Raw genomic sequence first — 55,065 nt, 5'->3', positions numbered from 1 at the left:
TCGGCTTCACGGCCTCGGTGGGCTCCGCGGGCGTCGGGGCGTCCGGCTCCTGGGTGGAAGGGGATTCGGGGGCGGCCGTCGACAGGTTGGCCGGGTCGGGAGTGTCGGCGAGGTCGGACGGCGTCTCAACTGCCAGAGTGTCTACGGTCATCGTTGCGGCGATCTCCTTCGGGACTGACGCGGGACGACCATTAGAACACATGTTCGATTGATACGCCAACCAGCTTGCGCAGAAATCGATCGACCTGCTCCTCCAGGGGCGGTAGATCGGCCTCCGGCTCGTTGATGCGGATCGAGACCGCGCCGTGCACCGCCGAGCGCAGGTCGAGCGCCACGGCCGCCGCGTCGTCCGTCGGCGCGAGCCCCGCGTCCATGCAGGCCTGAACGGCGGCGATCGCGCGGACCGACAGCTCCTCCTTGAAGACCAGATGCATCCGCCGGTTCAGAGTGCTCTCGTGCAGCACCTTGTACAGACCGGCGTACTCGCGTGTCCAGCTGCCGAGGAACAGGAGTCGCGCGCGTAGCCGGCGTACCGGATCGTCGCCGCCGCTCGCTTCGGCCTGCTCGAGGTCGCGCAGCAGGTCGGCGGTGGACTGCTCGAGCGCCGCGAAGACGAGTTCATCCCGATCGGTGAAGTGGATGTACACCGAGGTCGCTGCGATCCCCACCTCGCGCGCGACCGCGCGCAAGGAGAGTGCCTCGTCGTCGCCGAGCTCGTTCAGCATCCGCAGTGCGGCGTCGATGATCTCGCGCCGCAGGAGCTCGCCCTGCCCGCGCCGGTTCCGGCTCCGCGTCGTCCCAGCATCCATGAACCCGATTGTATTGCAACGGACGTTGCCTTACAGTCGTAGCACTACAGCTGTTCACCTAAGGATGACCATGAGCGAACTCGATACACGAACCGCACCCCCGTCGGCCGTGACGCGGCGGTGGTGGGCGCTTGGCGCGGTGGCGACGGCGCAGTTGATGGTGGGGATCGATCTGACGATCGTGAACATCGCGCTGCCGTCGATGCAGCAGGACCTGGGGCTGTCGGACCCGTCACGGCAGTGGGTGATCACCCTCTTCGCGCTCGGGTACGGCGGGCTCCTGCTGCTCGGCGGCCGGATGAGCGACCTGATCGGGCGTCGGCGAGCGCTCCTGATCGGGCTGACCGGATTCGCCCTGGCCTCCGCGCTCGGTGGGGCAGCGACCGGTGGGGCGATGTTGCTTACCGGACGTGCACTGCAGGGCGTCTTCGGCGCGTTGCTGACTCCAGCCGTGCTGGCAACGCTCGCGGCCTCGTTCCCGGCACCGGCGGAGCGTGGAAAGGCGTTCGGGATCTACGGCGCCGTCATGGGCAGCGCGTCCGGACTGGGCATCCTGGCCGGCGGCGTGCTGACGCAGTACTTGGACTGGCGCTGGTCCATGTTCGTCAACCTTCCCATTGCCGCACTGGCCGCGGCAGGGGTCCTGTACGCCGTACCTCCGGTGCAACGCGCTGCAGGCGTGCGAGTCGACGTACTGGGTGCGCTGCTGGCCACCACGGGGCTGATGGCAGTGGTGTTCGGATTCGGCCGAGCGGAGTCGGATGGCTGGAGCGCGCCCGCGACGTACGCGTCCTTGGCCGCGGGCGTGGCCCTGCTAGCGGCGTTTCTGGCAGTGCAGGCACGAGTGGCGTCCCCACTGCTGCCGCTACGAGTGGTGCGAGACCGCAAACGAGGTGCCTCGTACCTGGCCGTCTTCAGCCTGGCGATCGGCATCTTCGCCGCGCTGTTCTTCCTGACGTTCTACCTGCAGACCGTCCGCCACTACTCGCCGATCCGGGCCGGTCTGGGTTTTCTCCCGCTGACAGTCGGACTGATGGTCGGCGTACGTGCGGTGAGCCGCCTGCTGGCCAGGGCGAGCGTGCGCGCGCTCATCTGTCCTGGACTGCTCACCATCGCGGCAGGTCTCGCGCTGCTCGGTCTCCTGCGCCCGGACTCCAGCTACTGGCTGCAGGTCATGCCGGTGTTCCTGCTGGTCGGTCTGGGCACCGGCTGGGTCCTGATCACCGCCAACAGCACTGCGACCCTCGGAGCCGGTGCTGACAGTGCAGTGGCCGGCGCCATGGTCATGACGTCCCAGCAGGTCGGTGCATCGCTGGGTACGGCGCTACTCAGCACAGTCGCAGGAACAGTAGCCGCACACTCCGACGCCGTACACGGGTTCAACGTGGCCGGCGTCGGAGCAGCAGGCTTCCTGTGTGTTGCTGCGGTTGTCGTCTACGCGGTCGCCTCGGAGCGGTCACCGGACCACTCGAGGTGGAAGCTGCCCTCACGGTCGACGCGCTTGTAGGTGTGCGCCCCGAACAGGTCGCGCAGGCCCTGGATCAGGGCAGCAGGCAGCCGCTCGGCCCGCAGGCCGTCGTAGTACGACAGCGCCGCCGCGAACCCAGGAGCCGGTACGCCGACGGTCGCCGCGGTCGCGACGACCCGGCGCCACGCGTCCTGCCCGTTCCCGACCGCATCCCGGAAGTAGTCGTCGACCAGCAGCGACGGCAGCTCCGGGTTGCGGTCGTACGCCTCCTTGATGCGGTCCAGGAACCGCGCCCGGATGATGCAGCCGCCGCGCCAGATCGTCGCCATCGCACCGAGGTCGACGTTCCACCCGTACTCGTCGCTGGCCGCCCGGATCGCGTCGAAGCCCTGCGCGTACGCGACCAGCTTCGACGAGTACAGCGCGTGCCGTACGTCGTCGATGAACGCGTCCCGGTCGACGTCGGCCTTCGCGTCCCCAGGCCCGGGCAGTACGCCGGCAGCGGCCTCCCGCCGTACGACGTCACCCGACAGCGACCGCGCGAACACGGCCTCGGCCATGCCGCTGACCGGGATGCCCAGGTCGAGCGCGGACTGCACGGTCCACCGGCCGGTGCCCTTCTGCTCCGCCTGGTCCAGGACGATGTCCACGAACGAGCCGCCGGTGGTGGGATCGGTCTGGCTGAGAACCTCGGCGGTGATCTCGATCAGGAACGACTCGAGGTCGCCGGTGTTCCAGTCCCGGAACACGTCCGCGAGCTCCGCGGGGGACAGGCCGAGGACGTGGCGGAGCAGGTCGTACGCCTCCGCGATCAACTGCATGTCGGCGTACTCGATGCCGTTGTGCAGCATCTTCACGAAGTGGCCGGCGCCGTCCGGGCCGACGTGCACGCAGCACGGCTCGCCGTTCACGTGCGCGGAGATCTTGGTCAGCATCGGCTCCAGCGCCGCGTACGACTCCGGTGAGCCGCCCGGCATGATGCTCGGGCCGTTCAGCGCCCCCTCCTCGCCGCCGGACACACCGCTGCCGACGAAGTGCAGGCCCTTCTCCTTCAGTGCGGCCTCGCGGCGCCGGGTGTCGGCGAAGTGCGCGTTCCCGGCGTCGACGACGATGTCGCCCTCGTCCAGCAGCGGCACCAGTTCGTCGATGACCGCGTCGGTCGGTGCGCCCGCCTTGACCATGATGATCACCTTGCGCGGCTGCTCCAGCGACTCGACGAAGCCCGCCAGGTCCGTGGAGGGGACGAACTCGCCCTCGGAGCCGAACTCCGCGACCAGCGCGTCGGTACGGGCCTGGGACCGGTTGTGGAGGGCGACGCGGAACCCGTTGCGCGCGAGGTTCCGGGCCAGGTTGCGACCCATCACCGCGAGGCCGGTGACGCCGATCTGGGCTTTGGCAGAACTCATCGAAATCTCCCGCAGTCTCAAGTTGTGTGCGGGGTCCAGTCTCGCCTGTCCGGCAAGGGCGCTCCGCAGTGGGCTCGGCAACTGGACACCGGCGAGCCCTTCTCAAAGCGGGGACAACGATGGTAGACATCTCAGAAATCGATTTCCCATCACGGAGGAAACCGCCCATGCTCCGTCGTGCTGTCGTTGTGTTGATGTCTTCGGTGCTGATGCTGACCGGTTCGGTGGCAGCTTCGGCGGGCCCGTCCGGGAGCAACGGACCGGTCGGCTGGGAGGTGTACCGGAACCTCGACCGCCTCCCCGAGCTGCAGACCGCGGTCCGCACCAAGCAGTTCTCCAGCTTCGGTCGCGACGGCACGAACAACGACGGTTTCGAAGGCACCTACTCGTGCCTGCGTACGACGGACGCGGGCTGCGTGATCGCCGAGGACAGCGGCCCTGGTGAGGTCGCCTCGATCTGGTTCACGCGCGACGAGGGCAACGTCGCCAGGACCGGCACGATCACGGTCGAACTCGACGGCAAGCAGGTCCTGCACGGTTCGCTGCAGGACATCGTCGACGGCAAGCTCGGCGCGCCGTTCAGCTACCCGCTGGTCGCGAACGGCGTACAGACCAGCGGTGGTGTCTACATCCGCGTCCCGATGCCGTACCGCTCGTCGATGCGGATCACCACGCAGACGAACCCGTACTTCTACCACGTCGACTACCGCCAGTTCCCGGAGGCGAACGGCGTACAAACCTTCGATCCGAGCGACAAGGCCGAGGACGTGCTCGCCCTGCTCACTGCGGCCGGCACGAAGGATCCGAAGCCCGCGCGGCCTGACGCACGGACCACGAGCACTCCGTTGAATCTTGCCCCCGGCAAGCAGGTGACGCTCGCCGACGTGCGTGGCGCCGGTGAGCTGAGCGCGCTGCGGCTGAGGCTGCCCGACCTCGTCGGCCTCGATCTGAAGAGCATCGTCGACGACGGCCGCGCGTTCCTCGGCGGCAGTACGTTCACGGTGAAGATCGACCCGGCCAACACGGGCGTGAAGCTGACCCGCCGGATGGATCTGCGGATCGGCAACCAGCGCGCGAAGATCCTCGTCGACGGCGCACCCGCGGGCGAATGGGCGCCGCTCAAGGCGCAGGGCGCGCAGTGGCACGACCAGTCCGTCGACCTCCCGGCCGCGCTGACCGCGGGCAAGTCGCAGATCACGATCACCAACGAGTTCGTCTCGTCCGACCTGGACTTCAACGAGTTCGCGTACTGGGCGGACTCGACGGTCGGGGGTCAGGTGAAGCGCACCGACACGCTCGACGTCGGCCCGAACCACGTTGCCGACGAGCAGGCCCACGGGTACGCGATCACCAAGCAGAACTGGAGCGGTGAGCACGCGATGACGTACGCCGCCACGGACGAGGACGCCGCCCGCGTCAAGCCGTCCGACACGCTCTTGGCTGGCGTGCGGGTGCAGGTGACGATCGACGGCGAGAAGCGCGTCGATGCCCCGCTCGGCGAGTTCTTCGGCTCCGGTCTCGGCGAGAACCCGGTCCACTCACTCTTCTTCGCCATGGACCCCGACGGCTGGTACTCCTCCTGGTGGCCGATGCCGTACGCCGCGCGGGCCACGGTCACGCTGGTCAACAGGACGACGTACCCGCTGAAGGGGCAGGCCGACGTGACGTCGGCTCGCGACGCTCGCAAGGCGGCCGACCTGGCGGCCGGGAAGATCGGCTACTTCACCGCGCTCTCGGCACGCGGCGAGACCACGCAGGGCAGCGACTGGACGTTCGCCGACGTAGCCGGCCGCGGCAAGTTCGTGGGCGTCTCACACACCATGGAGGGACTGCTTGCCGACGGCAACACTCGCGGCTACCTGGAGGGCGACGAGCGGGTGTACGTCGACGGCGAGCGGACGCCGGCCATTCACGGCACCGGGACCGAGGACTACTACGAGTCCGGCTGGTACTTCAACGCCGGCACGTACTCGACCCCGTTCCACGGCAACTCCGCGCACGAGGTGCGGGCCGGTTTCTGCACCAACGAGTGCGACGGCGCGTGGCGACTGCACATCACCGACTCGGTCGCCTTCGAGAACCAGCTCGACTTCGGCATCGAGCACGGCCAGCAGGACGACCACCCGGCGATCTACGGCTCGACAGCCTTCCTATACACCGCGTCAAAGTTCGGCGCGCGGGAGACCGACCGCATCGACACGGGCTCGGCGGAGAGCCGTCAGCAGCACGGGTATGTCGACAACGGGACCCAGGCGGAGCTCAGCTCGGTGTACGAGGGTGATCACGACGACATCACCCTGACCGACCAGGTGCGCTCCAGCACGCAGGCGATCCGCTTCAGTGTGAAGACCGACCCGGCGAACCGCGGCGTCACGCTCCGCCGGACGAGCGACCAGAACGTCGCCGGGCAGTCGGCGCAGGTGATTGTCAACGGCGAGGATGCCGGTACGTGGTTGCAGCCGCTCGGCAACACCCATCAACGCTGGCTCGACGACAACTACCAGTTGCCTGCGGCAATCACGTCCGGCAAGGGCCGCCTCGACATCGAGCTCCGCCCGAGCGGGCCGGCGTGGACCGCGTCGTCGTACGTCGTCCAGTCGTTGACGGCGCCGTACAGCGACAACAGGGCGCCCGGCGCGGTCGGCGGTGTGACTGCCACGGGTCGCTCCGACAATGCGATCAACGTGACCTGGAACGACGTCAGCGACGACAGCGGGGTGGAGCGCTACAACGTGTACGGCGCGAAGGCGGGCGGCACGGAGAAGTTGATCGGTACGTCGCCGTTGCCTGGGTTCCTGCATCGTGGTCTCGGGCTGCACGAGACGTGGACGTACCGGATCGCGGCGGTCGACCTCGCCGGTCATACGGGTCCGAAGTCGAGCGCTGTGCAGGGCACGAGCGGTAGCACGTTGCGGATCGAGGGGGAGTCGATGCTGCCGCCGGTGTCGTCGACAGTCGCGGTGGATCCGCAGGGAAACTGTTGCGGGGTCAGTTGGTCGGGTGGTGCGCAGGCGTGGATCCACGGGACCAAGACCGGTGACAAGACCGTGTTCGGGTTCAGCGTGCCGACGACCGGGTCGTACCAGCTGTCCACCGTCCTGACGAAGGCGGCTGACTACGGGATCGTCGACGTACAGATCGATGGGAAAGCGGCGGTCAGCTTCGACGGCTACCAGGCGTCCGGGGTCGGGACACAGACAGTTGCGCTGGGCACCGTCCAGTTGGCGGCGGGCGAACATCAGTTCGTGGTGACGGTTACCGGCAAGAACGGGGCGGCAACCGGCTACCTGGTCGGAGTGGATCTGCTGGATCTTAGGCTCACCCCGTGAACCTTTTGGAGTCCCGTCGTACCGCGCTTGTCCTGATCGACCTGATGCCGCGGATCATCGCACTGGAGACGGCGCCGTTGAGCGGATCCGTCGTGCTCGAGCGATCCGCGGCTCTGGCCGCGGCGACGCGGTCCGCCGGCGGTCTGGTGGTGAACGTCCGGGTCGATCGGCCCGGGGTGGAGGTGCAGCCGGAGGGCAGCGGGTTCGCCCCCGAGGCTGCGCCGCAGCCCGGTGACCTGGTGATCGTCAAGCAGACCATGGGCGCCTTCGGGCGCACGCCCCTTGACACCGAACTGCAGTCCCGCGGCATCGCGAACGTCGTACTCGCCGGCATCGCCACGAACTTCGGCGTCGAGTCCACCGGCCGCGCCGCCTCGGACCTCGGCTACGAAACCTTCTTCCTCACCGACGCCATGACCGGCCTGGACGATCACGCCCACAACTTCGCCATCTCCTACACCTTCCCCCGCCTGGGCACAGTCTGCACAACCCCGCAGTACCTGAACGCCCTCAACAAGTGACCGACTCACGACCTGCAGCTTTCGGCACCAAACGCAACCGTCAGAAGTGCGGCGGCGGTTATCTCACGGCCGCGCAGTTCGCCCAGGCAATGGGTCCTTCAGGTGAAGAGGTTGGCATTCTCCTGGGTCCAGGATTGGAGGGTTCTGGCGGGGTGGCCCGTCACCTCGGGGACGGTGGAGGTGACGGTGGTTTCGTCGATGGTGCCGTCGGCGAAGAAGGATTCGATGGCTCGGGCGTAGGGCTCCGGCATGGAGGCGTACAAGGCCTCGTGGGTTTCGGCGCGGCTCATCGGGTACGCCGTCAGCGGGCGGCCGAGGGTCTCGGCGAGGATCGCGACCTGTTCGACCGGGGTGAGGGCGACCGGGCCGGTGAGGCGCAGGACCTCGCCGTCGTGAGAGCCCTGTAGTGCGCGGACCGCTACGTCGCCGATGTCGCGGGGATGGATCGTCGACACCGGTACGTCGGGGAACTGCACCCGCACCTCGTCGCCGGCTGACAGTTGGTCGCGCCAGCGCAGCGTGTTCGACATGAACGAGTTCGGCCGCAGGAACGTCCACGCCAGTCCCGACGCCCGGACCGCTTCCTCGGTGGCATGGTGATACGCGGCAACAGCATTCGTCAGCTCGCCGTCGAGTGAACTGCTGGACAGTACGACGACTTTCCGCACGCCGGCCTGCACCGCGTTCGTCAGCAATTCTTCGAGGCGGTCGTAGCCGCTCAACAGGAAGATCCCGGTCACCCCGGCCAACGCGTCCACGAACGTCTCCGGCCGGTTCAGGTCGCCGTACACCGGCTCGATACCGTCCGGCAGCTCACGCTCCGAGCGGATCAACGCCCGCCCCGCGATCCCCTGCTCCGCCAGCGATTGCACCACGGCGCCACCCGCGTTGCCCGACGCACCCGTAATCAGAATCGTCACCCGCACAACCCTGTCACATTCCGCCCCACGTAAACAGCTGCACCGGACGTCCGGCACTCACCAAGTGTCGCGATCAGCCGAGCGCCCCGACTCGCTCAGCGTGAGCGCCCGCCCGCGTGCGCGGTTGGTGAGTGCGGCAGGTCCGCATCACAGCGCGCGGACAGCTGCGCGGAGGCAGATGGCGGGGTCGTCCTGGTGGTACACGCGTTCGTCGGGTTCGATGTTGTCCAGGAAGCGTTGGTACATGAGGGCGTAGGTGAGGAACCCGAGGACCTTCATCGGCCGGATCGCTCGCAACGGGTCGCTGCCCGGTGCATGCTTCTTCCACGCCGCGCACCAGACGTCTGTGACGTGCGGATGTTTCTCGGCGGGCAGGAAGTCGTGCAGGCGTTGGACGTCCAGCGCCGGGTGACCGATGAACGCGTCGGCCCAGTCGACGATGACCCGGTTGGTGCCGTCCGACCGCCAGTTGCCCGGATGGAAGTCGCCGTGCACGACCGTGATCGGCAGGCCGGCCGCGTCGAGTTCGTCGACGATGCCGGGGAGCTTCGCGACCAGGTGATCCAGGTCGGCCGACTCGTCGGGGGAGAGCTCGACGCGAGGCAGCAGCCGAGTGATCTCCCCGACCAGGTCCTCCGGTAGCAGGCGAGGAGCCGCGAGCGTGTCGGCCTCGGACGCGAGCGCGGCCTGAGCGGCGACCCAACGGCTCACCACGTTGTCGACGGTCGCCTGGTCCGGCTCCCAGCAGTCGATGCCTGGGGCATGGGCCAGGAGCGACCACCGGTTGTCCGTCGACTTGCCGAGTACGGCGGGCGCGAGCGTCGCGTCGTACCGCTGGACGTGCTCGATGATGTCCGCGTCGATGCTCCCGAATCGGCTGGTGGCCTTGGCCCATGCGCCGGGGATGCGGATCAGGCAGGACAGGTTCCACGTCTTCACCTGTACGGCGTCGTGCGGCCCGACAATGTCCTGCGCCCACTCGATCAGGCGGCTCGGTCCGTCGATCTCGGCCCAGGTCGATCGCAAGGGGTCGGGTGCGATGATCGCGTCCCAGTCGGGCAGCGGGGTCTCGTCGAGTACGCCGTACCGTGGCTCTTCGAGCGCCTGGACGTGGTACACGACCCGCCCGCCGCGGCCGATCACGGCCTCGTCGGCCTGGACGAGTCGCAATACCACTGTCCGAACCCCGAGCAGCTCGTCGAGATGCCGGGTGATCGCCTCGACCTCGGCCCACCACCCCGGCTCGACGTCGAACGCCGGCGCTCGCCCGACGTACCGGTCGCCGACACTGACCAAGGCCTCCACCGTCCTGATCTCCACCCGCCTACTGTCGCGTGATCCGGTGCCAAGTGCGAGCGCCGGACTTGAGTACGACGCCCGCGCCGAGGTCGATCGCGGCCGTGGGATCGTCCGTGCGTACGCCGTTGATCGTCACCGCGCCCTGCCGGAGCAGACGACGCAGCTCGGACTTGCTGTCGTTCGGGCGGGCGGCGCGCAGCAGGTCGAAGGCGGTCGCGACCTCACCGGTGACGACGACCTCGGGCATCTCGTCCGGTTCGGAACGCTCGGAAAACGTGTGACGAAAGGCGTCCAGCTCGGTCTTGGCGATGCCGGCGCCGTGGTACCGGGTCACGACCGCAGCCGCCAGCCGGAGCTTGGCGTCACGCGCCGCCGGGCCGGTCGCATCCGCGAGCGCGGCGACCGTGTCGAGGGGCAGCTCGGTGTAGACCCGCGCGTACATCTCGACGAGCGAGTCCGGGATGCTCATCACCTTTCCGAACTTGTCCCGCGGGCTGTCCGTCAGCCCGATGTAGTTGTCGAGCGACTTCGACTGCTTGGCCCGCCCGTCGATCCCTGGCGTGATCGTTGTCGTGATCACGACCTGCGGCGGCGCGCCCAACCGTTGCTGGAAGTGACGCCCGAGCTGCTCGTTGAACAGCTGGTCCGAACCCACGATCGTCAGGTCGCTCTGCATGGCGAAGCTGTCGTATCCCTGCAGCACCGGGTACACCAGCTCGTGTACGGCGATCTCCCGCCCGGCCGCGACCCGCTCGCGGAACATGTCCCGGCTCATCAGCTGCGCCTGCGTGACCTGGGCGAACAGACTCAACAGCTCCGCCACCGGCATCGCGTCGTACCACTCGGAATTCCGGCGTACCTCGAAGACGTCGGGATCGGTCCGCAGGACCAGCGACACCTGTTCGAGGAAAGATGCAGCGTTCGCGTCGATCTGCGCCGGCGTGAGGATCGGCCGGGTCTCGGAGCGCCCGGTCGGGTCGCCGACGCGGGTGGTGAGGTCGCCGAGCAGGAACACGACCCGGTGCCCGAGGTCCTGCAGTTGGCGCATCATCCACAGGTTGACCGCGTGTCCGAGGTGCAGGTCGGGCGCGGTGCAGTCGACGCCGTACTTGATCCGCAGCGGCCGCCCGGACTCCAAGCGTTCGCGCAGGTCGTCCTCGCCGACGATGAGGTCGGTGGTACGGCGTAACCGGTCGATGACAGCGTTCATGAGTGTTCCTCTCGGGACGAGGCACCCGTGAACCAGTGCCTCCGGCAAACGGAAAGAGGCAGGAACCGGACGGTTCCTGCCTCGGAGGCTCTGGGTGGAGCGACTGCGGGACTACAGAATGCCGACTCCTCCCAGAGCCGGTCGATAGGTCACGCAGTGCTTGATCACACCCTGAGGCTAACAGCTGCCGGGCGCCTCCCGGAATCCGATTAGGCTCGGGGGTGTGATCGACGAGCGGGTTGTGCTGGTGGACGAGGGCGGGCGTGCGATCGGGACCGAGGCGAAGGCGGCGGTCCACCACGCGGCGACGCCGTTGCATCTCGCGTTCTCCTGCTACGTGATCGACGCGGCCGGGCGGGTGCTGCTGACCCGGCGGGCTCTCGACAAGCCCACCTGGCCCGGCGTCTGGACCAATAGTTGCTGCGGGCACCCACTCCCGGGCGAGCCGGTGGAGCACGCGGTACGGCGCCGCCTCGCGGACGAACTGTCAATCGTCGTAGACACGGTGGATCTGGTGCTGCCGGAGTTCCGGTACCGCGCCGAGATGCCGACCGGCATGGTCGAGAACGAGATCTGTCCGGTGTACCGAACGTGGTGGACCGGTGACCCGACGCCGAACCCGGCCGAGGTCGCGGACTACCGGTGGGCCGACTGGCACGACGTACGTCAGTTCCCCGACCTCTCGCCCTGGTGCCTCCTGCAACTGGACGAGCTCCCGGCGCAGCCGGCGGACTGGCCGATCGCCGACCCGACGCGGCTACCGCCCGCCGCCCAGATCCAGCTCTAGGAGATCCCCGTGTACGGCGACCGCCGCCGTACTCGCATGACCGGCGGCACCGATCGCGAGCAGTGCCGGACTGGTCGTCGTACCGACCGCGTAGATCCCAGGCATCGTGGTCCGTCCGCCCTCGTCCGTCACGACCGCCCCATCCGCGACCTGGCACCCGAGTCGCTCCGCCAGATCACTCTGCTGATGCTGCCGCACGACCACAAACACCCGCTGCGCCGCCAGCTCCACCCCATCCAGCACCACGGAACCTGGAAGCACCTCTTTGACGGGCTCGGTCCGCACAGCCACCCCGGCCCGAGCCAGCTGACCCACCTGCGCCGCCGTCAGCTCGTCCCCGTCCGTGCACAACGTCACGTCGTCGCTCCACCGGCTCAGCAGCAAGGCCCGCGCCACCGACCGCTCCGGCGACCCGCGCATCCCGAGCTGTACCAACGGCTGATCCCGCACCTCCCACCCATGGCAGTGCGGGCATGCCACGACCGACCGACCCCACCCGTCAGTCACCCCTGGTACGTCGGGCAACTCGTCCCACAACCCCGTCGCCAGTACGACGGCCCGCACCCGTTCCCCGCCGAGCACGAACTCGTCACCATCCACGTCCACGTCGTCGACCCGCGTGTCCCGCACGTCGACGCCGTACGCCGACACCTGCCGCCGCCCCACCGCCAGCAGCTCGCCCGGCGCAAGATCCTCCGCGCCGAGGAAGTTGTGCACATGCGACGCGGAGCGGTTCCGCGCCCGCCCGTCGTCGAACAGGACCACCCGGCGCCGCGCCCGTCCCAACGTCAGGGCCGCCTGCAGCCCGGCCACACTCCCACCCACCACCGCAACATCCATGCGTTCATAATACGAGAGATTTCATCCCATATTTCAAGACAGCTCACGGAGGAGGTCAGGACCGGACCAGGACCGGCGCTCGGTCTCGGCCGCGCGGATCAGCTCCACCAACCGGGCGTTGACCGGCGCGGTCCGGCCGAGGGACTCCGCCAGCCGCACGACCTCGCCGTTCAGGTAGTCGATCTCGGTCGTCCGGCCGGCCTCGAGGTCCTCCCACATCGACGTCCGCGCGAGCGGGTCGACTGCCAGCACCTTGCTCGCGAGCCGCCGGAACAGGAAGTCCGGCAACCGCAGAACAGCGGGGAAGCGGTGCATCGGGACGGCCAGTAGCTGGGCCGGCCGGATCCCGGCCGCGTCGAGGAGCCCGAGGGTCTCGGCCTGTGCCGCGGCCAGGCAGCGGCGGTACGCGCGCTGCGACAGCTCGTCGCGCAACGGCAGGTTCGACAGCGCGTTGATGGGGTTGTTCAGGTTCAGCAGGAGCTTCGCCCACTGCACCGGAAGGATGTCGTCGTGCTGCGCGAGCGGCAACCCGGCCCGTTCGAAAGCCTGCAAGTACGGCGCTAGTGCGGCATCCCGCTGTACGTCGAGCGCGCCCTCGGTGCCCTGATGGAACACGCCGGCGCCCCGGTTCAGCACGTTGAACGGGACCATCCCGGTCACCACCACCTGCTCGGTCAGCCGCGACCGCAGTATCTCGCCGTTCCGCACGCCGTTCTGGAAGCTCACCACCACAGTCCCCGGCGACAGAACCTTGGCCAGCTCCTCAGCGGCGCTCTCCGTCGCCGCGGATTTCACCGTCACCAGCACCAGGTCCGCTTTGGCTGCGCCTGCGGGTGTCGTCTCGAAGGGCACGTCAGCGACCCGAAGGTCGGCCCCCAGGTAGTCCGTCAGGTGCAGGCCGTGCGCCGCGAGCTCGGCGGCCATTCGCGGCCGGCCGACGAACGTCACCGGCGTACCGGTCGCGGCCAGTCGGCCACCCACGTAACACCCGATCCCACCCGCGCCATAGACAGCGATCACGAGGAACAACGTACCGAAGGACGGGCCACATACCCCCGTCCTCCGGTACAGCTAGTGCAGTCGGACGCGTGGATCGAGTACGGCGTACCCGATGTCGACGAGGATGTTCGCCACCACGACGGCCGCCGAGGCGAACAGGACGATGCCGATGATCACTGGTAGGTCCTGCTGGTTGATCGCGGTGACCGCGGTCTGTCCGAGCCCGGGCAGGCTGAACACGGTCTCGGTGACGACCACGCCGCCGATCAGCTGCCCGAGGTCGATGCCGAACTGCGTGACCACCGGCGTCAGCGCGCTGCGCAGGCCGTGGACGACGACCACACGGCTCTCCCGGATCCCCTTCGACCGCGCGGTCCGGATGTAGTCCTCACCGAGAACGTCCAGCATCGAGCCGCGGGTCAATCGGGTATACGTTGCCGCCAGCAACAAGGCGAGGGCGACCCAGGGCAGCAACAGGTGCTGGAACCAGGGCCCGATCCCGCCGGCGAGTGGCGCGTAGCCGCCCGCGGGGAACCAGCCGAAGCCGGACAGTGTGAGCCGGAAGTACAGGAAGTACAGCAACAGCAGGCCGAGCAGGAACGACGGGAACGAGTAGAAGAACAACGCGAACAGCGTCAGCCCGCGGTCCGCCAGCGATCGCGGGTGCGTCGCCGAGATGACACCGTTGAACACGCCCAGCGCCAGCCACAGCACGGCCGCGCCGAGTGCCAGCGACACCGTGATCGGCAGCGCCTGCCCGATGATGTGCGTCACCGGCACCTGGTGGTAGTAGTCGTATCCGAGGTTCCCCTTCACCGCATTGCCCAGGAAGTGCAGGTACTGCTGCCAGACCGGTAGGTCGAGACCGAGCCGGTGCTTGATCAGCGCGATCGTCTCCGGCGTACCCTGCCGGCCGGCGAGCGTCTGCGCGACGTTGCTCGGAGCAACGAAGAACAGCGCGAAGACCGCCACGCTGATCAGCCACAGGACCAGGATCCCGTGACCGATCCGGCGGATCAGGAACATGCCCATGATCAGGTCCGATCTGCGCGGGGGTCGAAGGCGTCCCGGACCCCGTCACCGAAGAGGTTGAAGGCGAGCGTGGTGACCAGCAGCGCCAGACCGGGGAACAGGATGAACCACCACGCGGTCGTGTAGTAGTTCTGCGACTCGCTGATCATCCCGCCCCAGTCGGGGGTGGGCGGCGGCAGGCCGAGTCCGAGGAACGACAACGTCGCCTGGGTCACGATCACCACGGGAATCAGTAGTGTGGTGTAGACGATCACCGGCGCGATCACGTTCGGCAGTACGTCGACGAACATGATCCGCCGGTCGCCGGCGCCGAGCGAACGGGCCGCCTCGACGAACTCCCGCTCCCGCAGCGACAGCACCTGACCGCGGACGATCCGGGCCACGGACGCCCAGCTGAAGCAGCCGATCACCAGCACCGTGACGGTCAGGCTCGGGCCGGTCACGGACACCAGCGCGATGGCGACCAGCAGGAACGGCACGGACAGCACCACGTCGATCAGTCGCGCCAGGATCGTGTCGGTGATCCCTCCGAGGAACCCCGCTGCCAGCCCCAGTACGACGCCGATGACGACCGTGATGGCGGTCGCGATCACGCCGACGAGCAGTGAGATGCGAGCGCCGTACGCAATCCGCACCAGGACGTCGCGGCCGAGGTCGTCGGTCCCCAGCCAGAACGTGCCGTTCGGACCGCGCGGCAGGCCGTCCGGTGTCAGTCCGAGGTCGCGGTACTGCTCGTTCGGCGGATGCCCCGTCACGGCCGCGAACACCGGCGCGAGGATCGCCATGAGCACGATCAGCACGATCACGGCGAGCGAGATCATCGCCACCTTGTCCTTGCGCAACCGGCGCAACGCGAGCGAGAACGGACTCCGCCCCTCAATCGCCCTCGGCTCGTCGAGAACATCAACCATCTCGATGGCACTGGTCATGGGGCCTCCCGGTCTGGACTGAGGAGTGGAGGGAGCGAAGCGACCGGAGCGACGAGGGAAGACCGGGAGTCACAGCCCCATGACCCGCCGCGCCGGAGGCGTGGCATCAATACCGTCATGATGCCTTCAGGTCTGGTACGGCGGTGGAGAGGTCCTCTCCCACCGTTAACGGGTAGAAGCACGCGGTGCGATGGTCGGGCTTGTCGGTCAGGACCGGCTCGAGGACCGGTTCCTCGGCTGTGCAGTCGAGGCGCGCCTTCGGGCAGCGGGTGTGGAAACGGCACCCCGTCGGCGGGTTGGTCGCGGACGGGATGTCGCCGCCGAGGATGATCTGCTCGCGGCTGTCGGCGGTGTCCGGGTCCGCGACCGGCAGCGCCGACAGCAGGGCCCTCGTGTACGGGTGCCGGGTCTGCCCGAACAGTTCGCTGGTCGGCGCCAGTTCGACGATCTTGCCCAGGTACATCACCGCGATCCGGTCGCTCACGTGCCGGACCACGGACAGGTCGTGCGAGATGAACACGTAGGTGAGGTCGAACTCCCGCTGCAGATCCGACAGCAGGTTGATGATCTGCGCCTGGATCGACACGTCCAGTGCCGACACCGGTTCGTCGCAGATCACCAGCTTGGGCCGCAGCGCGAGCGCCCGCGCGACCCCGATCCGTTGCCGCTGGCCACCGGAGAACTCGGCCGGGAACCTGTTGTAGTGCTCGGGATTCAGCCCGACCAGCTCCATCAGCTCCTGGACCTTCTTCTGCCGCTCGTTGCCGGAGGCAATCCCATGGATCGCGAACGGATCCCCGATGATCGACCCGACCCGGCGGCGCGGGTTGAGCGAGCCGTACGGGTCCTGGAAGATCACCTGCACGTCCCTGCGCAGCGGCCGCATCGCCTTGCGCGAGAGCTTGCTGATCTCCTGGCCCTCGAACCACACCGAGCCCGACGTCACGTCGTACAGGTGTGCCATGCAACGGGCCAGCGAGGACTTGCCGCAGCCGGTCTCGCCGACCAGTCCGAGCGTCTCGCCCTTGTGCACCTCCAGCGAGACCCCGGCGACAGCCTGCACAACCTCCTTGGAGTGCGTCGGGAACTCCTTTCGTACGTCGTCCACTTTCAGAAGTACGTCGGTCATGAAGCCACCGCCTCGTTCACGTCGTGAGGGAGCCAGCACGCGGACTGATGACGTGGGTCGCCGCCCACGTCCGTCAGCGGTGGTGGTTCCGAGCACTTGTCGAACACGTGCGAGCACCGGGCCGCGAACGGGCAGCCCTTCGGCAGACTGATCAGGCTGGGCGGCGTCCCCTGGATCGGGGTCAGGCGATCACCGCTGCGTGCGGGCAGGGACGCGAGCAGACCCTGCGTGTACGGATGGTGGTTGCGGTAGAAGATGTCGCGGCGCGGCGCGCGTTCCATCACCGCACCGGCATACATGACGACAACCTCGTCGGCCATCTCGGCCACCACGCCGAGGTCGTGCGTGATCAGGATGATCGCCGTACCGAACTGCTCCTGCAGCCGGCGCATCACGTTCAGCACCTGGGCCTGGACCGTCACGTCGAGCGCGGTGGTCGGCTCGTCCGCGATCAGCAGCGCCGGGTCGAGGGCCATCGCCATCGCGATCATCACCCGTTGCCGCATCCCGCCGGAGAACTGGTGCGGGTAGTCGTCGATCCGCTCCGCTGCCCGCGGGATGCCGACCAGACTCAGCAGTTCGGCGGCACGTTTCCGGGCCGCCTGCTTGCCGATCGTCAGGTCGTGCGCCCGGATCATCTCCACGATCTGCCAGCCGACCCGGTACTGCGGATGCAGGCTGGACAGCGGGTCCTGGAAGATCATGCCGATCTGGGCGCCGCGCAGCCGCCGGACCGTCGCCGGGTCCGCGGTGATCAGGTCGGTGCCGTCGAAGTACGCCGTACCGGAGACCTTCGCGCCGCGGGTGAGGCCGGTGATGGTCTGGGTGGCGACGCTCTTGCCGGAGCCGGACTCGCCCACCACGGCGAGCGTCTGCCCGGCCTCCACGTCGAACGACAGCCCCCGGACGGCACGGACGGTACCGTCCGGGGTGTCGAAGGAGACCCGAAGATCTCTTACTTCCAGTAGGGCCATGAGGTCTTAGCCGCCCTGCTTGTCTTTGGAGAGCCAGACGTTGGTCGGGTCGTAGTTCTGCATGGACGGCACGTAGACCGCGTTGTTCACCTGCTCGGCGTGGTAGTTCGCCTGCTTGTTGCTGGTGAGCGGGAAGAACGCTGCCTGGTCCATCACCCGGGCGTCGGCCTTGGCCCACAGTTCGGCGGCCGCGTCGACCGTCGGTGCCGCGATCGCCTGCTTGATGAGCGTGTTGGTCTCCGGGTCGTTGTAGAGCCCGAAGTTGCTGCCGACCGGCGGGTACGACGGCTCACCCGAGAACAGCGGGTTGAAGAACGACAGTGCCGCGTTGCCGTACCAGTCCGCGCCCCAGCCGGCCAGCGAGACGTCCCAGACACCGCGCTTCGCGACGCTCGGCACCTGCAGGTACTTCACGTAGAAGTCCGCGTTCGGCGACGGTACGCCGACGACCGTGATGCCGACCTTGGACAGGTCCTGCTGGATCGTCTGGAAGGACTTGCTGCTGCCCTCGGTCGCGTTCCGGTAGAGGAACTTGAGCGTCAGGTGCGGGAACCCTGCCTCGGCCAGCAGTTGCTTGGCCTTGTCCGGGTTGTACGGGTACGGATCGATCTGCTTGGAGCCGGTGATCACGTCCGGCAGCACGTGCGTCAGCGGCGGGTTGAGCGTCTTGCCGCCGAGCACCTGCAGGATGTGGTCGCGGTTGATCGCGTAGCTGATCGCCTGCCGCACCTTCGGGTTCTGCATCGCCTTGTCGTTGTTCGGCGAGACGGTGTTGTAGACGACGTACGGGTTGGAGCTCGCGGTGTCGCCGATGGTCAGCTTCGGGTCCTTCTTGGCCTGCAGCGCGGGCAGCTGGGACGGCGGTGGCGCGACGTCGAACTCCATGTCGGCCGACGGCGTACCGGTCTGCAGTTGCTGCTGGATCGAGTCCTGCGTGACGGTCTCGTTGACCACGATCTTGTCGACGTACGCCTTCCGGACCGGGTCGGACGCCGGGTCCCAGTTGGGGTTGCGGGAGTACGTGATCGACTTGGTCGGCACCCACGAGTCGACCTTGTACGGGCCGTCGGACGGGAACTTGTTGCCCAGCTCGGTGCTGGCCGGCAGATACTTGAGCGACTCGACCGGCGCGGCGGAGAAGGCCGGCAGCGTCAGCATGTCGACGAAGTACGACGCCGGCTGGGTGAGGTGGAAGACGACGGTCGTGTCGTCCTTGGCCTCCACGCCGGGCAGCGGGGTCTTGTCGATGTACTCCTGGATCCCGGCGACCGTCTTCGGCGCCTTGGCGAAGCCGTCGGCGAACGCCTTGTAGCCGACGATCAGGTTCGCGAAGTCCGGGATGCCGCCGAACGGTTGCACCGGGTTGGCGGTCCGCTTGACGCCGCGGACCAGGTCGGCGGCGGTCACCTGGCGGCCGGGGGTCGTGCTCCACTTCGCTCCGGGCCGGATCTTGATCGTGTACGTCTTGCCGTCCGCGCTGATGCCGCCGTTCGCTGTGGTCGGGATCTCGGTGGCGAGATCGGCAACGGGCGTGGTGTTCTTGCCCCCGGGCTCGGCCGGGTAGGTGAACAGCTGCCGGCTCCACATCCGCAGGTTCAGGTACCCGACGGAGTAGTAGCTGATGTTGGGATCCATGTAGTCGACGTCGCCTGCCCCGAGCATGTTCAGGGTGCCGCCGCTGACCGGTGTGCCGGCACTGCCTCCGGATCCGGACGGTGTCGTGCCGCCGCTGCTGCAAGCCGCGAGCGCGATGCTCGCGACGGCGGCAAGGGATACTGCCGCCAGCCGTCTTCTGGCCATTGGTCCTCCTCCGGGACTCGATAGCGCCGAAGTTAGGACGCCCGGGCAGGCGTCGGACCGGGGTCACGGAACCGTCAAACAGATGTCAATCGGCCCCCGCCCGAACATGACGGATTCATGACAGCCGTAACCGTCATGCGGTCCGCCGGTGAGCGACACTGGAGCGGTGGCACACAGCTTGCTGCTCGTGGACGACGAGCCGCGCATCCGGCGGGTACTGCGGCTTGCCCTGGAGGACGAGGGCTACCAGGTCGCGGAGGCGGCCAACGGGTACGACGCTTTGGCCGCACTGCGCCGGGAACCGCCGGACGTGGTGCTGCTGGACCTGATGCTTCCGGACCGGGACGGTTTCGCGGTCTGCCGGGAGATCCGCCGCGCGAGCGACGTACCGGTGATCATGGTGACCGCGCGGACCGACAGTCACGACGTGGTCGCGGGCCTGGAGGCAGGGGCGGACGACTACGTGACGAAACCGCTCGTCGCCAAGGAGTTGTCGGCCCGGATCCGGGCGCTGCTGCGCCGGGTCGAGCCGGCCAGCGCGCGGCAGGCCGACCTGCTGGAGGTCGGTGACCTGCGGATCGACGTACCGGGGGCCGAGGTGACGCGGGACGGCGACGTACTGCCGCTGACCCGGACCGAGTTCAAGCTGCTTGCCGAGCTGGCCAATGCCGAGGGCAAGGTGCTGAGCCGCGAGCAGTTGCTGTCGAAGGTCTGGGGCTACGGGTATTTCGGTGACAGCCGGATCGTCGACGTACACATCCGGCGGCTGCGGCTGAAGGTCGAGCGTGACCCGGCCAGCCCGAAGCATCTCGTCACGGCCCGCGGCCTGGGCTACCGACTGGTGAGCTGACGTTGCTGGGACGGGTCACCCTCCGGGGCCGTGTGATGCTGGCGTACGGCCTGCTGGCGCTCGGGTTGTCGGCCGTGCTGTCGATCGTGACCTGGACCGTTGTCTCGGACTACCTGGTGCAGCAGCGCGAGGCGGCGGCGGAGACCATCACGGCGGACAACGGGGCGGCGTTGCGGTACGGGCTGTTCGGTCCGCCGGAGCCGTGCCGGCCCAGCCATGAGCGGGTCGAGTGCGAGACCCCGGCACTGCAGCGCGGGGTGTCCGTGATGGAGGTGATGAACAGCCTGCCGTCCACCGATGCGGCGGCCTCGATGCTCTACCTCCAGGACCATTGGTACGCGATGACCGGGAAGCCGTCCGATCTGCCGCCGGATCTGATCGAGAGCGCGATCGGCGGCACCGTGGTGCACCGGCGGATCGAGGTGGGCGGGCAGCCGGTGCTCGCGGTCGGCGTACCGATCGGGCGTCAGGGCGACGCGTTCTTCGAGTGGCATCCGCTGGGCAGCCTGGACGACACGCTGCGGCGGATGAAGATCACCCTGATCGCGGCGGCGATCGCGACCGCGCTGGTCGGGCTCGCGGTCGGACGGCTGGCGAGCACGGTGGCGCTGCGCCCGCTCGCGGAGCTGGCGCGGGTCGCGGACGCGGTCGCTCGCGGGAAGCTCGACGCGCGGTTGCCGGCGGAGGACGACAAGGATCTCGGCGGGCTGGCGCGGTCGTTCAACCAGACCGCGGCGGACCTGGAGCGACGGGTGGCGGCGGACGCCCGGTTCGCCGGCGACGTGAGTCATGAGCTGCGTACGCCGTTGATGACGATGCTGAACTCGATGCAGCTCATCCAGAACCACCGCGCCGAGCTGCCGGCCGCCGTCCGGGAACCGGTCGAACTGCTCGGTGACGACCTGGACCGTTTCCGCCGGCTGGTGATCGACCTGCTGGAGATCTCCCGCGACGACGGCGGCGACCGGGGAAGCCGGGAGATCGTGCGGATCGCCGACCTGGTCCGGGCCGCGGCCGACACGACCGCCGGGCGGGAGGTGACGGTCGTCGCGCCGGAGGCCGAGGCGCTGACGTTGCACGCGGACAAGCGCCGGCTCGAGCGGGTGATCGCGAACCTGGTCGAGAACGCCGAGGACCACGCGGGCGGCTGCAAGGGCGTGGGTGTCGAGGCGGGTGGTCTCGGCGTGATCATCACCGTCGACGACGCCGGGCCGGGCATCGCCGTCGAGGACCGGTCCCGGATCTTCGAACGGTTCGGTCGCGGCGAGACCTCGGGCCGTGGCCGGGGCGTGGGTCTGGGTCTCGCGATCGTCGCCCGCCACGTCCAGTGGCACCACGGCACGATCCAGGTCACCGACCGCCCGGGCGGCGGCGCCCGCTTCGTCGTCGAGCTCCCCGCGAAAATCAGCTGACGGATCTTGCCCGCCCCGGTTACCGTGGGCGCATGGCTACTTGCCTCTGTGTCTAGCTGGTGCACCCGCTTCTACAGGTGAGGTGTGTCCACTAGCTACCACGGAGAGTAACCATCATGATCACCGTTCGCGGTGTAGATATTCGGGTCGGTGCGCAGTTGCTGCTGACCGACATTTCGTTCAGCGTCGGCGCGGGGGACCGCGTCGGGCTCATCGGCCGTAACGGCGCCGGCAAGACGACGTTGCTGAAGACCCTGGCCGGTGAGACGCGTCCCGCGACGGGGCAGGTCACCGTGACCGGGTCGATCGGCTACCTGCCGCAGGACCCGCGGGCGGCCGATCCCGCGATCACCGTCACCGCGCGCATCCTGTCCGCGCGCGGGCTGGACGTCGCCGTACGGGAGCTCCGTGCGGCCGAGGCCGCGATGAGTACGGCCACCGGTGAGGCACAGGAGAAGGCTCAGCAGAAGGCGATGGCATCGTACGCGCGCGCCGAAGCCGCGTTCCAGGCCGGCGGCGGTTACGCGGCCGAGGCGGAAGCGGCGCGGCTCGCGGCCGGTGTCGGTCTGCCGAACCGTGCCCTCGAGCAGCCGATCGGTGAGCTGTCCGGTGGTCAGCGCCGGCGCGTCGAGCTGGCCCGGATCCTGTTCGCGCAGCACGACGTACTGCTGCTCGACGAGCCCACCAACCACCTCGACGCCGACTCGGTGTTGTGGCTGCGGCAGTTCCTGCTGGCGTACCCCGGCGGCCTGATCGTCATCAGCCACGACCGCGAGTTGCTCAAGGCAACGGTCAACCGGGTCTTCCACCTGGATCCGCAGCGGCTGACGATCGACGTCCACAACACCGGCTGGACGAAGTACCTCGAGCAGTTGGAGGTGGACGAGCGGCGGCGGAAGCGCGAGCGTGCGGTCGCCGAGCGCAAGGCCGCGGTCCTGCAGGCCCAGTCGGCGAAGATGCAGGCCGGTGCGAGTACGGCGATGGCGGCCAAGAACATGGCCCGTCGCGCGGACAGGCTGCTCGCCGGGCTGGAGCCGGTACGCCGAGCTGCACGGGTCGCCAAGATCCGGCTCCCGGCCCCTGCGCCGTCCGGCCGGACGCCGCTTGCCGCAGTCGGTCTGAAGAAGTCGTACGGCGCCTTGCAGGTCCTCAACGGTGTTGATCTGGCCGTGGACCGGGGGAGCCGGGTCGTCATCCTCGGGCTGAACGGCGCGGGTAAGACCACGCTGCTCCGGCTCCTCGCGGGCCGCGAACAGCCGGACGCCGGCCGCGTCGTACCCGGTCATGGACTGCGGCTCGGGTACTTCGCGCAGGAGCACGACACGCTGGACCTGGCCGGTACCGTACGGCAGAACCTGGCGTCCGTCGCGCCGGGGCTGACCGACGGCGAGGTCCGGAACGTGCTCGGTTCGTTCCTGTTCAGCGGTGACGACGTGGACAAGCCGGCCGGGGTCCTGTCCGGTGGCGAGAAGACCCGGCTGGCACTCGCCGGCCTGGTCCACTCGAGCGCGAACGTCCTGCTGCTCGACGAGCCGACCAACAACCTCGACCCGGCGTCCCGGGACGAGGTGCTCGGCGCGGTCGGCAGCTACCCGGGCGCGATCGTGATGGTCACGCACGACGAGGGCGCGATCGAGGCGCTCCGCCCGGACCGCGTGCTGATCCTCCCGGACGCGACCGAGGACCTGTGGTCGGACGACTACCTCGACCTGGTATCGCTGGCGTGACTCAACCCTGGGGTTGAGACCCGGTTCCACCCGGGTCTCACCTCGGGGCTGACGTTCAGTGCGTCGCTTCCAAGGAGGCTTGTCGACAACGACGAAACCTCCCTGGAAAGGAACAGCTGACATGTCGGCCGTGCTCGGAATCTTGATTGGCCTGCTGGTGCTGGTGCGGGTGATCGGCCGGCAGGTGACCGGCTCGCTCGTCACGCAGAAGTCCCTGTTCGTGATGCCGCTGATCCTGCTGGGCGTCGGCGTACTCTCGCTGTCGTCGGCCGTCCACAGCGCCTCGACCGGTGAGCTCGCGTTCCTCGCGCTCGACTGCGTCGTACTGCTCGGCTGCGGGCTCGCCCGCGGCGCGAGCATCCGGCTCACACAGACCGACGAGGGCCTGTTCCAGAAGGGCACCGTGGCGACGCTCCTGCTGTGGCTGCTGACCATCGGCCTCCGGGTCGGTGCGTCGTTCGCGTCGGCCGCGCTCTGGCCGCACGGCGGAGTCAGCAAGGCGGCGCTCGCGCTGACGATCGGCATCACGATCGGTGCCCAGAACGCGATGATCTACCGTCGCTCGCTGGCCATGAACATCCCGTTCGCAGTGCAGCGGGCATGATGAAGTCATGACGTGGACTCCAGCAGGCCTGCTGCGGGACAACTCCGTGCCGGGCCTGCTGCTGCGTGCCGTCCCCGGGGTGATCACAATCCTCTCGTTGGTCGTTGCCGCCCAGGACCACGACGACCAGAGGCTGCCGTATCCGCTGATCCTGGCGATCGGCCTGATCGTTGTCGTCAGCAACATCACGCTGTTCGCCCTCGAGTACGGCGAACCACCCGGTCTGGCCGGCTACGGCCTGCTCGTGTTCGCGGTCGCCGGATCCGTGCTCTGGTACGCGTTGCCAGGCAGCGCGATGATCGTCGTCCCGTTCTGGGTCAGCCGCGCGGCGGTCCGTTACTACCGCGCGCAGCCGCTCGAGTGGATCATCGTTGCCATCAGCATCCTTGGAGCGAGTGTTCCGCTGTACCTCACAACGCGTTCGCTGCCTGGCGCGTTCGGGGCCGCGTTCGGGGTTGTCGCGCTGACGCTTGCCGCGGTCAATCGTCGTAATCGCGAGCAGCAGTTGGAGGACCTCGAGGTGTCGCTGGCCCGGAAACAGGCCGCGATCGAGGAGCATGAGCGGGCGGCGGCGCTGGCGGAGCGGGCGCGGATCGCGCGCGACGTGCACGACGTACTCGCGCATTCCCTGGCTGGGCTGTCGTTGAGCCTGCAGGGTGCGCGGTTGATGCTCGTGCGGGACGGGGCGTCGCCGGAAGCGATCGAGCAGGTGACGCGGGCGCAGGGCCTGGCCGCGGATGGGCTGGCCGAGGCACGGCGGGCGGTTGCAGCGCTGCGGGAGGACGCGGTTCCCGATGTACGGGCGCTCGGCGATCTCGTCACGGCGTACCGGCTGGAGAGTGGCGCGGCCGCGGAGTTCGAGGTCGACGGCGCGGAGCGGGAGTTGCCGGCCGAGGTGTTGAGCACGCTGTACCGGACGTTGCAGGAAGCGCTCGCGAACACCCGCAAGCACGCGCCGGGCGCGCCGGTGCAGGTGCGACTGTCGTACGGCGACGTGGTCCGGCTGACTGTCGAGGACCGGCCGGGGCAGCGTCCGGAGCGCGCGGCGCCGGGTGGTTATGGTCTGCTCGGGATGCGTGAACGTGCCGACCTGGTCGGCGGATCGCTGGAGTCCGGCCCGACTTCGACGGGCTGGCGGGTCGAACTGAAGGTGCCTGCGTGAGTGTGCGAGTGGTGGTCGCGGACGACCAGACCGTGGTGCGTGACGGGCTGGTGACGTTGCTCAAGCTGCTGCCCGGGATCGACGTGATCGCGGCCGCGTCGGACGGTCTGGAAGCGGTCCGGCTGGTGGGCGAACACGACCCGGACGTCCTGCTCGTCGACCTGCGGATGCCGACCATGGACGGTGTGGAGGCGACCCGGCGAGTGCGGGCCGACCATCCGCGGACCGAGGTCGTCGTGCTCACGACGTACAGCGACGACGACTCGGTGCTGTCCGCACTGCGGGCCGGCGCGCTCGGGTTCCTCACCAAGGACGCGGATGCGGAGTCGATCGGGCGGGCTCTGCAGGCGGCCGCTGGCGGCCAATCGATCGTCGACGCGGACGTCCAGCGCCGGCTGGTCGAGGGAACCACCAAACGGACTGAAGCCACGGTTTCGGGGCTCACGCCGCGCGAGGTCGAAGTACTGCGGCTGATCGCCGACGGCCTGTCCAACACCGAGATCGCCCGCCACCTGGTCGTCAGCGAGGCCACCGTGAAGACGCACATCAACCACCTCTTCGCCAAAGCCAACCTCCGCGACCGAGCCCAAGCAGTCGCGTACGCCTACCGACTCGGCCTCGCCTGACGCACAGGTTCTGTGGTGTGGCCGGACTGGCGGAAGGAGGTTGGGGACATGCCTACTCTGGCGGTGAAGAGGCGGGTGAAATAGGCAGGGTCGTCGTAGCCGACGCGGCGGGCGATCGCCGCGACCGGGAGGTCCTCTTCGGCCAGGAGAACCTTCGCCTTGCTGAGCCTTGTGGTCAGGATCAGCTCGTGGGGAGTCGAGCCGGTGACGCCGCGCACCGCTTCGCGCAGTTCCTCCACGGTGAGCCCGAGCTCGTTGGCGTAGCCGCGGACGCTCATCGGTGTGCAGGCGAGGTCCGCGAGTTGAGTGGTGACCTCGTCCGACAACGGCGGTGCGGCCTGCGCGATCAGATCGAACAATGCTGCCGCGGTCTGTACGGCGTTGTGCGTCGTACAGACCCGCAGGAGCCGGGTGAAGGCGCGGTCGACCGACCGCGGATCGCTGTAGCGACAGACCGGCCGGTCCGGGTCCAGATGCCCCAATGAGGCGAGAGCCTCGGTCGCCGGACCGCCGAACAGGGTCCATGCCTGCCGCCACCGCGTCTCCGGCCGATGGCTGTGCACGACACCGGCGCGCAGCGTGAGCATCGCGGGTGCGCGCACTTCATGAAGCACGCGGTCAGGTCCGTACAGCAGGTGGCCCCGTCCTTCGCTGACCCAGACCAGGGCATGGCAGCCGAGAGCGCGTTCCGGAGTGTGGGCCGGACTGTTCTCCTTCTCGCCCGCCCCCAGACAGCAGAGTCCAAGCTGTCGTTCGGTCGCACTGGGGGTGAGGTAGATCGACCAGCTCGGCATAGCGACAAGAGTCCAACAAGTCGCCTACGGCCGTCCATTCCGTCGATCATCGCGGCCTGGCGCGAGTTCCTGTGGCCGAAGCTCGTGCTGCCGGACCGGACCAAACAGCCGCTGTCGGTGAGCTTGCGGCACGCCGGGCCGCTGCCTTACTGTCGATATATGAACAGTTCTGCAGATGTGCAGCCTGACGCCTGCAACGTCCGTCTGGTCGATCCGGAGCGGGTGGCGAGCGTCAATGCCAGGATGCCGGGCGAGGAGGACATCGCCGACACGGCCGACGTGTTCGGTCTGCTCGGCGATCCGCGGCGGCTGAAGCTGCTCGTCGCGCTGCTCGACGGGGAGCTGTGCGTCTGCGATCTCGCCGCGGTCACCGGTTTGAGCGAGTCCGCGACATCCCACGCGCTCAGGTTGCTGCGTGCGCACCGCGTGGTCGGTGTACGGCGGGACGGGCGGAACGCGTTCTACCGGCTCGACGACGCGCACGTGCGGATGCTGCTCGACCTCGCGGTCGCGCACACCGAGCACACCGAGGCCATGCATCCGGAGAGGTCGGAAGCATGAGCGCCGGCCACGGACACGGGCACGGTGTCAGCGCGGCGGCGGACCGGAAGCTGCTGAGTGGTGCGCTTGCGCTGATCGTCGGCTTCATGATCGCCGAGGTGATCGTCGGGCTCGCGGCCGGTTCGCTGGCGCTCGTCACCGACGCGGCGCACATGCTCACCGACGCGATCGCCATCGCACTAGCACTGCTAGCGATCCGGCTCGCCGCGAAGCCGCCGGCCGGTGGGTTCACGTACGGCTTCAAGCGCGTCGAGATCCTGTCCGCGCAGGCCAACGGCATCACGCTGCTGCTGCTCGCGGTGTACTTCGTGTACGAGGCCGTCAGCCGGCTGATCCATCCGCCCGAGGTCAAGGGCGCGCTGGTGCTGATCACTGGCGTCGTCGGCATCGTGGTGAACCTGTTCGCGATCTGGCTGATCAGCAAGGCGAACCGTTCCAGCCTCAACGTCGAGGGCGCGTTCCAGCACATCCTGAACGACCTGTTCGCCTTCGTCGCGACCGCGATCGCCGGTCTCGTGGTACTGCTGACCGGGTTCGCGCGCGCGGATGCGATCGCCGCGTTCGTGGTCGCCGTACTGATGCTGAAGGCCGGCGTATCCCTGGTCCGGGACTCGGGGCGGATCTTCCTCGAGGCTGCGCCGATCGCGATCGATCCGCAGTCGCTGGGCGCCGAGCTGTGCGCGGTCGAGGGCGTGGTCGAGGTGCACGACCTCCATGTCTGGGAGATCACCTCGGGCGAACCGGCCGCGTCCGCGCACGTCCTGGTCGCCGAGGGGCTCGACTGTCACCAGATCCGGATCCGGATCGAGGAAGTGCTTGCCGAGCGCCACCATCTGACGCACTCGACGCTCCAGGTCGACCACGCCACCGCCAGCCAGGGGCCGGAGCACTGCAGCGACTCACACGGCGTGGTTCACCGCGCGGTCACAGGCGCTGGACCAGCACCTGACCCAGCCAGTCCACATCATTGACCCGCGGTACGGCGAACTCGGCGTCCCGCGTGAACCCTTGCTTCTCGTAGTAGCGGACCAGTGCCCCGTCGCCCCCGGCGAAGCAGTCCACCCGCAGCATCCGCGCGCCGTCCTCGCGGGCCAGCCTGCGGGCATGCTCGAGCAGGATCCCGCCCAAGTCTTGCCCGGCGGACAGGCGGTCGGTCACGAGCAGCCGCACGTACAGCTCCGGCTCGGTTGCCGGCGGCACGTAGTCGAGGGCGGCCCCGACAGCGAGTGCCCCGACCACTCGGCCGTCCGTCTCGCCCACCCACAGTCCGCCGTCGTCGGCGAAGCTGGTGATCTGCTCGACCCGCCGCGGGCTCGTCGAGTGGGCCGCCGTACCCCACTGGTCGGTCCGCCCGCGGGCCACCAACCACTCGGTCGCCCCGTCGAGGAGCGCCAGCACCGCCGGTACGTCGTCCCGCCCGGCCCGGCGGATCGTCATCTGCACATTTCCCAGAATAGGTTGGCAGGAGATGTCGAAACGCCGTTCGCAGTCTCTACCTAGGTGTGTAGAGAGGAGCTCACCGTGAGCAAGAAGACCGGAAAGCTGGACAAGACCTTCACCGCGCCGCTGCTGAAGAGCGACGCCAAGGGCGGCTGGACCTACGTGCAGATGCCGGACTCGGCGGCCTACTTCGGGACGCGCGGACTGGTCAAGGTGCGCGGCACGATGGACGGCCACCCGTTCGAGAGCTCGTTCATGGCGCTCGGTGACGGGACCCACAAACTGCCCGTCAAGGGCGAGCTGCGGACGCTGCTCGGCAAGCAGCCGGGGGACGAGATCACTGTGTATCTGGAGGAACGTCTCGGTTGAGAGTGCCTTCCTTCTGAACTGCACCGTCATTTGATCTGAGATCACCGTCACAGCCGGTCATGTTCTGAGTAAGGTCTCTGTGAAGAATCGATCCTGACCGGCTGCTCGGGTGGGGATCATCGCGGGCCGGACCGTACCGTCGATCCCTGGGTGGTCCGACGACGTCAGGAGTGATCGAAGTGCAACGGGGCTCACGGGGCGTGCGATCGGCATGCCCGTATCCAGCGGATCCGGTCTGACCGTGATCTCGCTGAACAGGATTCTCGGCGCGGCCGGGCTGGTGCTGCTGGCCGGCGGCGCGCTGCTCGGGTTCCGGTCGGTCTCGGCGAGTGGGACCGACTGCGGTTCCGCGTTCCGGCCGGCGGCCGGGATCACGCCGATGGCCTGCGACAACGCACTGAACGGCGCCAGCACGCTGACCACCGTCGTGATGAGCGCCGGCGTGCTGTGCCTGATCGCCGCCGTCGCGGTCAAGGTGATCCGCGACCGCACCCAGGAGAAAATCACCGCCTGACCGGCCACCATCTATGTCAGAGTGCCGCGGTGACGATCGAACCGTTTCGGCTGGATGTGCCGGAGAGTGAGCTGGACGACCTGCGCCGGCGGCTGGACGTGGTGCGTTGGCCCTCGGAGATGCCAGGGGCCGGTTGGTCCCGCGGCGTACCGCTGGACTACCTGCGGGAACTGGTCGGCTATTGGCGGAACGGTTACGACTGGCGGGCTGCCGAGGCGCGGCTGAACGCGTGGCCGCAGTACACAACGGTCATCGACGGGGCGGTCGTCCACTTCGCCCACCTCCGCTCGTCGTCGCCGGACGCGATCCCGCTCGTCCTCACGCACGGCTGGCCGGGCTCGATCGTCGAGTTCACCTTCGTCGCCGAGTTGCTGAGCGACTTCCACCTGATCCTCCCGACCATCCCGGGCTTCACCCTGTCCGGCCCGACCACCGAGCCCGGGTGGGAGTTCAAGCGCGTCGCGCGGGCGTGGACCGAGCTGGTCACGCGGCTCGGATACCAGCGGTACGGCGTGCAAGGCGGCGACTGGGGTTCGGCGATCTCCCGTGAAGTCGGGCGGATCGATCCCGAGCGCGTGATCGGCGTACATCTCAACCTCATCCCCGGCGCGGGCGCGACCTCCGAACCGACCTTCGAGGAACTCGCGCCCCTGGATGCAGAGGAGCGCGAACGGACCTGGGCGTCGTGGCACCGGCAGCGAGAGTTCGCGACGGAGCAGCAGGGGTACGCCGATCTGCAGTCGACCCGCCCGCAGACGCTGGCCTACGCGCTGACCGACTCGCCGGTCGGGCAGCTGGCGTGGATCGCGGAGAAGTTCGCGACCTGGTCGGATTCGCCTGTCGACCGGGACCTGCTCCTCACCAATGTCATGCTCTACTGGCTGACGAGGACCGGCGGATCGTCCGGCGCGATCTACTACGAGCGCGCCCACGCGTCGTACTGGGGTCAGCCGGCCGAGCCGTCGCGGACGCCCACCGCGCTCCTCGATCTGGCGCACGAGAACTTCATCCCGCTGCGGCACAAGGTCGCCCACACCGACAACATCGTCCGCTGGACCAGCCACCCGCACGGCGGTCACTTCGCCGCACTCGAACAGCCCGAGGTGCTGGCCGCCGACATCCGTGCCTTCTTTGCGGCTCTCACGGCTTGAGTATGAGTTTGCCGGTAGTCCGGCGGGCTAGCAGATCCTCGTGTGAACGGCGGGCGTCCTCCAGCGGGTACTCGGCGCCGACCAGCGGGCGGAGTTTGCCGGCGGCAGTGAGGGCGAGCAGCTCGGTCAGCGGTTCGACGTACCCGCCAGGCTCGTCCATCGCGGGCACCAGCCAGAAGCCGGCCACCGAAAGGTTGCGTTGGGCAAGCGCACTCGGGTCGATGCTGGGCCGGCCCTCCCGGCCGGCGTTGCCGTAGTTGACCAGGCGGCCGAAGCCGTTGAGTGTTTCCAGTCCGGCCAGCATCGTCGGGCCGCCCGTCGAGTCCAGTACGACGTCCACACCGTCGGTCACCTCCCGGATCCGGTCCGCGTAGCCGTCCGCATTGTTGTCCACAGCAACATCCGCGCCGAGCTCCAGTGCCAGGTCCCGCTTCGCCGCGGTCGACGCCGTCGCGATGACCAGGCCGGCCCCGAAGTGCTTGGCGAGTTGCACCGCGATCGATCCGACACCGCCGGCAGCCGCGTTCACCAGCACGGTCTCGCCCGCGCGCAGCCGGGTGCTGTTCCTCAGTACGTGCCAGGCCGTCAGTCCTTGGATGAGCAGCGCGAGCGCCTGCCCGTCGCTGACCTCCTCCGGTACGTCGACCGCGCGGGACGCCGGCGCGACGGCATACTCGGCGTACCCTCCACCCGTCTCGAGGATGGGGGAGAGGACGCGGCGGCCGGTCCCGGTACGGCCGACGATCTCGACACCGGGGACGAACGGGAGCGTGACGCCGCCGCGGTACGAGCCGTCGGTGCGATGGGTGTCGGCGAAGTTCACGCCGGCCGCGCCGACCTCGACGAGCAACTGGCCGGGGCCCGCGACCGGTGGTTCGAGCTCGGTCGGTACGAGTACCTCGGGGCCGCCGAACCGGGTGACCTGGATCGCGCGCATGGGGTGTCTGTCCGATCTGCCGGGCGAACTATCGTGACCCCATGAGTTTTACCGGTTTTCCGGCTGCGGCGCTGGACTTCTACGACGATCTCGAAATGGACAACACCAAGACCTTCTGGACGGAGCACAAGCACGTCTACCAGGAGTCGGTCCGGGCGCCGATGGCCGCGCTGCTGGCAGAGCTCGAGGAGGAGTTCGGTACGGCGAAACTGTTCCGCCCGTACCGCGACGTGCGGTTCGCCAAGGACAAGACGCCGTACAAGACCCACCAGGGCGCCTTCATCGACGTCGCCCCTGCCACCGGGTGGTACGTGCAGGTCTCTGCACCCGGCGTACGGGTCGCGGCCGGTTTCTACGAGGCGTCGTCCGAGCGTCTGGCCCGCGTCCGCACCGCCATCGACGACGACCGCCGCGGCAAACAGCTCGAGAAGATCCTCGCCAAGCTGGTGAAGGCCGGCTGGACCGTAGGCGGCGACAAACTCAAAACCAGCCCCCGAGGCTACGACCCCGACCACCCCCGCATCGACCTACTCCGCCACAAATCCCTCACCGTCAGCAAGAACTACGGCTTCGAACCCGTAATCCACACCCCGGACCTAACCACCCAAGTCCGAAAAGACTGGCGAGCCACCCAACCCCTCATCCAGTGGCTGACAGACAACACCTGACAGGTGCTGTCTGCGGCGGAAGGTGTCGTTGAGGCGTTCCCACAGCCGCGTCCACCATCGTCGGTGTCGCTGCCCCTTCACGAGTTCGCGGCATCCGCGCAGGCCGGATCGTTCGTGGCGTGTGATGGCCAGCGCCCACATGCCGAGGCCATGACACGACCGTACGGAGCGTAATGGCTCTTGTACCATACGAATCTAGGTACACGTAATGCTGTGGATCTGGGATTCATGGTTAGTGGATCGGTCGTTTTGCTCAGACTGCGTACCTTCGCGACCGCGAAAACGAGAGGTTGTGGATAAATGCCGAGACCAGCCGGTCCGCCGACCGTTCGGCTTCGGCGACTCGCGGCCGAGCTTCGAACCCTGCGCTCGGAGGCGGGCCTGACCCGCGAGCTGGTCCAGGAACGCACCGGTGTCAACCAGGGCACTCTCTGGCGCATCGAGAAGGGCCAGGCCAAGCCGCACACCGGCACCCTCGAGACCCTGTTCGACCTGTACGGCGTGCCTGAAGCACGGCGTACCGAACTGATCGAACTGACCAGGGGCGCGAAGCATCCAGGCTGGCTTCGCCAGTTCACGGACGTGATACCTCAGGGCTACGCCGCCTACATCAGTTTCGAGTCGGAAGCGAAGATCGCACACAACTACGAGTCGCTGTACATCCCTGGCCTCCTCCAGACAGAGGAGTACGCCCGGGCCGCGGTCCGCGACGGCCTGCCGATGGCGGCCGAGGAGATCGAGCGGAACGTGGAGACCAGAATGGAGCGCCAGGTCGTTCTGGGCCGGAAGCGGGAGGAACGAGAGCCGCTGGAGTTCTGGGCTGTAGTTGATGAGGCGGCATTGCGCCGGGAGGTAGGCGGCCCTGCTGTCATGCGCGCGCAGCTCGGACGGCTGCTGGAGGTCAGCGAGCGACCGAACATCACGCTCCAGGTGCTCCCCTTCGATCGGGGCGCGCATCCGGGCATGACCGGCGCATTCGTCCGGCTCAACTTCGGACCCGTGGCGCCGGACGTCGTCTATGTGGAGAGCCTCGCCGGCGACATCTTCCTGGAAACGGAAGCCGAGATCGATCGCTACAGCATGGTGTTCGATCACTTGCGTGCCGGTGCCCTCAGCCCACGCGACACCAGTGCGTTCATCGCCACGCTGATCGCTCAATAAGCGCGGCACCGTTATCCACAACCTCGCGTTCAAGCTGTACGCCGGTACCGCGCCGAGCTGAAACGCGCTCCGAAAGGGACCTGCCGACCGCTCAGATTCGTATGGTGCGCCACCGCGCGCTGTCCGTACGGTCGTTGCGTGGCAACCACAGAGGTGAACCCGGCGCGCCGGCCCGGCTTCGACCACGGGGGCGGGGCCGAACCGGCAGTGCAACGCACCTTGTTCTGCTATGCGCACGAGCGCCTCACCCGCACACTGCGCGACCTCGCCGAGCTGCAGGAGGCCGCCTACGCGGAGGCCATCGAGCGCGGATACCAACTTGGTCCGCTCTTCGTCGAAGAGGACAGCTCCGGCCAGGCGATGCAGACGCTCATCGATGCGGTGTTGCTCGAAATCGGTGGCGCTGCCGTCGCTCTACCGCACCGCGGGCACCTGATCCCGCTCGGCGGGCCGCGGGAGTGGCAGCAACTGCTCGAAGAGCTGACCGGCCATCCCATCGTCTTCATCAGCCGCATCCCATGATCGGCGGGGCGGGCATGCTGGACCCTGTCGCCCGTGCTCGTCCCGCTCTCCACAGCGCCCGCACCAGTTGACCAGGGCCAACTGGGGGTCAGCTCTCGAAGTCCTTCTTGATGTTTGTGAGGATGTCGCGGGTTTTGTTGGGGGGTGGGGCTGCGACGCAGAGGGCTTCCATGGTGGCCGTGTACTGGTCGAGGTCCTCGAGTTTGTCCAGGTACAGGGCGCTGCTGAGGTGCTCGATGTAGACCATGTCCGGGAGGTCCTGCTCCGGGAAACGCAAAATACTGTAGGCGCCGCCGGTGGCTGCGTGGCCGCCGACGTTGAACGGCATCACCTGCAGCGTGACGTTCGGGTACTGCGACGCCTCGAGCAGGTGGTCGAGCTGCGCGATCATCGCCTTGACGCCACCGATCGGCCGACGGAGCACCGCCTCGTCGACGACCGCCCAGATCCGGACAGGCTCCGGACGGGTCAGGATGCTCTGCCGGCTGGTTCGCAGCGCGACCCGCCGTTCGACCTCCTCAGCCGGAATCAGCCCGCGGCCCAACTGGATCACGGCGCGGATGTAGTCGGGGGTCTGCAGCAGGCCAGGTACGAACTGCAGTTCGTAGACACGGATCAGCTGCGCCGCGGCCTCGAGGTCCAGATAAGAATGGAACCAGCTCGGGAGTACGTCGCCGTACCGGTGCCACCATCCGGGGTTGTTGGCCTCGCGGGTCAGAGCGAGGAGGCGTTCGCGCTCTTCCTCGTCGTCGACGCCGTACAGAGTAAGAAGGTCACGGACGTCGCGCTCCTTGAGGCCGACGCGGCCGAGTTCCATCCGGCTGACCTTGGACTCCGACGACCGGATCTCCCACCCCGCGTCGGATCTGCTGATCCCTGCTGCCACCCGCATCCGGCGAAGATGCCCGCCGAGAATGATGCGCAGCGCGGTCGGCCCGCTCTGCGCGCCCGACTCGGTCACACCCACCTCCCAGCGGCCCCAGCGGTCTTCATCGGCAACCTCATCCGCAGGGGCACATCATCGCATGCCCGAGCGCTGATCTGCCGGAGTTCTTACAAAAGAGCGTCGAATCCGCATCGACGATCACGGAGCGTAAGCCTAGCCGAACAGGGTCTAGCTTCTTTGCCAGCACATACTAGTCCGCCCGACGGGCGTCGAACACCGTTCGCCGGCGGTCGATCCAGTCTCAATCAGGCGGAAAGTGGCCCGATCTGGTCTCGAAATGGAAAACGTGCGGATGCACGTGCATCGGGCGCTTGCATTCGCCGCGTGCCGACGCCATGATTGATTCATGCACAGAAGGTGAGCTGGCTCTCGCGAAAAGTGACATCGCGTGATCCGGCAGGCCGGTCCTACAGACCGCCGACGGCCCCCCGTTGGCATGACTGGTTGGGGAACCCGAGTCGATGAACGACGACGACAGTGAGGTTGTGGAGCAGACCGCCGCGATGGCAGGCGGACGTGCGCCCGAGGAGCTGACGGAGCGGGAGATCCAGGACCTGGTCGCGCGTTGCCCCGAGCAACAGCGCTGGGCCTTCGAGGGCTGGTTGCGCGGCGTCCGCCAACTCGACGGCGACCCGATCGTGAGCCTGGCCCCATGACCACCGACAGAGCAACAGGAGGACGGAAGATGGTGCGGATCTGGCTGGGCGACCACCTGATCGCCGAGTACGTCGCCGAGCCGGACCGCGCGTCGCGGTATCAGCGCGTGATGACGCCGAAGTTCACCGGATTGCGAATCACCGTTGACAATGCGGCGACGGGGAAGGCTTCCGAGCTGCCGAGCGAGCAGCTCTGGCCGCTCACCGTCCAGTAGACCGAACCCGCCCCTCGGGCAACGCCAGGGCCGACTCTCTTCTGAGGGTCGGTCCTGGCGTTTTTCGTACGTCGAGTGATCGCGCGGTACGGCGTCGGCCGGCCGTCGTTCGATGTCGTCCGCCGGGTCGTCGTACCGATGTTCTCAGAGCACAGGAAAGGGCCCCTTCGTCACTCGCCTGGCGAAGGGGCCCTTGCTTCTGAGTTGCCCTGTGTTACTGGTTCTTGCTCAGATCAGGTAGCCGAACTCGCCGTCCTGAACGCCACCGAGGAATGCCTCGATCTCTGCCTTCGTGAACACCAATGCCGGACCGTCGGTGAAGCGCGAGTTACGCACCGCCACACCGCCGTCCGGAAGCTTCGCTACCTCGACGCAGTTGCCTTGAGGGCCGCTGCGCTGGCTCTTGCGCCAGATCAGCTCGCTGTTCGAGTCGCCGGGCATGCCGTTGTAGATCGCAGTCATCAGCTGCACCTTCCGTACGTCCTTGGCATATGCACGTGCATTTGGGCTTGCATCTGCATCGTACACACTTTTGGCTCGTGTGTCCGCTTCCTTACGTCCTGTGATCTTTACGTGGTCAAACGAGCGTTGGCTCATCGATTTCGGTCGCGATCGGTGACCGTTTCGACGGCTTCAGCATCGGCATGCATGAGTTCCGAGAATGTGGGGTACGACTTCTCTTGTAGGCATGACCGTGGTTCAGCGAAGTGCCACGCCGTGACGAGACAGTCGCGAGGTCATACCAATGGTTACGAGCACCATCGAGCGGGATTCCACCCGCAGCGGCGCCCCGACCGATCGGGCCGCCCGTGAAGCAGCCACCCGGGAACTGATGGAACGCCGGGCCGCGAGCACCTCCGAAGACGAGCGGCAAGAACTTCTCGAACAGGTCGTCGAACTCAACCTGGAAATGGCCAAGGGCATCGCGCGCCGCTTCCGCGGGCGGGGCGCCGAGGCCGACGACTTGGAGCAGGTCGCTTATCTAGGGCTGGTGAAAGCAGCCCATCACTACCGGCTGGAGGCGGACACCCCGTTCATCGGGTTCGCGATCCCGACCATCCGCGGCGAGGTGAAGCGGTACTTCCGCGACTGCGCCTGGACGGTCCGGATCCCGCGCCGGCTCCAAGAGATGCAGGGCACGATCGCGAGCAAGCTGCCGGAGCTGGAGCAGCAGCTGAACCGCGAACCGACACCGGCCGAACTGGCCGACCACCTCGAGGTCGAGGTGACCGAGGTCGAGCAGGCGCTCGCTGCGCGCGGCTGCTTCAACGTGCTGTCGCTCGACCGGCCCGCCGAGGCCGACGCGGAGCTCACGCTCGCGGATGTCGTTGCCGATGACGACGATGCGAGCATCGATCAGCTGGAGACGGTCGAGATGCTGGAGCCGGTACTGGCCGACCTCGGCGACCGGGACCGCCGCATCCTGCAACTGCGCTTCGTCGAAGGCTGGACCCAGTCGGAGATCGGCGAGGACATCGGCGTCAGCCAGATGCAGGTCTCGCGGGTCCTCCGCCGGATCCTCACCGACCTCCGCGAAAAGCTGGCCCCGGTCCAGACAGCGGCCTAATCGTCAGCTGCAGGAGTGCCCTGGTGGTAGTACAGGCGCCAGGTGCCGTCGGTCCGTCGCCAGATCGAACTGCGGCGGACCGGCGTACCGCCTGTACGTCGGGACACGTAGGTGACATGTACGAGGTCGTCGGCCAGCCGAACGCCGGCGACCTCGGTCGCCTCGATCGGGTCCGCGTCGGTGATCTCCCCGGACGCCAACGCGGCAACGATCGCCGCCCGGTCCCACAGCCGGCCGGATGCGCCGACCTCGACGAACTCCGGATCCAGCAGTACGTCGACCTCGGCCGACCCTCGCACCTCCGGTAGCAACAACCGCAACTCCGCCTCGACCGCAACCCGTACCTCGTCGTCCACGGACCGACCTTACGACGCCCACGTGGACCGCCAGGCCATCACAATCAGCCGACTGGCGTCGCGCTGAGCGTGCGTGCCTCGGTGGCGACTCGATTGTGATGGCTCGGCGATCCGCGACTCGCTGCCGGGGCATCTCACTGAGGGTGGTGGCGGGACTGCACAATGGGGGGAGGACGAGGGGATGAGTCGTTGCTGTTGGCCTTGCGGATGTTCAAGACCGTGCCCGCGGACGCGGTCGCGGTACTGCGCGCGTATCCGCCGATGGTGGTGTGCTTCGCCGCCGCGCTGACCGGCACCGCGGTGGTGTTCGACATCTTCTATCTCGTCGCGAGCCCGGGACTCACGCTCGCGCTTGTCTATACAGTGCCCGTTCTCGCCGGATTGATCGCCGGGCTGGTCGCGGCAGCCGACGACGTCGGGCTCGAGCGCGGCGTACTGCTCCGGACGGTCGGCCTGGCCGTTGCCCTCGGCATCACCAACGCGATCGTCGTCGCGATGATCGCCGCGATGGTCCGCACCGATCCGTCGAACTGGTCGTCCGGTGGCCAGTCGGTACTGTTCGCCGCCTGCACGGTGCTCGCGGTCGCCGTCTCGATCGTTGCCTGCCGCAAACTGATCGATGCGCTCGGCATCGAGTTGAGCACCCGCCTCCCACATCGCCGGCCGCCTCGCAACCCGCTCGCCGCTCCCGCGGTAGCGAAGGTCCAGCCCCGAGCGAGCAAGGAGTCGGCGGCCCGCGCCAAGCCCGCCCCACCCGCCGCGCCGCCGGCACCTGCCCCGCCTGCCGTCGATGAGGAGGAGACCATCCCGGTCTTCGTCCCACCACCCCCGAAGGTCGTCGACCTCGACGAGGCCCGCCCGGTCACTCCCTCGGGCCCGGTCACTCCTCACACGCCACGCCCCCGCCGTACGACAACCCGCCGCCCCAACAAACCCGGCCGCCGCCCCGGCACCTGACCCCGGGCGAAGCGACCGCACCGCGCGGACGCTAGCTGGAGCTGCAAGACTGTGGCCGGGGAGGCGCGTGTGTGGGATGTGATTGTTGTTGGAGCTGGGCCGGCGGGAGCGGCGGCTGCGATTGGTGCGTTGGCGGCGGATCCGAGTCTGTCGGTGTTGTTGCTCGACCGGCACGAGTTCCCGCGGGACAAGGCGTGTGGTGACGGGATCGCCCCGCACGTACTCGATCTGCTGGCCGGCGTCGGCGTCACGGGGATCCTCGACGACTGGACGCCGGTACGGCGGTTCGTGCTCAACCGCGGTGACGTTGGCGTGGACCGGCAGATGTCCCGGCCGACCTGGGTGGTCCCGCGGACGGTCTTCGACCAACGCCTGGTCGAGGCCGCGCGGACGGCCGGCGCGCAGTTCGTCCGCCGACGGGTCCGCGGCCTCGAGATCCGGAACCGATCCGTCATCGTGGACGAGGACCTGGACGCGCGCTTCGTGGTCGGTGCCGACGGTGCGCATTCCGTCGTACGGCGGGAACTCGGCCTGAGACCTGGTCCGGTCGCGCTGGCGATCCGTGGCTACGCGCCCACTCCGGCTGCACGCGCGGCGAGTCAGGTGATCGCGTACGGGCCTGGTCGGCAACCGTCGTACGCCTGGTCCTTCGACCGTGGCGACGGGTGGTCGAATGTCGGGTACGGCGAACTGCTGGCCGGCACCCGCCCGACGCGGACCGAGCTGCTGAACCATCTCGAGGCGCTGCTTCCGGGGGCAACCGAAGGCGGGGAGTCGTGGTGGGGTCATCACCTGCCGCTCGCCGGCTGGTCGTGGCGGCCGCGCGGCGGGCCGGTGCTGCTTGCCGGGGACGCGGCCGGTCTGATCAACCCGATGACCGGCGAAGGTATCTACTACGCGGTCGCGACCGGTCTGTTGGCGGGCCGGGCGATCGCCGACGCGCTGCGGGCGGGGACCTCGGACGCCGGTACGCCGTACCGCCGCCGCACGACTCGCCTGCTCGCCAGGCATCTTCGCGACACCGCGCTCGTCGCCCAGTTGAGCCGATCGGAGCGGATCCTCGACGGCGGCATTCGTGCGGCCGCTGCCGATCAGCAGGTGTTCGACGACCTCGTCGAGCTAGGCCTCGCGGACGGTGGCCTGACGCGGCGTCTCCTCCGCACTCTCTTGCGCTGAAGCCTTGATCGCGTAGTCGGCTGCATCGGTGACGCGTTCGACCGGCCAACCGAGCCGGGCGGCGAGCTCCGCAGCGCGGTCCGGTTCCCACAGAACCGCTAGCACTGCTAGGCAGTCCTGGAAGCCCGCGCCGCCGGACATGTCTTCACTGAGCCGCTCGAAGAACTCCGCCATCTGTGTGAGTCGCTCGCCTGCGGGGGTATCCCGCCCGACGAGCTTGACGCCCTCGGCTGCGGTCGCCGCCCAGTTGTGGTTGGTGCGCGCGCTCACCTCCCACGCCTTGAGCCACACGTCCTCGGCGATCACATAGTGCTGCAGCCGGCGTACTGGGTCGGGCTCGCGGTGCACCATCCCGACCCGCTCGAGATAGCCGATCGCCTTCGAGATCGACGCCGGGCTGACCCGCAGCGCTCGGACGAGGTCGGCAGCCGTCAGCGTCCGGGAGTCGGACGTATAGAGCAGTGCTAGCACCCGCGAGGCCATCCGCGGCAGCCCGCCGTCCACCATCATCGCGGCGAACCGCTCGACGTACGCCCGCCTCGGCTCGATCGCCTGCGAGTCTCCACGCCCGTCCGTGGGCGCGGGGCGGCGTCGCCGAGCGCGGGACGCGGTGGCGTAGTGGGCGTGGTCGGCGCGGTACCCGGCTGCGCCGCCGTTGCGTGCGACCTCCCGGCTGATCGTCGACGTCGGCCGCTCCAGTTGCCGCGCGATCTCGGCGTACCCGAGCCCGTCCGCCAGGCCGGCCGCGATGTCGAGCCGGTCCTGGTGACTCAGCCTGCCTCCGGGCATCGGCGACCTCCAACATCCGCGCATTCACCGTCAGGTCATTGCAACGAATTGCGTTCTCTCGCAATCCCATTGCACAGAATGCCATGTTTTGCAGGGTTTCACGAGCTTGCAACCCAGGCTGACGATTGCCGATTCGATGAACGCAACGTAGGTTCCACGGCATGGTTCTGACAGTGGACGGCCTGCGGATGCGGTACGGCGATCGCGAGGTCCTGCACGACGTGACGTTCGACGCGCGCCCCGGCGAAGTGCTAGCACTGCTAGGTCCGAACGGCGCCGGGAAGAGTACGACGATCGAGATCCTCGAAGGCTTCCGGCTCCGGTCGGCCGGCCACGTCGAGGTGCTCGGGGTGGACCCGGCCGCGGGTGACGAGCGTTGGCGGTCGCGGATCGGCATCGTGCTGCAGTCCTGGCGCGACCACGGCAACTGGCGCGTCGGAGAGCTCCTCCATCACCTGGGCTCGTACTACACGCCGTACCGACGCGCCTGGCCGGCCGGCGAGCTTCTCGACGCCGTCGGCCTCACTCCGTATGCCGGGCAGAAGATCAAGACCCTCTCCGGCGGCCAGCGCCGGCGGCTCGATGTCGCGATCGGGATCGTTGGCCGCCCCGACGTACTGTTCCTGGACGAGCCCACGACCGGGTTCGATCCCGAGGCGCGGTCGGAGTTCCACGAGCTGGTGCGCGGGCTCGCGGCCGAGCAGGGTACGACGATACTGCTGACCACCCACGACCTCGACGAGGCGAGCAAACTCGCGCATCGCATCCTCGTCCTCGCCGCGGGCCGCATCATCGCCGCCGGCAGTACGGCGCAGCTCACCGAGCTGATCGCGGGGGAGGACGAGGTGCGCTGGTCCGTCGACAGACAACCGTTCCGGAAGGCGACCGCGGACTCCACAGCGTTCGTCCGCGAGCTCTTCGCGACGTACGGCGACGCGGTCCGCGAACTCGAGGTACGCCGGGCGTCGCTCGAAGACACCTACCTCACCCTGGTCCGGGACCAAGCATCAGAACGAGAGCCGGCATGAGAACGGGAGCAGGCATGGAATCGGCGGCGAGCGTGAAGACCGGCTGGCGGCGGGGGCTGATCGAGTTGCGGCAGTCCTTCACCAACGGTCCCGAACTCTTCAGCCACTTCCTCTGGCCCGTGCTGATGCTGGCTGCGCTCTTCTTCCTCCGGCATCGCGACTTCGGCTCCACCGGCCTCCTGCTCGGCGCACTCGCCCTGCCGAGCATTCTCGGGATGAACGCCGCGATGGGCATGGTCAGCATGAGCCAGCAGCTCACCGCCGATCGCGAGGACGGCACGCTGCTGCGCGCCAAGGCGATTCCGAACGGCATGGTCAGCTACCTCATCGGCAAAGTCGTGTCGGTCGCGGGCGGGCTGCTGGCAGATCTCGCGATTCTCCTGATCCCGGGGCTGTTTCTCGTCGAAGGACTCGCGCTCGGATCCGCGCACTGGTTCACGCTGGTCTGGGTGCTGCTGCTCGGCCTGGTCGCGACGTTGCCGATCGGCGCGATCCTCGGCTCGGTCTTCACCACCGCGCGTTCCCAAGGCCTGATCCAGTTGCCGATGCTCGCGCTGATCGCGGTCTCCGGCATCTTCTACCCGATCACCGCATTGCCCGGATGGCTCGAGTGGATCGGCCAGCTCACGCCTGTCTATTGGATGGGCCTCGGCATGCGGTCCGCGCTTCTCCCCGGCGAAGCGGTCGTGGTCGAGGTCGGCGAGTCCTGGCGCCACCTGGAGACGGCAGCAGTCCTCGGGATCTGGGCCGTCGCCGGATTGCTGCTCGCGCCCGTCGTACTGCGGCGAATGGCTCGCCGAGAGTCCGGCTCCAAGGTCGCCGAGCGTCGCGAACGCGCTCTGCAACGAGTCGCATGATGGAGCCATGGAGCAGATGCAGGCGTGGGCAGTCGGTCAACCAGGACCCGTCGACAGCGGCTCGCTGCAGCGCGTACGTCGTACCGTGCCAGAAGCCGTCGCCGGCGAAGTACTCGTACAGGTTGAGGCGTGCGGGGTCTGCCGGACCGACCTGCATCTGACCGAGGGCGACCTGGCACCGAAGCGCCCGGGGGTCGTCCCCGGGCACCAGGCCGTGGGGCAGGTGGTCGATCGCGGTACGGCGGCCGGGCGGTTCGCGATCGGGGACCGTGTCGGGATCGCTTGGCTGCGCGGCACCTGTGGCGTGTGCGAGTTCTGCCGGCAAGGATCCGAGAACCTCTGCCCGCGCTCGACGTACACGGGCTGGGACGCCGACGGCGGATTCGCGGAGTACGCCGTGGTGCCGGAGGACTACGCCTACGCGTTGCCGGCGGATCGTCCCGCGGCGGAGCTCGCGCCGTGGCTGTGTGCCGGGATCATCGGCTACCGCTCCCTGCTCCGCGCGAACCTGCCGCCCGGTGGCCGGCTCGGTATCTACGGCTTCGGGTCGAGCGCCCACCTCACCGCGCAGCTTGCTCTGGCTCAGGGCGCCGAGCTGTTCGTGGTGACCCGTGGCGAGCGGAACCAAGCCCTTGCACGTGAACTGGGCGCTGCGTTCGTCGGGGAGCGGCCGCCGGTGCCGCTGGACTCGGCGATCGTGTTCGCTCCGGCCGGCGACGTGGTCCCGGCCGCGCTCGAATCGCTCAAGCCCGGTGGAACTGTGGCGGTCGCCGGTATCTACCTGTCCGACGTGCCGGTGCTGAACTATGAACGGCACCTCTTCCACGAGCGCGATCTCCGCAGCGTCACCTCCAACACCCGCCGCGACGGTGAGGAGTTGTTCCGCCTGGTCGCCCGGCTTCCGGTTGCCGCGCACACGACGATCGTCCCGTTCGACGCGGTCGACCGCGCGCTCTCCGACGTCGCGCACGGCCGCGCGAGCGGGTCCCTCGTCGCGGTCCTCGACAACTGACCGATACCGCCCGAGCAGCGGTAGAAGTGGCTGAACCGATGCGGCCCGGGCGGCGTTGGAAGGGGTGAACCGGAGCGTTAGAAGTGGGTGAAGATTCCAGCACCGGGCGGTTCCCAACTTCAGCGCTGACTGCTAGCTGCGTTAGATTTGATCAAATCTTGCCGGGCTGCCAGGGAGCTGAGGGTGCGTATGTGGGCTCTGACCCGCCAACAATGGTCGGTCCTGGCTGACGCATGCCCCCAGACCCGAGCGGACGGCCGGTGCTGAGCAAGGTCCTCGGCGCGGTGGGTGCAGTCCTGCTGATCGTCGGGGTGGTGCTCGCCGTCCGGCCGGTCCATGCCGCCGGGGATGGCTGCGGCTCGGTCTTCCAGCCTGACAAAGGCATCACGCCGATGCAGTGCGACGCCCGGCTGAGCAGCCGCGGCATCCTGGTCACCGGCTTCGGCGCCGGCGGAGTCGCCCTCGTCGTCACCGCCCTCACCGTCGCCGCAGTCCGCGACCGCCGTACCCGCGTCTCTCCCTGAACACCCCACCTTGGGCACCCATCAACCGTTCTGCGCGGCCCGAAGTGGTTGGTGGGGGCTCAAAGTAGTGTTGTTGCGGCTTGACCTTGACACTGTGTCAAGCCGGAAGGTGGGTGGATGTTCACCATCGGAGACTTCGCGGCGTTCGGGCAGGTGTCGGCGCGGATGCTGCGGCACTACGACGCGCTCGGGCTGCTCCGCCCGGCCGTCGTCGACGCGGCAACCGGCTACCGGTTCTACTCGGCCGACCAGTTCAGCCGGCTGAACCGGATCATCGCGCTGAAGGACCTCGGCTTCAGCCTGCAGCAGGTCGGCGAGATCGTCGACGCCAAGCTGTCGGCCGAGGAACTGCGCGGCATGCTGCGACTGCGGCAGGCCCAGCTCGAGGACGAGTTGGCCCGCAGCGCGGCCCGGCTGACGAGCGTCGAGGCGAGGCTCCGACTCATCGAGAGGGAAGGTCACATGCCCACCGACGACGTCGTCCTGAAACACATCGCCCCGACCCGGGTCGCCGAACTGTCCGCGATCTCGCCGAGCTACGACGGTGCGGACATCGGCCCGGTGCTGCAGCCCCTGTTCGGGCAGCTCTTCGAACGTCTCGGAGCGGCCGGTGTGAACCCGTGCGGTTCGCCGGTCGCGTACTACGAGGACGCCGAGAACGAGACGATCCGCGTCCACGCCGCCGTACCCGTCGAAACAGGTACGACGGCGGACGTCGACATCACCGAACTCCCCGGGCTCGACGCCGCCACCATCGTCCACCAGGGCGACATGATGGAGGCCGACCGCAGCATGCAGACGCTGGCCCGGTGGATCGAGGACAACGGCTACCGCAGCCAGGGGTATGCCCGGGAGGTCACGCTCCAGTTCGACATGGAGAACCCGGCGAACTGGGTGCACGAGTTCCAGATCGCGATCACAAAACCAAACTGACAGTCGCAAACGAATGCGGCGGGAGCGTCACCCGCAGCCCGCGCGGCTCCGGTTCCAGCTTCAGCGGGACCGGAGCCACCGCATCCGGATCCGCGACCGTGTTGTACGCCTGCGGTTTCGATGCCGTAAGCAACCGTCCGGAAGCCTCGCTGGGCGATCCGCCGCGGAGATCCAGTACGACGTCCAGCGCCGCGGCCGGATCGAGGTTGCTGACCGACACCAGTGCCTGCCCGTTCTTCACCGAGGCGGACGCCGACACCAGGTCCATCGCCTTGCCGTCGAGATCGTAGGTCGTCGGTTCGATCACGTGCACAGGCAGGGACTGCGCGTCGTGATGCCCCTTGTTCATCTCGAAGACGTGGTACGTCGGCGTACGGACGAGCCCGCCTTCCTCGTCGGTGAGCAGCATCGCCTGCAGTACGTTGACCGTCTGCGCGATGTTCGCCATCACGAGCCGCTCCGCGTGCCGGTGGAACACGTCGAAGTGCAGGCTCGCGACCAGCGCGTCCCGCATCGCGTTCTGCTGGTACAGGAACCCGGGGTTCGTGCCCGGCTCCACATCCCACCACGTGCCCCACTCGTCCAGCACGAGACCGATCTTGCGCTCCGGGTCGTAGGCGTCCATGAGTGCCGAGTGCGCACGGATGACCCGCTCGATGTCCTGTGCCTTCGACAACGTCCGGTAGTAGTCGTCCATGCTGAACTCGGTCGCGCTGCCCTTGTTCTCCCAGGTCCCCGCGACCGTGTAGTAGTGGAACGAGATCGCCTGGTAGATGTTCTTCGGGTCGCGCCCGCAGCCCAGGCAGCTGATCGACTTCAGCAACGCCTCGGTCCAGTTGAGGTCGTCGTCCGAGGCGCCTGCCGCGATCCGGTACAGCTTGTTGTCGCCGTGGTCCTTGAGGAACGTGGCGTACTGCCGCGCCAGGTCGGCGTACGCCTCGGCCCGCAGGTTCCCGCCACAACCCCAGGCCTCGTTGCCGATGCCCCAGAACGGGATCTTCCACGGCTCGTCGCGCCCGTTGGCCTTGCGCTGCCGCACCATCGGGCTGTCGCCGTCGCGGGTCAGGTACTCGACCCACTCGCTCATCTCCCGCACGGTCCCGCTGCCCACGTTCCCGTTCACGTACGGCGCGGCGCCCAGCAGCTCGCACAACGCCATGAACTCGTGGGTGCCGAAGTGGTTGTTCTCCTCGACGTTGCCCCAGTGCGTGTTCACCATCGACGGCCGGTCCGCCTTCGGCCCGATGCCGTCCTTCCAGTGGTACTCGTCCGCGAAACAGCCGCCGGGCCAGCGCAGGTTCGGGATGTCCAGCGCCCGCAGCGCCTCGACCACGTCCAGCCGGATCCCGCCTTCGTTCGGGATCGGTGAGTCCTCACCGACGTAGAAACCGCCGTAGATGCACCGCCCGAGGTGCTCGGCGAAGTGGCCGTACAGGTGCCGGCTGATGGTCGGTCCCGGTACGTCGAGATCGATCGCGACGCGTGCTTCAGGCATTGAGCCCTCCTGTGTCTTTACAGTGGTCCGCATGGGGAAGCCATCGAGTGTCGTGACGATGGCCGACGTCGCCCGGTTCGCCGGGGTGTCGACGATGACGGTGTCGAACGTGATCAACGGCCGGCCGCGGGTCGGTCCGGAGACCCGCGACCGGGTGCTGGCGGCGATCGGTGAGCTCGGGTACCAGGTGAACCTGGCCGCCCGGCACCTGCGCGCGGGGCGCACCGGCGTGGTCGGTCTCGCCGTGCCCGAACTGGAGCGCCCGTACTTCGGCCAGCTCGCCGCCCGCCTCGCCGACCGGTTCGAGGCGCACGGCCTGCGGATCGTCACCGAACGCACCGGCGCCAGCCGCGAGGGCGAACTGGACGCGGTCGCGTTCTCGCGGCTGCGGATGTACGACGGGTTGATCCTCAGTGTGGTCGACATCGACCCGGCCGAACTGAGCCAGCTCCGCACCGACGCGCCGGTGGTGATGATCGGGGAGCGGGCGCAGCCGTCGCGCTTCGACCACGTGATGATGGACAACGTCGACGGCGCCCGCCAGGCCACCGCGCACCTGCTCGCCACCGGGGCGCGCCGGGTCGCGATGCTCGGTGGCGATCCGGGCGGCTCCGCGACCATGCCCGCGCTCCGGGCGGAGGGCTACGCGCTCGCGCACACCGAAGCCGGCGTACCGGTCGACCCGGAGCTGAACGTGCGCTCCTCGTTCGGCCTGCAGGACGGGTACGACGGGATCCAGGCGCTGCGCGATCGCGGGATCGCGTTCGACGCCGTGTTCGCGCTGACCGACGTACTGGCGATGGGCGCGTTGCGCGGGCTCGCCGACGCCGGGGTTCGCGTGCCCGACGACGTACAGGTGGTCGGGTTCGACGACATCGACGAGGCGGCGTACCTGGTGCCGTCGCTGTCCACGGTCAACCCCGGGCACGAGGAGATGGCCGACGCGATCACCGCCTTGATGACGGCGCAGCTCGGCAGTCCGGGCGGCGACCCGCAGGAACTCGTCGTCCCCGCGCAGCTCGTCCTCCGCGGCACGACCAAACCGCTCGCCTGATGTCTGCTGTCGTCGCACGGCAGCAGGTATATCGATAAACAGTCGGTGGCACAAGGGCTGTGGTACCAAAGTCGCGTGGGCGCACAACGAGGAACTCTCCCGATGACGACCACCCGGCGGCGCTCACCGGTCCGGATCGCGCTCGTCACGCTGGTCGTTGTGGCGGCGCTCTTCCTGGCCTTCCGGGTCGCCGTCTTCTGGTCGTTGGAGGCCTATTTCGGCAGCGGGTTCGACCACCGGCGGTTCGACAAGCTGGAGACGGCGTTCGATCACACGCGGTTCAGCAAGGCCGAGGCGCGAATGCGAGAGTTGGTGGCCGCCCACCCGCAGGCCGAGCGGATCGTGTGGACCCATGCGTGGATCTGCGTGCGCGACCCCGGACGAGCTGAGGTCTGCAAGCGGACGACCCCGGGCGATCAGGCGACGTACCTAGCTCTGCCGAGCGCCGGCAGGATCGTGCATCAGGCGAAGGACCAAGACCGCACGTTCTTCTGCTTCTACGGGGAAGACCCGCCGCGCTACACGATCATGCACGCTCCCGACGGCACGGACGTGGAGGAGTTCGCGGACGACCGCGGGTTCCGGAGCACCCGGGCGCTGGAGCCGGGGTGGACGATTCTCGGGCCGATCCCCGACCTCGACCGTGAAACCGCGCAGTGGCACTAGGCGATACCCACTAGCTCTTCGAGCGTGCGGTGCCCTGCAGGGTCGGTACGTCGCCCGGCTCCTCGTGCACGTTCCACTGCTCGTGGACGCCCTTCACACCCGGGATCCGCTTGACGGCTCGCCGCGCCGCCTTCTCCTCGGCGGCGAGCACGTCACCGGTGAGCGTCACGATGCCGCCGTCGACCCGCACCTGGAGCGCATGCGGATGGCTGACGTGCCGCCCCAACTCGGCGCGCACCCGATCGTGCAGTACGGCGTCGTCCGCCGACCGGCCGGTGACGCGGTACCGCATTCCCATCACCAGTCCCCGGCCGTGGTTGGCGGCGTCCTGGGACATCCCACTCAGTCCACTGGCCATCCGGCGTCGCGAGCGGGACGACTTGTCGCGCATCCGCGCGCGCCGTGCTCGACCCTGGTCCGGGTCGAGCAGGTACTCGGCGAGCATCCCGGCGCCGACTCCGACGATGGTCAGGGCCGCGCCGGTGATCATGGGCCTGCCGTGTTTCACTCGCATCGGCCGTCATCCTCTCGAGGTTCGCTTACTCCCCGGAGTACCCATTCGGCCGGAGGCGATTCACGCGGCCAGTAGCGTCGCGATCTGCTTCAGCTGATCGTCCGTCAGGGGGCCGAACTCCATCGCGCGCGCGTTCTCCTCGGCCTGCGCGACAGTCCTGAAACCAGGGATCGGCACGGTCCGTGGGCTCCGCGCCCACAGCCAACCCAGGGCGCCCTGCGCGAGGGTCCGCCCATCGCTCTGCAGTACGTCGCGGATCGCGGACACCTTCTCCCACCATTCCGGTGCCGGTACGCCGCCCACGTCGAAGTACCGCAGCCAGGCCGGCGGCATGGTGCGGATGTCCGCGCCGGTCGCCGGCTTGTTCGCGTCCCGGCGGCCGAGGATGCCCATGCCGAGCGGGGTCCGGTTGATGCTCGCCAGGTTCTCGCGCTCGCACAGCGCGAAGAACTCAGGCGCGTCGTGCAGAACGCTCGCCTCGTGCTGAACCGCTGTGCAGTGCTCGCCCTGCGCGAAGAGTTCCGCGCTGTGCACGGTGTCGGTGCTCCACGCGTAGCTGCGGATCAGCCCCTCGCGGACCAGTTCCTCGCAGGCCTCGCGCAGCGGCAACGCGATCTCGTCGGTGGTGTCGAAGTGCAGCTGATAGAGATCCAGGTAGTCGGTCCCGAGCCGCTCGAGCGACGCCCGTACGGCCTTGTGGACGTACTCCGGGGTCGCGTCCTGGTGGTGCATGATCCGGGTCGACTCGTCGAAGGTGTTGCCCCACTTGGTGGCGATCACCACCTGGTCGCGGATCCCGGCGAGCGCCCGGCCCAGTACGCGTTCGCTGTGGCCGGCGCCGTACACGTCCGCGGTGTCGAAGAAGGTCACGCCGAGCTCGACCGCCCGGCGGATCGCCCGCACCGATTCCTCGTCGTCGACCACGCCCCAGCCCAGCGGTTCGCCGGCCGGGTTGCTGAACGGCCCCCCGATCGCCCAGCACCCGAATCCGACCGGGCTGACCTCGATACCTGCTCTTCCCAACGTGCGCATATCCATGCCCTTGAGCCAACCAGCCCCGCCAGTGATCCGTCCAATGAATCTTTTGTGCAGAGTTGATGCATACCACGCATATAACAAAACTGAGGCCTTTACCTACCATTAGCTGTTAGGTAACCTTCCTAACAATTCTGCTCCGCGCCCCCGGAGGTATCTCATGAGACTGCGCCTGCTCGCGTTGGTGCTACCCGTCGGTCTGCTCGCCGCGCTCGGCGGGTCCGCCGCCAACGCTCGGACGAACGCCGACACCCTGCTGTCGCAGGGCAAGCCGGTGATTGCCTCGAGCATCGAGGACGACACCCTGACCGCAGGCAAGGCGGTCGACGGCAGTACGTCGACCCGCTGGGCCAGCAGCGAAGGCGTCGATCCGCAATGGATCCGCGTGGACCTCGGCCAGGCGGCCACCGTCGGCCGGGTCAAACTGAACTGGGAGGCCGCGTACGCGAAGGGGTACCGGATCGAGGTCTCCGACGACGGCACCACCTTCAGCACGATCAAGACGGTTGCGGACGGCAACGGTGCGACCGACGATCTCACCGGTCTGCAGGGCCACGGGCGGTACGTCCGGGTCGTCGGCACGCAGCGCGGCACGTCGTACGGCTATTCGCTGTGGGAGCTCGAGGTCTACGGGACGACCGACTCGTCCGGCGACACCCAGGCGCCGACGGTCCCGGCCGGCCTGAAGAGTACGGGCGCCACGGCAACGTCCGTCACCCTCAGTTGGACTGCTTCGACCGACAACATCGGTGTCAGTGGGTACGACGTACTGCGTGACGGTAATGCGGTCGCGACAACGGCGAGCACGCAGTACAACGACACCGGGCTGACCGCGAACACGACGTACAAGTACTCCGTGCGCGCCCGCGACCTGGCCGGAAACGTGTCGGCCGCGAGCGAGCCGATCACGGTGACGACAGCGACCGGCGGGACCGGCGGGTTCGTGCTCGCGGCGGCCGGCGACATCGCGGACCGCTGTACGGCGTCCGACTCGGACTGCATCCACCCGAAGACCGCCAAGCTGGTGGAGGCGATGAACCCCGCCGCGGTGATCACGATGGGCGACAACCAGTACGACGACGCGCACCTGTCGGACTTCCAGAACTACTACGCGAAGACGTGGGGGAAGTTCAAGAGCATCACCCACCCGATCCCGGGCAACCACGAGACGTACGACGACACCCCCTTCAAGGGTTACCGCGACTACTTCGGCTCGATCGCGACGCCCCAGGGCAAGAACTACTACAGCTGGAACCAGGGCAACTGGCACTTCATCGCGCTCGACTCGAACGATTTCGTGAAGGAAGAAGGGCTTCGCGAGCCGGCGCAGCTCACCTGGCTGAAGCAGGATCTCGCGAGCAACACCAAGGGCTGTATCGCGGCGTACTATCACCACCCGCGGTTCAGCTCCGGCGACCACGGCGACAACCCGGATGCCGATGCGCTGTGGCAGACGCTGGTGTCGGCGAGGACCGACCTGGTGCTGAACGGGCACGACCACCACTACGAGCGGTTCCTGCCGCAGAACGCCGACGGTGACAAGGACGCGAGCGGCCCGGTCCAGATCATCGGCGGGATGGGCGGAGCGCCCCTGTACCCGGTGCACGCCGCGCATCCGGCGACGGCGAAGATCATCTCGGACTTCGGCGTGCTGAAGCTGTCGATGACCGACAGCACGTTCGCCACGCAGCTGATCGGGCTCGACGGCAAGGTCCTGGACAGCAGCCCGATGTACAGCTGCCACTGATGTACCTCGCATCCGTCGGCCCGCTCCGGACACCATTGCGTCGTGTTCCTGGGAATGTCGTTGCGCTAGGCATCGTCAGCCTGGTGACCGACGTCTCGGCCGAGATGGTGACCGCGATCCTGCCGTTGTACCTGGTCTTCGGGCTCGGGCTGAATCCCCTGCAGTTCGGCCTGCTCGACGGCCTGTACGCCGGAGCGACCGCCGTACTGCGGTTGGTCGGTGGACATGTGGCCGACCGCTGGCGACGGCTGAAGACCGTCGCCGGCGTCGGCTACGCGCTCTCCGCGATCTCGAAGGTGGGCTTCCTGGCCGCCGGTTCCACAGTGCCGGCGATCGGCGCGGTCCTCGCCATCGACCGCGCCGGCAAGGGCCTTCGGACCGCGCCACGCGACGCCCTTATCTCGCTGAGCAGCGATCCTTCGACGATGGGCCGCTCCTTCGGCGTCCACCGGGCTCTCGACACGATCGGCGCCTTCCTCGGGCCACTGGTTGCAAGTCTCGTCCTGTGGGCGAGCCTGAATGACTACAACTCGGTCTTCGTCACCAGCTTCGCGCTGGCCACCTGCGGCGTCATCCTGCTGACGGCCTTCGTCCGCGACCAGCCCCCGCCACCGACCCCTACCTCGCGCGGGCTTCCGATGCTGAGTTTGCTGCGTGAAGCGAAGTTCCGCCGGTGCTGTGTCTGGGCGGCGGCGCTCGGCCTCTTCACGATCACCGACTCCTTCGTCTACCTCGCCGTACAGCGTCGTTGGGACATCAGCACCAGCCTGTTCCCGCTGCTCCCGTTGGGGACTGCAGGCACGTTCCTCCTACTCGCGATCCCGCTCGGCCGGCTCGGCGACCGCGTCGGACGCTGGAAGGTCTTCCTCGGCGGGCACCTCGCGCTGATCGTCGCGCTTGTGATTGTCTGCGGACCGGTCGGTACCTGGTGGCTGGTCCTCGCTCTCCACGGTGCCTTCTATGCCGCCACTGACGGCGTCCTCCCGGCCGCTGTCGGTCCGCTCCTGCCCGAAAACCTCCGCGCCAGCGGTCTCGCCGTACTGCAAACCGGGCAGGCGCTCGCCCGCATGGCCGCAGCCGTCACCGTCGGCCTGCTGTGGACTCTCTGGGACCTTCGCCCGGCGCTCCTCGCGTTCACGCTAGCGCTGCTAGCGGTCACGATCGCCGCCGCCATCTTCAGACCCTTGGAGGTACGCCGATGAGACGCCGTGTGGTTGTCGCCGCGATCGGTGTCCTCGCACTCGTCGGGGGCGCGATCACGTACGTCGCGCACGCCCGCGACGGTGGCGCGGCCGAGAACGCCGTACCGGTTGTCACGGGGCAGCCGATGCGGTTCGACGGCAAGACGCTGTTCTTCCGCAACCTCGCCGAAGGACCGGACGCCGGCAAGCTGACCGCCGTACCCGTGGCCGATCCAGGTGCTGCCCGGCGCGTGGGGGAGTTGCGTTGCGACCGCTTCGCCGCGGCGCACGGTACGGCGATCTGCCTGCGGCTGAAGGCCGGCTCGCTTCCCGCGATGACCGATCTGATCGTGCTGGACGCGAGCCTCCGCGAACGCCATCGCGAGACGCTGCCCGGTACGCCGAGCCGCGCCCGCGTGTCGCCGGACGGGCGGTTCGTGAACTGGACTCTGTTCGTCACCGGTGACTCGTACGCCGCCACCGGCTTCTCGACCCGCACCGGGCTGTACGAGGTCGACACCGGTCGGCTGGTGAAGACGATCGAGGAGCTCGCGGTGTTCGTCGACGGGAAGCGGTACTTCGCCTCGGACGTGAACTACTGGGGTATCACGTTCGCTGCCGACGGCAACCGTTTCTACGTGACGATGGCGAGCAAGGGGACGACGTACCTGATCGAGGCCGACTACCGTCCGTACCGAGGCACCGCGATCGCCGAGAACGTCGAGTGCCCTTCCCTGTCACCAGACGGCCGCCGAATCGCCTTCAAACAAAAGGTGTCCAACGGTGTCTGGCGCCTCGCGGTCCTGGACCTCGCCACCCGCCGCATCACCCATCCACCCGACGCCCGCCCCATCGACGACCAGCCCGTCTGGCAGGGCAACGACACCCTCCTCTACCCGCTCCGGAACTCCGGCAACACGCTCGACCTCTGGTCCGTTGGCCTCACCACGCCGGCCAAGCTCCTCGTCCCTCAAGCCACCTCACCGTCATTTACCTAGGGCCCGGGCTGCGAGGGCTTGGTTCATTGCTTCGAACTGGGGCTTGATGGTCTTGTTGAGCCACGAGCGGGTGAAGGGGACGGCGGCGCCGGTGAACTTCTCCTCCTGGACGAGGTGCGTGCGGCCGTCCGGCAGGGCGGTGAGGCGGAACGAGTGCTCGCCGTCGAAGAGGGCGCCGGGCGGAACCTTGCCGATCCAGCGCAGCTCCTGGTTCGGCGTGACGGCGAGCAGTTTGGGCGTGAACTTCGTTTCGCTGCCCTTGGTGTCGCGCAGCACGTTGGTGATGGTGCCGCCGACCGTCAGTTCGCCGGTCGATGAGGTGATGAACGGATTCCAGTCCGGGTAGGCCTGGCGGTCCGTGAGAACCTTCCAGACCTGCTCGGGGGACGCGTCGATGTCGAGCTCGGTGTGCAGGACGAACGGGCGGGCGACCGTGTAGACGGTCCAACCGGCGACCACGACGAGAACGGTGCCGAGGGCAATGAGGAACTTCTTCATGACTGCTCCGGTCCGAGGGTGCTGAGCACCAGCGCCCTCACGTAGGCGGGATCGATCGGCTCACCGGTGATGAGGAGCCGGTAGTACAGGGGACCGACGAGCTGGTCGACGACGACCCGCGGATCGGCGTGACCGGGCAGGAGCCCGTCGGTTTGTGCTTGCCCGATCACCGCGGTGACGGCTGCGTGCCGTTCCGCCCAGAGCGCGCGGACGCTCTCGCCGACGCGCGGCTCGCGGGCTGCTGCGGCGGTCAGGTCGGCGACCAGTGTGGTCGGGAGCGCCTCCAGGGTCGCGGCGATTCCGGTGACGAGCTCGGTGAGGTCGTGCCGCGGGTCATCGCTCGGATCGAACGGTACGCCGCCGCGCAGCCTGGCGATCATCGCCATCACCAGCTCGGCCTTGCTCGGCCAGCGGCGGTAGATCGTGGTCTTCGCGACCCCGGCTCGCTCGGCGACCCGGTCGACCGACATCGCGTCGTACCCCCGGGCGCGCATCTCGGCCATCGCGGCGTCGAGCACCCGCCCCTCGACACCGGCGTCCCGCGGCCGTCCTCGTGGCACCATCGGCATCCCCTTTTCGCTACTGCGGTATCGGAAGAACCGTAACACGATTTACGCGACTGGAGTAGCGAAAAGGAATGCTGACATGGATTGTCAGTGTTTGGTGTCACGGTTGACCAAGTGACCTCACGACTTCGGCTGCTGTTGCCCGCAGCCTTCATTACGTCCCTCGGCAACAACATCCAGCTCCTCGGCGCCGCGCTGCTGCTGGTCCGCGCGCAGGGCTCGATGCTCGACGTCGGCTGGCTCTTCATTGCTGTCGCCGTACCGCAGGCCGTCCTCTCGCCGTACTTCGGTCGCCTCGCGGACCGCTTCGACCGGCGCCGCCTGTGGGTCATCTGCGACGTCGTC

Annotated in this window: 59 protein-coding genes (2 of these 59 cut by a window edge); 34 read left to right on the top strand and 25 right to left on the bottom strand. The window is 68.2% G+C overall.

The features are described from left to right. Both EV647_RS09810 and EV647_RS09805 read right to left on the bottom strand, forming a co-directional pair. On the bottom strand, positions 1-151 hold the beginning of the coding sequence (locus tag EV647_RS09810; protein ID WP_134001161.1) for a DUF6319 family protein. It extends 302 nt beyond the left edge of the window; only the first 151 of its 453 coding nucleotides appear in the window; the start codon lies at positions 149-151; its stop codon lies beyond the left edge, outside the window. Positions 152-191: 40 nt separating this feature from the next. Next, positions 192-809, bottom strand: coding sequence for a TetR/AcrR family transcriptional regulator (locus EV647_RS09805; protein WP_134001159.1), 618 nt, complete (start codon positions 807-809; stop codon positions 192-194). 70 nt (positions 810-879) lie between these two features. On the opposite strand from EV647_RS09805, the gene EV647_RS09800 reads away from it, so the two are divergent. Continuing rightward, the gene (locus tag EV647_RS09800) at positions 880-2,316 is read left to right on the top strand and encodes an MFS transporter (protein ID WP_202876088.1); all 1,437 of its coding nucleotides are present in this window, start codon (positions 880-882) and stop codon (positions 2,314-2,316) included. Here EV647_RS09800 and gndA read toward each other — a convergent pair. Next, positions 2,244-3,683, bottom strand: coding sequence for an NADP-dependent phosphogluconate dehydrogenase (gene gndA / locus EV647_RS09795; RefSeq protein WP_134001155.1), 1,440 nt, complete (start codon positions 3,681-3,683; stop codon positions 2,244-2,246). The genes EV647_RS09800 and gndA overlap by 73 nt on opposite strands. 194 nt (positions 3,684-3,877) lie before the next feature. Here gndA and EV647_RS09790 point away from each other — a divergent pair, with 194 nt between their 5' ends. Together EV647_RS09790 and EV647_RS09785 are read left to right on the top strand one after the other, a co-directional pair. Beyond that, on the top strand, positions 3,878-7,012 hold the full coding sequence (locus EV647_RS09790) for a DUF2961 domain-containing protein (protein ID WP_202876087.1): 3,135 nt from the start codon (positions 3,878-3,880) through the stop codon (positions 7,010-7,012). Continuing rightward, complete coding sequence (locus EV647_RS09785) at positions 7,009-7,533, top strand: isochorismatase family protein (protein ID WP_238175246.1); 525 nt, start codon at positions 7,009-7,011, stop codon at positions 7,531-7,533. Before EV647_RS09790 ends, EV647_RS09785 begins: the two co-directional genes overlap by 4 nt. A gap of 98 nt (positions 7,534-7,631) precedes the next feature. On the opposite strand, the gene EV647_RS42915 is transcribed toward EV647_RS09785, so the two are convergent. The 3 genes from EV647_RS42915 to tyrS form a co-directional block, all read right to left on the bottom strand. Next, positions 7,632-8,453 (bottom strand): NAD(P)H-binding protein, encoded by an 822-nt coding sequence (locus tag EV647_RS42915; protein ID WP_134001151.1) that lies wholly within the window; start codon positions 8,451-8,453, stop codon positions 7,632-7,634. Positions 8,454-8,600: 147 nt separating this feature from the next. Beyond that, a complete protein-coding gene (locus EV647_RS09775; protein WP_166680264.1) occupies positions 8,601-9,773 on the bottom strand; it encodes a phosphotransferase family protein in 1,173 nt (390 codons plus the stop codon). 4 nt (positions 9,774-9,777) lie between these two features. Then, positions 9,778-10,962 carry a tyrosine--tRNA ligase gene (gene tyrS / locus EV647_RS09770; RefSeq protein WP_134001147.1) on the bottom strand — a complete coding sequence of 395 codons (1,185 nt, stop codon included), beginning with the start codon at positions 10,960-10,962 and terminating at the stop codon, positions 9,778-9,780. 223 nt (positions 10,963-11,185) lie between these two features. Between tyrS and idi the strand changes: the two genes are divergently transcribed. Beyond that, positions 11,186-11,749, top strand: coding sequence for an isopentenyl-diphosphate Delta-isomerase (gene idi / locus EV647_RS09765; protein WP_134001145.1), 564 nt, complete (start codon positions 11,186-11,188; stop codon positions 11,747-11,749). On the opposite strand, the gene EV647_RS09760 is transcribed toward idi, so the two are convergent. The 7 genes from EV647_RS09760 to EV647_RS09730 form a co-directional block, all read right to left on the bottom strand. After that, the gene (locus EV647_RS09760) at positions 11,720-12,589 is read right to left on the bottom strand and encodes an NAD(P)/FAD-dependent oxidoreductase (RefSeq protein WP_134001143.1); all 870 of its coding nucleotides are present in this window, start codon (positions 12,587-12,589) and stop codon (positions 11,720-11,722) included. The genes idi and EV647_RS09760 overlap by 30 nt on opposite strands. A 33-nt stretch (positions 12,590-12,622) precedes the next feature. Continuing rightward, positions 12,623-13,609 carry a 2-dehydropantoate 2-reductase gene (locus EV647_RS09755; protein WP_238177120.1) on the bottom strand — a complete coding sequence of 329 codons (987 nt, stop codon included), beginning with the start codon at positions 13,607-13,609 and terminating at the stop codon, positions 12,623-12,625. Positions 13,610-13,660: 51 nt separating this feature from the next. Next, on the bottom strand, positions 13,661-14,620 hold the full coding sequence (locus EV647_RS09750) for an ABC transporter permease (protein ID WP_134001139.1): 960 nt from the start codon (positions 14,618-14,620) through the stop codon (positions 13,661-13,663). A 2-nt stretch (positions 14,621-14,622) separates the two neighbouring features. Then, complete coding sequence (locus tag EV647_RS09745; RefSeq protein WP_134001137.1) at positions 14,623-15,549, bottom strand: ABC transporter permease; 927 nt, start codon at positions 15,547-15,549, stop codon at positions 14,623-14,625. A 115-nt stretch (positions 15,550-15,664) separates the two neighbouring features. Next, positions 15,665-16,678, bottom strand: a complete 1,014-nt coding sequence (locus EV647_RS09740; protein WP_134001135.1) for an ABC transporter ATP-binding protein — start codon at positions 16,676-16,678, stop codon at positions 15,665-15,667. Further along, the gene (locus tag EV647_RS09735; RefSeq protein WP_134001133.1) at positions 16,675-17,652 is read right to left on the bottom strand and encodes an ABC transporter ATP-binding protein; all 978 of its coding nucleotides are present in this window, start codon (positions 17,650-17,652) and stop codon (positions 16,675-16,677) included. The genes EV647_RS09740 and EV647_RS09735 overlap by 4 nt, the downstream gene beginning before the upstream one ends. A gap of 6 nt (positions 17,653-17,658) precedes the next feature. After that, positions 17,659-19,452: an ABC transporter substrate-binding protein gene (locus tag EV647_RS09730; protein WP_134001131.1), complete on the bottom strand. Its 1,794-nt coding sequence runs from the start codon at positions 19,450-19,452 to the stop codon at positions 17,659-17,661. A 166-nt stretch (positions 19,453-19,618) separates the two neighbouring features. Here EV647_RS09730 and EV647_RS09725 point away from each other — a divergent pair, with 166 nt between their 5' ends. The 6 genes from EV647_RS09725 to EV647_RS09700 all read left to right on the top strand — a co-directional run bounded on the left by EV647_RS09725 (position 19,619) and on the right by EV647_RS09700 (position 25,833). Then, positions 19,619-20,302, top strand: a complete 684-nt coding sequence (locus EV647_RS09725) for a response regulator transcription factor (protein WP_134001129.1) — start codon at positions 19,619-19,621, stop codon at positions 20,300-20,302. 35 nt (positions 20,303-20,337) lie between these two features. Continuing rightward, complete coding sequence (locus tag EV647_RS09720) at positions 20,338-21,714, top strand: HAMP domain-containing sensor histidine kinase (protein WP_134128563.1); 1,377 nt, start codon at positions 20,338-20,340, stop codon at positions 21,712-21,714. Between the two features lie 116 nt (positions 21,715-21,830). Then, positions 21,831-23,441 carry an ABC-F family ATP-binding cassette domain-containing protein gene (locus tag EV647_RS09715; RefSeq protein WP_134001125.1) on the top strand — a complete coding sequence of 537 codons (1,611 nt, stop codon included), beginning with the start codon at positions 21,831-21,833 and terminating at the stop codon, positions 23,439-23,441. Between the two features lie 121 nt (positions 23,442-23,562). Beyond that, complete coding sequence (locus tag EV647_RS09710; protein WP_134001123.1) at positions 23,563-24,045, top strand: hypothetical protein; 483 nt, start codon at positions 23,563-23,565, stop codon at positions 24,043-24,045. Between the two features lie 7 nt (positions 24,046-24,052). Then, positions 24,053-25,207: a sensor histidine kinase gene (locus tag EV647_RS43495; RefSeq protein ID WP_202876086.1), complete on the top strand. Its 1,155-nt coding sequence runs from the start codon at positions 24,053-24,055 to the stop codon at positions 25,205-25,207. After that, a complete protein-coding gene (locus EV647_RS09700; protein ID WP_134001121.1) occupies positions 25,204-25,833 on the top strand; it encodes a response regulator transcription factor in 630 nt (209 codons plus the stop codon). The genes EV647_RS43495 and EV647_RS09700 overlap by 4 nt, the downstream gene beginning before the upstream one ends. Here EV647_RS09700 and EV647_RS09695 read toward each other — a convergent pair. Further along, positions 25,812-26,627: an AraC family transcriptional regulator gene (locus EV647_RS09695; protein WP_134001119.1), complete on the bottom strand. Its 816-nt coding sequence runs from the start codon at positions 26,625-26,627 to the stop codon at positions 25,812-25,814. The genes EV647_RS09700 and EV647_RS09695 overlap by 22 nt on opposite strands. Before the next feature lie 159 nt (positions 26,628-26,786). On the opposite strand from EV647_RS09695, the gene EV647_RS09690 reads away from it, so the two are divergent. Together EV647_RS09690 and EV647_RS09685 are read left to right on the top strand one after the other, a co-directional pair. Then, positions 26,787-27,188 carry a helix-turn-helix transcriptional regulator gene (locus tag EV647_RS09690; RefSeq protein WP_134001118.1) on the top strand — a complete coding sequence of 134 codons (402 nt, stop codon included), beginning with the start codon at positions 26,787-26,789 and terminating at the stop codon, positions 27,186-27,188. Continuing rightward, the gene (locus EV647_RS09685; RefSeq protein WP_134001116.1) at positions 27,185-28,159 is read left to right on the top strand and encodes a cation diffusion facilitator family transporter; all 975 of its coding nucleotides are present in this window, start codon (positions 27,185-27,187) and stop codon (positions 28,157-28,159) included. The genes EV647_RS09690 and EV647_RS09685 overlap by 4 nt, the downstream gene beginning before the upstream one ends. On the opposite strand, the gene EV647_RS09680 is transcribed toward EV647_RS09685, so the two are convergent. Continuing rightward, the gene (locus EV647_RS09680; protein ID WP_134001918.1) at positions 28,113-28,625 is read right to left on the bottom strand and encodes a GNAT family N-acetyltransferase; all 513 of its coding nucleotides are present in this window, start codon (positions 28,623-28,625) and stop codon (positions 28,113-28,115) included. The two genes, EV647_RS09685 and EV647_RS09680, sit on opposite strands and share 47 nt — an antisense overlap. A gap of 84 nt (positions 28,626-28,709) precedes the next feature. Here EV647_RS09680 and EV647_RS09675 point away from each other — a divergent pair, with 84 nt between their 5' ends. From EV647_RS09675 to EV647_RS09665, 3 genes are all read left to right on the top strand, one after another. Further along, positions 28,710-28,997 carry a DUF1905 domain-containing protein gene (locus EV647_RS09675; RefSeq protein WP_133787881.1) on the top strand — a complete coding sequence of 96 codons (288 nt, stop codon included), beginning with the start codon at positions 28,710-28,712 and terminating at the stop codon, positions 28,995-28,997. A gap of 211 nt (positions 28,998-29,208) precedes the next feature. Continuing rightward, positions 29,209-29,511 carry a hypothetical protein gene (locus tag EV647_RS09670; RefSeq protein ID WP_134001114.1) on the top strand — a complete coding sequence of 101 codons (303 nt, stop codon included), beginning with the start codon at positions 29,209-29,211 and terminating at the stop codon, positions 29,509-29,511. Between the two features lie 29 nt (positions 29,512-29,540). Beyond that, complete coding sequence (locus EV647_RS09665) at positions 29,541-30,662, top strand: epoxide hydrolase family protein (RefSeq protein WP_134001112.1); 1,122 nt, start codon at positions 29,541-29,543, stop codon at positions 30,660-30,662. Here EV647_RS09665 and EV647_RS09660 read toward each other — a convergent pair. Then, positions 30,652-31,599, bottom strand: coding sequence for a zinc-binding dehydrogenase (locus tag EV647_RS09660; protein ID WP_134001110.1), 948 nt, complete (start codon positions 31,597-31,599; stop codon positions 30,652-30,654). The two genes, EV647_RS09665 and EV647_RS09660, sit on opposite strands and share 11 nt — an antisense overlap. 41 nt (positions 31,600-31,640) lie before the next feature. Here EV647_RS09660 and EV647_RS09655 point away from each other — a divergent pair, with 41 nt between their 5' ends. The 3 genes from EV647_RS09655 (at position 31,641) to EV647_RS09645 (ending at position 33,950) form a co-directional block, all read left to right on the top strand. Continuing rightward, complete coding sequence (locus tag EV647_RS09655; RefSeq protein ID WP_134001107.1) at positions 31,641-32,267, top strand: DUF2461 domain-containing protein; 627 nt, start codon at positions 31,641-31,643, stop codon at positions 32,265-32,267. 300 nt (positions 32,268-32,567) lie between these two features. Next, a complete protein-coding gene (locus EV647_RS09650) occupies positions 32,568-33,428 on the top strand; it encodes a helix-turn-helix transcriptional regulator (RefSeq protein ID WP_134001105.1) in 861 nt (286 codons plus the stop codon). A 138-nt stretch (positions 33,429-33,566) separates the two neighbouring features. Beyond that, positions 33,567-33,950: a hypothetical protein gene (locus EV647_RS09645; RefSeq protein WP_134001103.1), complete on the top strand. Its 384-nt coding sequence runs from the start codon at positions 33,567-33,569 to the stop codon at positions 33,948-33,950. An 88-nt stretch (positions 33,951-34,038) separates the two neighbouring features. On the opposite strand, the gene EV647_RS09640 is transcribed toward EV647_RS09645, so the two are convergent. Next, complete coding sequence (locus EV647_RS09640; protein WP_134001101.1) at positions 34,039-34,911, bottom strand: helix-turn-helix transcriptional regulator; 873 nt, start codon at positions 34,909-34,911, stop codon at positions 34,039-34,041. Positions 34,912-35,357: 446 nt separating this feature from the next. On the opposite strand from EV647_RS09640, the gene EV647_RS09635 reads away from it, so the two are divergent. Continuing rightward, positions 35,358-35,552, top strand: coding sequence for a hypothetical protein (locus EV647_RS09635; RefSeq protein ID WP_130381785.1), 195 nt, complete (start codon positions 35,358-35,360; stop codon positions 35,550-35,552). Next, complete coding sequence (locus EV647_RS09630; RefSeq protein ID WP_238151293.1) at positions 35,549-35,767, top strand: hypothetical protein; 219 nt, start codon at positions 35,549-35,551, stop codon at positions 35,765-35,767. Before EV647_RS09635 ends, EV647_RS09630 begins: the two co-directional genes overlap by 4 nt. A 228-nt stretch (positions 35,768-35,995) precedes the next feature. Here EV647_RS09630 and EV647_RS09625 read toward each other — a convergent pair whose 3' ends face one another. Next, a complete protein-coding gene (locus EV647_RS09625) occupies positions 35,996-36,229 on the bottom strand; it encodes a DUF397 domain-containing protein (RefSeq protein ID WP_131293596.1) in 234 nt (77 codons plus the stop codon). A gap of 283 nt (positions 36,230-36,512) precedes the next feature. Here EV647_RS09625 and EV647_RS09620 point away from each other — a divergent pair, with 283 nt between their 5' ends. Further along, positions 36,513-37,334 carry a SigB/SigF/SigG family RNA polymerase sigma factor gene (locus EV647_RS09620; protein WP_134001099.1) on the top strand — a complete coding sequence of 274 codons (822 nt, stop codon included), beginning with the start codon at positions 36,513-36,515 and terminating at the stop codon, positions 37,332-37,334. Here the strand turns inward: EV647_RS09620 and EV647_RS09615 are convergent. Continuing rightward, positions 37,331-37,690 carry a DUF4440 domain-containing protein gene (locus EV647_RS09615; RefSeq protein ID WP_134001097.1) on the bottom strand — a complete coding sequence of 120 codons (360 nt, stop codon included), beginning with the start codon at positions 37,688-37,690 and terminating at the stop codon, positions 37,331-37,333. The two genes, EV647_RS09620 and EV647_RS09615, sit on opposite strands and share 4 nt — an antisense overlap. A gap of 189 nt (positions 37,691-37,879) precedes the next feature. Here EV647_RS09615 and EV647_RS09610 point away from each other — a divergent pair, with 189 nt between their 5' ends. Beyond that, complete coding sequence (locus tag EV647_RS09610) at positions 37,880-38,647, top strand: hypothetical protein (RefSeq protein ID WP_238177119.1); 768 nt, start codon at positions 37,880-37,882, stop codon at positions 38,645-38,647. Between the two features lie 51 nt (positions 38,648-38,698). After that, positions 38,699-39,823 (top strand): geranylgeranyl reductase family protein, encoded by a 1,125-nt coding sequence (locus EV647_RS09605; protein WP_166680263.1) that lies wholly within the window; start codon positions 38,699-38,701, stop codon positions 39,821-39,823. Here the strand turns inward: EV647_RS09605 and EV647_RS43365 are convergent. Continuing rightward, positions 39,767-40,612, bottom strand: coding sequence for a GbsR/MarR family transcriptional regulator (locus tag EV647_RS43365; RefSeq protein ID WP_255517899.1), 846 nt, complete (start codon positions 40,610-40,612; stop codon positions 39,767-39,769). The genes EV647_RS09605 and EV647_RS43365 overlap by 57 nt on opposite strands. A gap of 161 nt (positions 40,613-40,773) precedes the next feature. On the opposite strand from EV647_RS43365, the gene EV647_RS09595 reads away from it, so the two are divergent. The 5 genes from EV647_RS09595 to EV647_RS09575 all read left to right on the top strand — a co-directional run bounded on the left by EV647_RS09595 (position 40,774) and on the right by EV647_RS09575 (position 44,966). Beyond that, complete coding sequence (locus EV647_RS09595; RefSeq protein ID WP_134001093.1) at positions 40,774-41,640, top strand: ABC transporter ATP-binding protein; 867 nt, start codon at positions 40,774-40,776, stop codon at positions 41,638-41,640. After that, on the top strand, positions 41,637-42,497 hold the full coding sequence (locus EV647_RS09590; protein ID WP_238177117.1) for an ABC transporter permease: 861 nt from the start codon (positions 41,637-41,639) through the stop codon (positions 42,495-42,497). Before EV647_RS09595 ends, EV647_RS09590 begins: the two co-directional genes overlap by 4 nt. Positions 42,498-42,504: 7 nt before the next feature. Next, positions 42,505-43,509 carry a zinc-dependent alcohol dehydrogenase family protein gene (locus EV647_RS09585; RefSeq protein ID WP_238177116.1) on the top strand — a complete coding sequence of 335 codons (1,005 nt, stop codon included), beginning with the start codon at positions 42,505-42,507 and terminating at the stop codon, positions 43,507-43,509. Between the two features lie 233 nt (positions 43,510-43,742). Continuing rightward, the gene (locus tag EV647_RS41930) at positions 43,743-44,033 is read left to right on the top strand and encodes a hypothetical protein (RefSeq protein WP_238177115.1); all 291 of its coding nucleotides are present in this window, start codon (positions 43,743-43,745) and stop codon (positions 44,031-44,033) included. 117 nt (positions 44,034-44,150) lie between these two features. Next, positions 44,151-44,966, top strand: a complete 816-nt coding sequence (locus tag EV647_RS09575; RefSeq protein ID WP_134001089.1) for a MerR family transcriptional regulator — start codon at positions 44,151-44,153, stop codon at positions 44,964-44,966. On the opposite strand, the gene EV647_RS09570 is transcribed toward EV647_RS09575, so the two are convergent. After that, positions 44,950-46,461 (bottom strand): alpha-N-arabinofuranosidase, encoded by a 1,512-nt coding sequence (locus tag EV647_RS09570; RefSeq protein WP_134001087.1) that lies wholly within the window; start codon positions 46,459-46,461, stop codon positions 44,950-44,952. The two genes, EV647_RS09575 and EV647_RS09570, sit on opposite strands and share 17 nt — an antisense overlap. 31 nt (positions 46,462-46,492) lie before the next feature. Between EV647_RS09570 and EV647_RS09565 the strand changes: the two genes are divergently transcribed. Next, positions 46,493-47,515 carry a LacI family DNA-binding transcriptional regulator gene (locus EV647_RS09565; RefSeq protein WP_166680261.1) on the top strand — a complete coding sequence of 341 codons (1,023 nt, stop codon included), beginning with the start codon at positions 46,493-46,495 and terminating at the stop codon, positions 47,513-47,515. Between the two features lie 102 nt (positions 47,516-47,617). Further along, a complete protein-coding gene (locus EV647_RS09560) occupies positions 47,618-48,181 on the top strand; it encodes a hypothetical protein (RefSeq protein WP_134001083.1) in 564 nt (187 codons plus the stop codon). A gap of 10 nt (positions 48,182-48,191) precedes the next feature. Here EV647_RS09560 and EV647_RS09555 read toward each other — a convergent pair whose 3' ends face one another. Both EV647_RS09555 and EV647_RS09550 read right to left on the bottom strand, forming a co-directional pair. After that, positions 48,192-48,695: a BON domain-containing protein gene (locus EV647_RS09555; protein WP_134001081.1), complete on the bottom strand. Its 504-nt coding sequence runs from the start codon at positions 48,693-48,695 to the stop codon at positions 48,192-48,194. A 60-nt stretch (positions 48,696-48,755) separates the two neighbouring features. Then, on the bottom strand, positions 48,756-49,733 hold the full coding sequence (locus EV647_RS09550) for an aldo/keto reductase (RefSeq protein WP_134001079.1): 978 nt from the start codon (positions 49,731-49,733) through the stop codon (positions 48,756-48,758). Positions 49,734-49,890: 157 nt separating this feature from the next. Here EV647_RS09550 and EV647_RS09545 point away from each other — a divergent pair, with 157 nt between their 5' ends. From EV647_RS09545 to EV647_RS09535, 3 genes are read left to right on the top strand one after another with little or no spacing between them, the layout of a single operon-like run. Next, on the top strand, positions 49,891-51,477 hold the full coding sequence (locus EV647_RS09545) for a discoidin domain-containing protein (protein ID WP_134001077.1): 1,587 nt from the start codon (positions 49,891-49,893) through the stop codon (positions 51,475-51,477). Beyond that, positions 51,477-52,679 (top strand): MFS transporter, encoded by a 1,203-nt coding sequence (locus tag EV647_RS09540; protein WP_134001075.1) that lies wholly within the window; start codon positions 51,477-51,479, stop codon positions 52,677-52,679. Before EV647_RS09545 ends, EV647_RS09540 begins: the two co-directional genes overlap by 1 nt. Then, positions 52,676-53,656: a PD40 domain-containing protein gene (locus EV647_RS09535; protein WP_134001073.1), complete on the top strand. Its 981-nt coding sequence runs from the start codon at positions 52,676-52,678 to the stop codon at positions 53,654-53,656. Before EV647_RS09540 ends, EV647_RS09535 begins: the two co-directional genes overlap by 4 nt. Here EV647_RS09535 and EV647_RS09530 read toward each other — a convergent pair. Both EV647_RS09530 and EV647_RS09525 read right to left on the bottom strand, forming a co-directional pair. Next, on the bottom strand, positions 53,645-54,154 hold the full coding sequence (locus tag EV647_RS09530; RefSeq protein ID WP_134001071.1) for an SRPBCC domain-containing protein: 510 nt from the start codon (positions 54,152-54,154) through the stop codon (positions 53,645-53,647). The genes EV647_RS09535 and EV647_RS09530 overlap by 12 nt on opposite strands. Beyond that, positions 54,151-54,717, bottom strand: coding sequence for a TetR/AcrR family transcriptional regulator (locus EV647_RS09525; protein ID WP_134001069.1), 567 nt, complete (start codon positions 54,715-54,717; stop codon positions 54,151-54,153). Before EV647_RS09525 ends, EV647_RS09530 begins: the two co-directional genes overlap by 4 nt. Positions 54,718-54,834: 117 nt before the next feature. Between EV647_RS09525 and EV647_RS09520 the strand changes: the two genes are divergently transcribed. Next, positions 54,835-55,065 carry the 5' portion of an MFS transporter gene (locus EV647_RS09520; RefSeq protein WP_134001067.1) on the top strand. 969 nt of this gene lie beyond the right edge of the window, so only the first 231 of its 1,200 coding nucleotides appear in the window; it begins with the start codon at positions 54,835-54,837; its stop codon lies beyond the right edge, outside the window.

The organism is Kribbella sp. VKM Ac-2566 (assembly GCF_004366005.1).
Taxonomy (GTDB): domain Bacteria; phylum Actinomycetota; class Actinomycetes; order Propionibacteriales; family Kribbellaceae; genus Kribbella; species Kribbella pratensis.
The sequence above is the reverse complement of the archived record's forward strand: the minus strand, read 5'-3'. Positions and strand labels throughout refer to the sequence as shown.

Bases quoted from the DNA above. Each gene is read 5' to 3' on its own strand.
- EV647_RS09805 (WP_134001159.1), bottom strand. From the start codon at position 809: ATGGATGCTGGGACGACGCGGAGCCGGAACCGGCGCGGGCAGGGCGAG.
- EV647_RS09800 (WP_202876088.1), top strand. From the start codon at position 880: ATGAGCGAACTCGATACACGAACCGCACCCCCGTCGGCCGTGACGCGG.
- gndA (WP_134001155.1), bottom strand. From the start codon at position 3,683: ATGAGTTCTGCCAAAGCCCAGATCGGCGTCACCGGCCTCGCGGTGATG.
- EV647_RS09790 (WP_202876087.1), top strand. From the start codon at position 3,878: ATGTCTTCGGTGCTGATGCTGACCGGTTCGGTGGCAGCTTCGGCGGGC.
- tyrS (WP_134001147.1), bottom strand. From the start codon at position 10,962: ATGAACGCTGTCATCGACCGGTTACGCCGTACCACCGACCTCATCGTC.
- EV647_RS09760 (WP_134001143.1), bottom strand. From the start codon at position 12,589: ATGGATGTTGCGGTGGTGGGTGGGAGTGTGGCCGGGCTGCAGGCGGCC.
- EV647_RS09750 (WP_134001139.1), bottom strand. From the start codon at position 14,620: ATGGGCATGTTCCTGATCCGCCGGATCGGTCACGGGATCCTGGTCCTG.
- EV647_RS09745 (WP_134001137.1), bottom strand. From the start codon at position 15,549: ATGACCAGTGCCATCGAGATGGTTGATGTTCTCGACGAGCCGAGGGCG.
- EV647_RS09740 (WP_134001135.1), bottom strand. From the start codon at position 16,678: ATGACCGACGTACTTCTGAAAGTGGACGACGTACGAAAGGAGTTCCCG.
- EV647_RS09735 (WP_134001133.1), bottom strand. From the start codon at position 17,652: ATGGCCCTACTGGAAGTAAGAGATCTTCGGGTCTCCTTCGACACCCCG.
- EV647_RS09730 (WP_134001131.1), bottom strand. From the start codon at position 19,452: ATGGCCAGAAGACGGCTGGCGGCAGTATCCCTTGCCGCCGTCGCGAGC.
- EV647_RS09720 (WP_134128563.1), top strand. From the start codon at position 20,338: ATGCTGGCGTACGGCCTGCTGGCGCTCGGGTTGTCGGCCGTGCTGTCG.
- EV647_RS09715 (WP_134001125.1), top strand. From the start codon at position 21,831: ATGATCACCGTTCGCGGTGTAGATATTCGGGTCGGTGCGCAGTTGCTG.
- EV647_RS09710 (WP_134001123.1), top strand. From the start codon at position 23,563: ATGTCGGCCGTGCTCGGAATCTTGATTGGCCTGCTGGTGCTGGTGCGG.
- EV647_RS43495 (WP_202876086.1), top strand. From the start codon at position 24,053: ATGACGTGGACTCCAGCAGGCCTGCTGCGGGACAACTCCGTGCCGGGC.
- EV647_RS09695 (WP_134001119.1), bottom strand. From the start codon at position 26,627: ATGCCGAGCTGGTCGATCTACCTCACCCCCAGTGCGACCGAACGACAG.
- EV647_RS09690 (WP_134001118.1), top strand. From the start codon at position 26,787: ATGAACAGTTCTGCAGATGTGCAGCCTGACGCCTGCAACGTCCGTCTG.
- EV647_RS09685 (WP_134001116.1), top strand. From the start codon at position 27,185: ATGAGCGCCGGCCACGGACACGGGCACGGTGTCAGCGCGGCGGCGGAC.
- EV647_RS09680 (WP_134001918.1), bottom strand. From the start codon at position 28,625: ATGACGATCCGCCGGGCCGGGCGGGACGACGTACCGGCGGTGCTGGCG.
- EV647_RS09670 (WP_134001114.1), top strand. From the start codon at position 29,209: ATGCCCGTATCCAGCGGATCCGGTCTGACCGTGATCTCGCTGAACAGG.
- EV647_RS09660 (WP_134001110.1), bottom strand. From the start codon at position 31,599: ATGCGCGCGATCCAGGTCACCCGGTTCGGCGGCCCCGAGGTACTCGTA.
- EV647_RS09655 (WP_134001107.1), top strand. From the start codon at position 31,641: ATGAGTTTTACCGGTTTTCCGGCTGCGGCGCTGGACTTCTACGACGAT.
- EV647_RS09650 (WP_134001105.1), top strand. From the start codon at position 32,568: ATGCCGAGACCAGCCGGTCCGCCGACCGTTCGGCTTCGGCGACTCGCG.
- EV647_RS09635 (WP_130381785.1), top strand. From the start codon at position 35,358: ATGAACGACGACGACAGTGAGGTTGTGGAGCAGACCGCCGCGATGGCA.
- EV647_RS09630 (WP_238151293.1), top strand. From the start codon at position 35,549: ATGACCACCGACAGAGCAACAGGAGGACGGAAGATGGTGCGGATCTGG.
- EV647_RS09625 (WP_131293596.1), bottom strand. From the start codon at position 36,229: ATGACTGCGATCTACAACGGCATGCCCGGCGACTCGAACAGCGAGCTG.
- EV647_RS09620 (WP_134001099.1), top strand. From the start codon at position 36,513: ATGGTTACGAGCACCATCGAGCGGGATTCCACCCGCAGCGGCGCCCCG.
- EV647_RS43365 (WP_255517899.1), bottom strand. From the start codon at position 40,612: ATGCCCGGAGGCAGGCTGAGTCACCAGGACCGGCTCGACATCGCGGCC.
- EV647_RS09595 (WP_134001093.1), top strand. From the start codon at position 40,774: ATGGTTCTGACAGTGGACGGCCTGCGGATGCGGTACGGCGATCGCGAG.
- EV647_RS09590 (WP_238177117.1), top strand. From the start codon at position 41,637: ATGAGAACGGGAGCAGGCATGGAATCGGCGGCGAGCGTGAAGACCGGC.
- EV647_RS09585 (WP_238177116.1), top strand. From the start codon at position 42,505: ATGGAGCAGATGCAGGCGTGGGCAGTCGGTCAACCAGGACCCGTCGAC.
- EV647_RS41930 (WP_238177115.1), top strand. From the start codon at position 43,743: ATGCCCCCAGACCCGAGCGGACGGCCGGTGCTGAGCAAGGTCCTCGGC.
- EV647_RS09575 (WP_134001089.1), top strand. From the start codon at position 44,151: ATGTTCACCATCGGAGACTTCGCGGCGTTCGGGCAGGTGTCGGCGCGG.
- EV647_RS09570 (WP_134001087.1), bottom strand. From the start codon at position 46,461: ATGCCTGAAGCACGCGTCGCGATCGATCTCGACGTACCGGGACCGACC.
- EV647_RS09565 (WP_166680261.1), top strand. From the start codon at position 46,493: ATGGGGAAGCCATCGAGTGTCGTGACGATGGCCGACGTCGCCCGGTTC.
- EV647_RS09560 (WP_134001083.1), top strand. From the start codon at position 47,618: ATGACGACCACCCGGCGGCGCTCACCGGTCCGGATCGCGCTCGTCACG.
- EV647_RS09555 (WP_134001081.1), bottom strand. From the start codon at position 48,695: ATGCGAGTGAAACACGGCAGGCCCATGATCACCGGCGCGGCCCTGACC.
- EV647_RS09550 (WP_134001079.1), bottom strand. From the start codon at position 49,733: ATGGATATGCGCACGTTGGGAAGAGCAGGTATCGAGGTCAGCCCGGTC.
- EV647_RS09545 (WP_134001077.1), top strand. From the start codon at position 49,891: ATGAGACTGCGCCTGCTCGCGTTGGTGCTACCCGTCGGTCTGCTCGCC.
- EV647_RS09540 (WP_134001075.1), top strand. From the start codon at position 51,477: ATGTACCTCGCATCCGTCGGCCCGCTCCGGACACCATTGCGTCGTGTT.
- EV647_RS09535 (WP_134001073.1), top strand. From the start codon at position 52,676: ATGAGACGCCGTGTGGTTGTCGCCGCGATCGGTGTCCTCGCACTCGTC.
- EV647_RS09530 (WP_134001071.1), bottom strand. From the start codon at position 54,154: ATGAAGAAGTTCCTCATTGCCCTCGGCACCGTTCTCGTCGTGGTCGCC.
- EV647_RS09525 (WP_134001069.1), bottom strand. From the start codon at position 54,717: ATGGTGCCACGAGGACGGCCGCGGGACGCCGGTGTCGAGGGGCGGGTG.